At 61.0% G+C, this 55920-nt stretch carries 55 protein-coding genes, 1 tRNA gene and 2 pseudogenes (2 of these 58 running past the window's edge); 24 read left to right on the top strand and 34 right to left on the bottom strand.

What is annotated here, in order from left to right:
* From AMK02_RS08965 to AMK02_RS08955, 3 genes are all read left to right on the top strand, one after another.
* A protein-coding gene (locus tag AMK02_RS08965; protein ID WP_064802034.1) for a DMT family transporter crosses the window boundary here: on the top strand, window positions 1-153 show its final stretch. Its footprint begins 759 nt before the window's first position; only the last 153 of its 912 coding nucleotides appear in the window; its start codon lies off the left edge, out of view; the stop codon is at window positions 151-153.
* 155 nt (window positions 154-308) lie between these two features.
* Complete coding sequence (locus tag AMK02_RS08960; protein WP_064802033.1) at window positions 309-710, top strand: PilZ domain-containing protein; 402 nt, start codon at window positions 309-311, stop codon at window positions 708-710.
* Window positions 711-996: 286 nt separating this feature from the next.
* Complete coding sequence (locus AMK02_RS08955) at window positions 997-2985, top strand: bifunctional 2',3'-cyclic-nucleotide 2'-phosphodiesterase/3'-nucleotidase (protein WP_064802031.1); 1989 nt, start codon at window positions 997-999, stop codon at window positions 2983-2985.
* Between the two features lie 42 nt (window positions 2986-3027).
* Here AMK02_RS08955 and AMK02_RS08950 read toward each other — a convergent pair whose 3' ends face one another.
* Complete coding sequence (locus tag AMK02_RS08950; protein WP_064802029.1) at window positions 3028-3996, bottom strand: LysR family transcriptional regulator; 969 nt, start codon at window positions 3994-3996, stop codon at window positions 3028-3030.
* 139 nt (window positions 3997-4135) lie between these two features.
* On the opposite strand from AMK02_RS08950, the gene AMK02_RS08945 reads away from it, so the two are divergent.
* Complete coding sequence (locus AMK02_RS08945; protein WP_064802027.1) at window positions 4136-4750, top strand: FMN-dependent NADH-azoreductase; 615 nt, start codon at window positions 4136-4138, stop codon at window positions 4748-4750.
* Between the two features lie 48 nt (window positions 4751-4798).
* Here AMK02_RS08945 and AMK02_RS08940 read toward each other — a convergent pair whose 3' ends face one another.
* Window positions 4799-5374 (bottom strand): TetR/AcrR family transcriptional regulator, encoded by a 576-nt coding sequence (locus AMK02_RS08940; RefSeq protein WP_064802025.1) that lies wholly within the window; start codon window positions 5372-5374, stop codon window positions 4799-4801.
* Between the two features lie 106 nt (window positions 5375-5480).
* Between AMK02_RS08940 and AMK02_RS08935 the strand changes: the two genes are divergently transcribed.
* The gene (locus tag AMK02_RS08935; RefSeq protein WP_064802023.1) at window positions 5481-6257 is read left to right on the top strand and encodes an SDR family oxidoreductase; all 777 of its coding nucleotides are present in this window, start codon (window positions 5481-5483) and stop codon (window positions 6255-6257) included.
* 190 nt (window positions 6258-6447) lie between these two features.
* On the opposite strand, the gene AMK02_RS08930 is transcribed toward AMK02_RS08935, so the two are convergent.
* The 3 genes from AMK02_RS08930 to ilvA form a co-directional block, all read right to left on the bottom strand.
* Window positions 6448-7719, bottom strand: a complete 1272-nt coding sequence (locus AMK02_RS08930; RefSeq protein WP_189637006.1) for a GGDEF domain-containing protein — start codon at window positions 7717-7719, stop codon at window positions 6448-6450.
* Between the two features lie 234 nt (window positions 7720-7953).
* Complete coding sequence (locus AMK02_RS08925; protein ID WP_064802021.1) at window positions 7954-8280, bottom strand: HlyU family transcriptional regulator; 327 nt, start codon at window positions 8278-8280, stop codon at window positions 7954-7956.
* Between the two features lie 37 nt (window positions 8281-8317).
* Window positions 8318-9568, bottom strand: coding sequence for a threonine ammonia-lyase (gene ilvA / locus AMK02_RS08920; protein WP_064802019.1), 1251 nt, complete (start codon window positions 9566-9568; stop codon window positions 8318-8320).
* A gap of 178 nt (window positions 9569-9746) precedes the next feature.
* Here ilvA and AMK02_RS08915 point away from each other — a divergent pair, with 178 nt between their 5' ends.
* Window positions 9747-10121 carry a VanZ family protein gene (locus tag AMK02_RS08915; protein WP_064802017.1) on the top strand — a complete coding sequence of 125 codons (375 nt, stop codon included), beginning with the start codon at window positions 9747-9749 and terminating at the stop codon, window positions 10119-10121.
* Between the two features lie 391 nt (window positions 10122-10512).
* Here the strand turns inward: AMK02_RS08915 and AMK02_RS08910 are convergent.
* Window positions 10513-10598 (bottom strand) — tRNA-Leu (locus tag AMK02_RS08910).
* 218 nt (window positions 10599-10816) lie between these two features.
* Window positions 10817-10967: pseudogene (locus AMK02_RS31090) on the bottom strand (NAD(P)H:quinone oxidoreductase); the annotation flags it as partial.
* Window positions 10968-11220: 253 nt separating this feature from the next.
* Between AMK02_RS31090 and AMK02_RS08905 the strand changes: the two are divergent.
* From AMK02_RS08905 to AMK02_RS08885, 5 genes are all read left to right on the top strand, one after another.
* Window positions 11221-11997, top strand: coding sequence for a competence/damage-inducible protein A (locus AMK02_RS08905; protein WP_064802015.1), 777 nt, complete (start codon window positions 11221-11223; stop codon window positions 11995-11997).
* A gap of 91 nt (window positions 11998-12088) precedes the next feature.
* Complete coding sequence (locus AMK02_RS08900) at window positions 12089-12931, top strand: universal stress protein (RefSeq protein WP_064802013.1); 843 nt, start codon at window positions 12089-12091, stop codon at window positions 12929-12931.
* Window positions 12932-13148: 217 nt separating this feature from the next.
* Window positions 13149-13643 carry a xanthine phosphoribosyltransferase gene (gene gpt / locus AMK02_RS08895; RefSeq protein ID WP_064802011.1) on the top strand — a complete coding sequence of 165 codons (495 nt, stop codon included), beginning with the start codon at window positions 13149-13151 and terminating at the stop codon, window positions 13641-13643.
* 623 nt (window positions 13644-14266) lie between these two features.
* Window positions 14267-18079 (top strand): vitamin B12-dependent ribonucleotide reductase, encoded by a 3813-nt coding sequence (locus AMK02_RS08890; protein ID WP_064802010.1) that lies wholly within the window; start codon window positions 14267-14269, stop codon window positions 18077-18079.
* Between the two features lie 492 nt (window positions 18080-18571).
* Window positions 18572-19105: a SixA phosphatase family protein gene (locus AMK02_RS08885; protein WP_064802008.1), complete on the top strand. Its 534-nt coding sequence runs from the start codon at window positions 18572-18574 to the stop codon at window positions 19103-19105.
* Window positions 19106-19350: 245 nt separating this feature from the next.
* Here the strand turns inward: AMK02_RS08885 and AMK02_RS08880 are convergent, their stop codons facing one another.
* Window positions 19351-20619, bottom strand: coding sequence for a patatin-like phospholipase family protein (locus AMK02_RS08880; RefSeq protein WP_064802007.1), 1269 nt, complete (start codon window positions 20617-20619; stop codon window positions 19351-19353).
* 207 nt (window positions 20620-20826) lie between these two features.
* On the opposite strand from AMK02_RS08880, the gene AMK02_RS08875 reads away from it, so the two are divergent.
* On the top strand, window positions 20827-21735 hold the full coding sequence (locus tag AMK02_RS08875) for a hypothetical protein (RefSeq protein ID WP_064802005.1): 909 nt from the start codon (window positions 20827-20829) through the stop codon (window positions 21733-21735).
* 116 nt (window positions 21736-21851) lie between these two features.
* On the opposite strand, the pseudogene AMK02_RS32065 reads toward AMK02_RS08875, so the two are convergent.
* Window positions 21852-22116: pseudogene (locus tag AMK02_RS32065) on the bottom strand (hypothetical protein); the annotation flags it as partial.
* 71 nt (window positions 22117-22187) lie between these two features.
* Here AMK02_RS32065 and AMK02_RS08865 point away from each other — a divergent pair.
* Window positions 22188-22658: an MEKHLA domain-containing protein gene (locus tag AMK02_RS08865; protein WP_064802001.1), complete on the top strand. Its 471-nt coding sequence runs from the start codon at window positions 22188-22190 to the stop codon at window positions 22656-22658.
* A 3-nt stretch (window positions 22659-22661) separates the two neighbouring features.
* Here the strand turns inward: AMK02_RS08865 and maiA are convergent, their stop codons facing one another.
* From maiA to hppD, 4 genes are read right to left on the bottom strand one after another with little or no spacing between them, the layout of a single operon-like run.
* Window positions 22662-23294 carry a maleylacetoacetate isomerase gene (gene maiA, locus AMK02_RS08860; protein ID WP_064802000.1) on the bottom strand — a complete coding sequence of 211 codons (633 nt, stop codon included), beginning with the start codon at window positions 23292-23294 and terminating at the stop codon, window positions 22662-22664.
* Window positions 23291-24316 carry a fumarylacetoacetate hydrolase family protein gene (locus AMK02_RS08855; protein ID WP_064801997.1) on the bottom strand — a complete coding sequence of 342 codons (1026 nt, stop codon included), beginning with the start codon at window positions 24314-24316 and terminating at the stop codon, window positions 23291-23293. Before AMK02_RS08855 ends, maiA begins: the two co-directional genes overlap by 4 nt.
* A gap of 31 nt (window positions 24317-24347) precedes the next feature.
* A complete protein-coding gene (hmgA, locus tag AMK02_RS08850) occupies window positions 24348-25709 on the bottom strand; it encodes a homogentisate 1,2-dioxygenase (protein WP_064801995.1) in 1362 nt (453 codons plus the stop codon).
* Window positions 25710-25748: 39 nt separating this feature from the next.
* Window positions 25749-26858 carry a 4-hydroxyphenylpyruvate dioxygenase gene (hppD, locus tag AMK02_RS08845; protein ID WP_064801993.1) on the bottom strand — a complete coding sequence of 370 codons (1110 nt, stop codon included), beginning with the start codon at window positions 26856-26858 and terminating at the stop codon, window positions 25749-25751.
* Between the two features lie 130 nt (window positions 26859-26988).
* On the opposite strand from hppD, the gene AMK02_RS08840 reads away from it, so the two are divergent.
* Window positions 26989-27489, top strand: a complete 501-nt coding sequence (locus AMK02_RS08840; RefSeq protein ID WP_064801992.1) for an Lrp/AsnC family transcriptional regulator — start codon at window positions 26989-26991, stop codon at window positions 27487-27489.
* A 3-nt stretch (window positions 27490-27492) separates the two neighbouring features.
* Here AMK02_RS08840 and AMK02_RS08835 read toward each other — a convergent pair whose 3' ends face one another.
* On the bottom strand, window positions 27493-27954 hold the full coding sequence (locus AMK02_RS08835) for an Lrp/AsnC family transcriptional regulator (protein ID WP_064801990.1): 462 nt from the start codon (window positions 27952-27954) through the stop codon (window positions 27493-27495).
* A 123-nt stretch (window positions 27955-28077) separates the two neighbouring features.
* Here AMK02_RS08835 and AMK02_RS08830 point away from each other — a divergent pair, with 123 nt between their 5' ends.
* Entirely contained in the window at window positions 28078-28869 is a 792-nt protein-coding gene (locus AMK02_RS08830) for a phenylalanine 4-monooxygenase (RefSeq protein WP_064801988.1), read from the top strand.
* A gap of 44 nt (window positions 28870-28913) precedes the next feature.
* Here the strand turns inward: AMK02_RS08830 and AMK02_RS08825 are convergent, their stop codons facing one another.
* The 6 genes from AMK02_RS08825 to AMK02_RS08805 form a co-directional block, all read right to left on the bottom strand.
* On the bottom strand, window positions 28914-29906 hold the full coding sequence (locus AMK02_RS08825; RefSeq protein ID WP_064801987.1) for a L,D-transpeptidase family protein: 993 nt from the start codon (window positions 29904-29906) through the stop codon (window positions 28914-28916).
* Window positions 29907-30006: 100 nt separating this feature from the next.
* Complete coding sequence (locus AMK02_RS08820) at window positions 30007-30891, bottom strand: hypothetical protein (RefSeq protein ID WP_064801985.1); 885 nt, start codon at window positions 30889-30891, stop codon at window positions 30007-30009.
* Between the two features lie 63 nt (window positions 30892-30954).
* Window positions 30955-31269 (bottom strand): hypothetical protein, encoded by a 315-nt coding sequence (locus tag AMK02_RS08815; RefSeq protein WP_064801983.1) that lies wholly within the window; start codon window positions 31267-31269, stop codon window positions 30955-30957.
* Between the two features lie 114 nt (window positions 31270-31383).
* Complete coding sequence (locus tag AMK02_RS08810) at window positions 31384-31965, bottom strand: BA14K family protein (RefSeq protein WP_064801982.1); 582 nt, start codon at window positions 31963-31965, stop codon at window positions 31384-31386.
* Window positions 31962-32126 (bottom strand): hypothetical protein, encoded by a 165-nt coding sequence (locus tag AMK02_RS31685; RefSeq protein ID WP_167377190.1) that lies wholly within the window; start codon window positions 32124-32126, stop codon window positions 31962-31964. The genes AMK02_RS08810 and AMK02_RS31685 overlap by 4 nt, the downstream gene beginning before the upstream one ends.
* Window positions 32127-32238: 112 nt before the next feature.
* The gene (locus AMK02_RS08805; RefSeq protein WP_064806091.1) at window positions 32239-32637 is read right to left on the bottom strand and encodes a DUF1236 domain-containing protein; all 399 of its coding nucleotides are present in this window, start codon (window positions 32635-32637) and stop codon (window positions 32239-32241) included.
* Between the two features lie 192 nt (window positions 32638-32829).
* Between AMK02_RS08805 and AMK02_RS08800 the strand changes: the two genes are divergently transcribed.
* Complete coding sequence (locus tag AMK02_RS08800; RefSeq protein WP_064801980.1) at window positions 32830-33102, top strand: hypothetical protein; 273 nt, start codon at window positions 32830-32832, stop codon at window positions 33100-33102.
* A 96-nt stretch (window positions 33103-33198) separates the two neighbouring features.
* On the opposite strand, the gene AMK02_RS08795 is transcribed toward AMK02_RS08800, so the two are convergent.
* Window positions 33199-34050, bottom strand: a complete 852-nt coding sequence (locus AMK02_RS08795) for a class I SAM-dependent methyltransferase (RefSeq protein WP_064801978.1) — start codon at window positions 34048-34050, stop codon at window positions 33199-33201.
* Window positions 34051-34209: 159 nt separating this feature from the next.
* On the opposite strand from AMK02_RS08795, the gene AMK02_RS31680 reads away from it, so the two are divergent.
* The 3 genes from AMK02_RS31680 to AMK02_RS08785 all read left to right on the top strand — a co-directional run bounded on the left by AMK02_RS31680 (window position 34210) and on the right by AMK02_RS08785 (window position 36465).
* Window positions 34210-34386 (top strand): hypothetical protein, encoded by a 177-nt coding sequence (locus tag AMK02_RS31680; RefSeq protein ID WP_164517778.1) that lies wholly within the window; start codon window positions 34210-34212, stop codon window positions 34384-34386.
* 64 nt (window positions 34387-34450) lie between these two features.
* A complete protein-coding gene (locus tag AMK02_RS08790) occupies window positions 34451-35839 on the top strand; it encodes a sensor histidine kinase (RefSeq protein WP_064801976.1) in 1389 nt (462 codons plus the stop codon).
* Between the two features lie 2 nt (window positions 35840-35841).
* Window positions 35842-36465, top strand: a complete 624-nt coding sequence (locus tag AMK02_RS08785; RefSeq protein WP_064801974.1) for a LuxR C-terminal-related transcriptional regulator — start codon at window positions 35842-35844, stop codon at window positions 36463-36465.
* A 105-nt stretch (window positions 36466-36570) separates the two neighbouring features.
* Here AMK02_RS08785 and AMK02_RS08780 read toward each other — a convergent pair whose 3' ends face one another.
* On the bottom strand, window positions 36571-37062 hold the full coding sequence (locus tag AMK02_RS08780) for a hypothetical protein (protein ID WP_064806089.1): 492 nt from the start codon (window positions 37060-37062) through the stop codon (window positions 36571-36573).
* 301 nt (window positions 37063-37363) lie between these two features.
* Between AMK02_RS08780 and AMK02_RS08775 the strand changes: the two genes are divergently transcribed.
* The 4 genes from AMK02_RS08775 (at window position 37364) to AMK02_RS08760 (ending at window position 39260) form a co-directional block, all read left to right on the top strand.
* A complete protein-coding gene (locus tag AMK02_RS08775) occupies window positions 37364-37849 on the top strand; it encodes a hypothetical protein (protein ID WP_064801972.1) in 486 nt (161 codons plus the stop codon).
* Between the two features lie 123 nt (window positions 37850-37972).
* Window positions 37973-38764, top strand: a complete 792-nt coding sequence (gene xth, locus AMK02_RS08770) for an exodeoxyribonuclease III (protein ID WP_064801969.1) — start codon at window positions 37973-37975, stop codon at window positions 38762-38764.
* A 77-nt stretch (window positions 38765-38841) separates the two neighbouring features.
* A complete protein-coding gene (locus AMK02_RS08765; RefSeq protein ID WP_064801967.1) occupies window positions 38842-39072 on the top strand; it encodes a hypothetical protein in 231 nt (76 codons plus the stop codon).
* Between the two features lie 5 nt (window positions 39073-39077).
* Window positions 39078-39260 (top strand): hypothetical protein, encoded by a 183-nt coding sequence (locus tag AMK02_RS08760; protein ID WP_064801965.1) that lies wholly within the window; start codon window positions 39078-39080, stop codon window positions 39258-39260.
* An 18-nt stretch (window positions 39261-39278) separates the two neighbouring features.
* On the opposite strand, the gene AMK02_RS08755 is transcribed toward AMK02_RS08760, so the two are convergent.
* The 12 genes from AMK02_RS08755 to AMK02_RS08700 form a co-directional block, all read right to left on the bottom strand.
* A complete protein-coding gene (locus AMK02_RS08755; RefSeq protein WP_064801963.1) occupies window positions 39279-41360 on the bottom strand; it encodes an FAD-dependent oxidoreductase in 2082 nt (693 codons plus the stop codon).
* A gap of 13 nt (window positions 41361-41373) precedes the next feature.
* Window positions 41374-42543, bottom strand: coding sequence for a Gfo/Idh/MocA family protein (locus AMK02_RS08750; protein WP_064801962.1), 1170 nt, complete (start codon window positions 42541-42543; stop codon window positions 41374-41376).
* A gap of 11 nt (window positions 42544-42554) precedes the next feature.
* Window positions 42555-44210, bottom strand: coding sequence for a GMC family oxidoreductase (locus AMK02_RS08745; RefSeq protein WP_064801960.1), 1656 nt, complete (start codon window positions 44208-44210; stop codon window positions 42555-42557).
* A gap of 9 nt (window positions 44211-44219) precedes the next feature.
* Window positions 44220-45758, bottom strand: a complete 1539-nt coding sequence (locus AMK02_RS08740; protein ID WP_064801958.1) for a GMC oxidoreductase — start codon at window positions 45756-45758, stop codon at window positions 44220-44222.
* Window positions 45759-45773: 15 nt separating this feature from the next.
* Window positions 45774-46889, bottom strand: coding sequence for an ABC transporter ATP-binding protein (locus AMK02_RS08735; RefSeq protein WP_064801956.1), 1116 nt, complete (start codon window positions 46887-46889; stop codon window positions 45774-45776).
* 3 nt (window positions 46890-46892) lie between these two features.
* Complete coding sequence (locus tag AMK02_RS08730) at window positions 46893-47864, bottom strand: carbohydrate ABC transporter permease (protein ID WP_064801954.1); 972 nt, start codon at window positions 47862-47864, stop codon at window positions 46893-46895.
* Window positions 47861-48814: a carbohydrate ABC transporter permease gene (locus tag AMK02_RS08725; protein ID WP_064801952.1), complete on the bottom strand. Its 954-nt coding sequence runs from the start codon at window positions 48812-48814 to the stop codon at window positions 47861-47863. Before AMK02_RS08725 ends, AMK02_RS08730 begins: the two co-directional genes overlap by 4 nt.
* 148 nt (window positions 48815-48962) lie before the next feature.
* Window positions 48963-50222 (bottom strand): ABC transporter substrate-binding protein, encoded by a 1260-nt coding sequence (locus AMK02_RS08720; RefSeq protein WP_064801949.1) that lies wholly within the window; start codon window positions 50220-50222, stop codon window positions 48963-48965.
* 97 nt (window positions 50223-50319) lie between these two features.
* A complete protein-coding gene (locus tag AMK02_RS08715) occupies window positions 50320-51828 on the bottom strand; it encodes an aldehyde dehydrogenase family protein (protein WP_064801947.1) in 1509 nt (502 codons plus the stop codon).
* Window positions 51828-52607 (bottom strand): enoyl-CoA hydratase/isomerase family protein, encoded by a 780-nt coding sequence (locus AMK02_RS08710; protein ID WP_064801945.1) that lies wholly within the window; start codon window positions 52605-52607, stop codon window positions 51828-51830. Before AMK02_RS08710 ends, AMK02_RS08715 begins: the two co-directional genes overlap by 1 nt.
* Window positions 52600-54213 (bottom strand): acyl CoA:acetate/3-ketoacid CoA transferase, encoded by a 1614-nt coding sequence (locus tag AMK02_RS08705; protein ID WP_064801944.1) that lies wholly within the window; start codon window positions 54211-54213, stop codon window positions 52600-52602. Before AMK02_RS08705 ends, AMK02_RS08710 begins: the two co-directional genes overlap by 8 nt.
* Window positions 54214-54241: 28 nt before the next feature.
* Window positions 54242-55291, bottom strand: coding sequence for a LacI family DNA-binding transcriptional regulator (locus AMK02_RS08700; RefSeq protein ID WP_064801942.1), 1050 nt, complete (start codon window positions 55289-55291; stop codon window positions 54242-54244).
* 399 nt (window positions 55292-55690) lie between these two features.
* Here AMK02_RS08700 and AMK02_RS08695 point away from each other — a divergent pair, with 399 nt between their 5' ends.
* Window positions 55691-55920, top strand: the 5' portion of a protein-coding gene (locus AMK02_RS08695; RefSeq protein WP_064801940.1) for a sensor histidine kinase. Its footprint extends 1303 nt past the window's final position; the window shows 230 of its 1533 coding nt (coding positions 1-230); the start codon lies at window positions 55691-55693; its stop codon lies off the right edge, out of view.

Raw genomic sequence — 55920 nt, 5'->3', positions numbered from 1 at the left:
ACGATCTATGGCGAAACGCTCAGTCTCAATACGATCGTCGGCTCGGCGATCGTGGTCGCCGCCGGCATCTTCACTGTCTGGCGCGAACATGTGGTGGCGCGCAGAACGGCCGCCGCCCGTGGCGCCGCATTTGATTCAGGCGACCTGCGCTAGCCGGCGGTACACCATTGGCTTTCCAGAATCGCTGCACGTATCTCGGCAACATGCAGTAGCGCCAACCGACAGTTTCATTGCAATTTTAGCCAAGCCACTAAAACCATTTCAATTTTCGGGCGGTATGCTCTCCGACTGTATCCGAGGGAGACAGTATGACCCGCAACTTGAAAATCACGGCGAGAAAGGCCGACCGGCAAAACTGCCGTGTCTTCGGCAGCGTCAAATATCTGAACAGCCAAGTGGATGTCCGCATTCTCAACCTGTCGGTGACCGGCGCCGCCCTGGAGACGAAGACGCCGCTCCATGCCGCTTCCGGCAGCAAGGTGCGCATCGAAGCCGAAAATATCGGACTGCTCGAAGGCATCATCCGCTGGAAGCACAATGGCCGCATCGGCGTGCAGTTCGATGTGAATTCGAATGCGCGGGCACAGGTCGCCTCCTATTTCCGCTTTTTCCATAAGGAAATACGGCCGGTGCTGGCGGTTCGTCAGCTGAGAGCCGCGACCAGCGGCGACCGCCCGCCTCATTTGGCGACGTCAACGCTGAAATCGTAAGGCCGCACCGCTTTTGCGCCGAGGCACATCGCGGCCGTAAAGGCCTGCGCTTTGTCGACCACACCGGGCGCGGTGCGCCCGAAATCTTTGACCCTTTCCAATGACGACCCTGCTCGCGCCCTTCCCCGAGGGATTCGGTCGGAAGATCTCGCTATAAGTTGCGTTTTAAACCATTTCGCCGTTGCCACGGATTGTTTCCGTCCTGTCATTTTCGCAGTGTACTCCTCGCCAAATCGTCCTAATGCTGAGGGGCCGGACGATGCATGATCTTTGAAGGAGAGCTTCCATGTCTTCCATTTTCGATGTCGGCCTGATGAGCCGTCGTTCCCTGCTTGGCGGCCTTGCCGCCACCTCCGCCCTGGTGCTGCTGCACCCATTCAGTGCGCGTGCCAGCGCCAACCAGGCGCATCTCCGGCTAATGGAAACGACGGACATTCACGTCAACGTTTTCCCCTATGACTATTATGCCGACAAGCCGAACGACACGATGGGTCTGGCGCGCACCGGGACGATCATCGACAATATCCGTGCGGAAGCCGTCAACTCGCTGCTGATCGACAATGGCGACGTGCTGCAGGGCAATCCGATGGGCGACTACATGGCCTATCAGCACGGCATGAAGGACGGTGACGTCCATCCCGTGATAAAGGCGATGAACACGCTCGGCTATACTGTCGGCACGCTCGGGAATCACGAGTTCAATTACGGCCTCGACTTCATGTTCAAGGTGCTGTCGGGCGCCAACTTCCCCTTCGTCTGCGCCAACCTGACCAAAGGCCAGCTCGCCTCGAACCCGAAGCAGGACGACCTTTTCTTCAAGCCTTACGTCATTGTCGAAAAGCAGATCAAGGACGGCGCCGGCAAGGAAAGCCCGGTCAAGATCGGCTTCATCGGCTTCGTGCCGCCGCAGATCATGCTCTGGGATATCAAGAACCTCGAGGGCAAGGCGCAGACGCGAGATATCGTCGAGGCCGCCAAGGCCTGGGTCCCCGCGATGAAGGAGGCCGGCGCCGATATCGTCATCGCACTCTCCCATTCCGGCATCGACGGCAGCGCGCCGTCCGAAAAAATGGAAAACGCCTCACTGCATCTGGCCGCCGTCGAGGGGATCGACGCGATCTTCACCGGTCACCAGCATCTCGTCTTCCCCGGCCCGAAGAGCTGGGACGGCGTCGCCAATGCCGACCCGGTCAAGGGCACACTGCATGGCAAGCCGGCTGTGATGGCAGGCTTCTGGGGCTCGCATCTGGGCCTTATCGACCTGCTGCTCGAAAAGGACGGCAACAGCTGGAAGATCGTCGACTTCACCTCGGAAGCCCGGCCGATCTATCATCGCGACGACAAGAAGAAAGTAGTCGCCGATTACGCCGACAAGAAAGAGGTGATCGAGGCTGCTAAATCAGAGCATGAGGCGACGCTCGCCTATGTCCGCACGCCCGTCGGCAAGACCTCCGCGCCGCTCTATTCCTATTTCGCGCTGGTCGCCGACGATCCTTCCGTGCAGGTCGTCAGCCAGGCCCAGACCTGGTATATCAAGCAGATGCTCGCCGACACCGAATTCAAGGATCTGCCGGTGCTTTCAGCTGCGGCTCCCTTCAAGGCCGGCGGTCGCGGCGGCGCGGAATATTATACCGACGTTCCGGCCGGCGATATCGCCATCAAGAACGTCGCCGACCTCTACCTCTATCCGAACACGGTGCAGGCTGTCGCCATCACCGGCGCGCAGGTGAAGAACTGGCTCGAAATGTCGGCCGGCATGTTCAATCACATCGAAGCCGGCTCGAAAGACGCGCCGCTGCTCAACAACGACTTCCCATCCTACAATTTCGACGTCATCGACGGCGTGACCTATCAGATCGACCTGTCGCAGCCGCCGAAATATGATTCCTCCGGCAAGGCCATCAATCCGGATGCCAACCGCATCCAGAACCTCGCCTTTGATGGCAAGCCGATCGATCCGACTCAGAAGTTCGTCGTCGTCACCAACAATTACCGCGCCGGCGGCGGCGGCAGTTTCCCGGAGATCGCAGCGGACAAGGTGATCTTCCAGGCGCCTGATACCAATCGCGACGTCATCGTCCGCTACGTCCACGACCAGGGCACGATCAATCCGTCGGCCGATGCAAACTGGACCTTCAAGCCGCTGCCGGGCACGACCGTTACCTTCGACAGCGGGCCGAAAGCAAAGCAGTTCCTCGCCGCAGTCAAGAGCGTCAAGATCGAGGAGGCCGGCGAAGGAGCGGATGGCTTCTCGAAGTTCAGGCTCGTTCTATAGGCAGGCAAATCCCGACGAAGGCGCGGCACACCCGCGCCTTCGTCACTCGGCTGCAAGCGGTGGAATGGTATCGCGCAGTTCCGCCATCTGCGCATGAAAATCGGCCTGGTTCGGGCAGTTTGATAACCGCGTACGGAACGCGTCGATCATCCAGCTGGCGGCAGGTCCGGGCGGGTTGGCGAGCTGGCGCATCGAGTAGATGGCGTACTCGCCCTGTTCATAGGCCTCGAGATCGAGATGGACGAGCGCGCCGCTGCGCAAGTCGTCATGCATTATGGATGCCGGAAGTCCGCCCCAGCCGAGTCCGGCCTTGATAAGCTGGTGTTTCGTCGCGATATCGCTGACCCGCCACGTCTTGTACGACAAGACATTGAAATCCCGTCCCTTGGTGCGGCCTGAGGCGTCGGTGACGACGAGCTGCACTTCCTCGCGCACGTCGCCGAGTGTCAACGGCCGGTCGATGCGGGCAAGCGGGTGGTCGGGTGCGGCAACGGGCAACATGAAGGAATGGCCAATCCGCTCCGTGATGATCGAATCATCCTGCTTCAGCACAGCGCCGCCAATGCCGATCGTCGCCTTGCCGCTCAATACGAGATCCATGACCATTCCGAGCTCGCCGACATTGAGGTTCAATGAAACGGTCGGAAACGTCTCGCGGAATTCGTGCAGCACGTCCACCACGGCCCGCGAGGGCACCATGACGCTGATGGCCACGGAAACCTCCGCTTCAAGCCCTTCCCTCAGGCTTTTGACGCGCGCCCGCATGACCTGCAGGTCACCCAGAATACGGCGCGCATCCTCGAGCATCGCCTTGCCCGCCTCGGTCAGCTTCGGCTGGCGCGCGCCGGAACGCTCGAAAAGCGCCACTTCCAGCTGCGCCTCCAGGTTGGCGATCGTATAGCTGATAACCGATTGCGCCCGGTTCAATGCCCTTGAAGCGGCCGAGAAGCTGCCGGTTTCGGCAACCGTCAAAAACACCTGCAATTGATCCAGGGTCGGGTTCGGAAGCATCTTCCATCCATTCCATCGATAGTTTCGATCGACATTATCTCCGTTTTTTCGATAGCAGGCCAGACTTATTTTCCTGTTCGACACCGCGGCTCACCTCCCAGCAACGAGCCGTTCCGTTCAATTCGAAAGGAAATGATCCATGTCGTCCATTCTTCTTCTGACGTCCAGCCCGCGTGCCGAATCACTCTCGACGCCGATCGCCGCCGATCTCGCCGAAAAGCTGAAAAACCAGAAGCCGGGCAGTGTCGTCGTCCGCCGCGACCTTGCCGCCACCCCGCTGCCGCATATCGACGACCTCTTCACCGGCGCGATCCGCAAGCCGGCGGAAGCCCGCACCGCCGAAGAGATCGCCGCCATCAAGACCTCCGACGAACTGGTCGCCGAACTGTTTGCCGCCGACACGATCGTCATCAGCACCGGCCTGATCAACTTCAACATCTATTCGTCGCTGAAGACGTGGATCGACAATGTCGCCCGCGCGGGCGTGACCTTCAAGTACACGGAAAGCGGCCCGGTCGGCCTCGTGACCGGCAAGAAAGTCTATGTGGTGCTTGCTTCGGGCGGCGTCTACTCGCAGGGACCGGCTGCTCCCCTGAACCATGCCGTGCCTTACCTGAAATCGGTTCTCGGCTTCCTCGGCATCACCGATATCGAGACCATCTATGTCGAAGGCCTGGCTTTCGGCCCGGAAGCCGCTGAAAAGGCCATCGGCGCCGCCAAGTCGCGCGTCGAGGAAATCGCACTCGCAGCCTGATCGGCTGCCCAACCCTCCATTGAACGGCCGGCACGTGCCGGCCGTTCGTCATTTGCCGATATCGGCGACAAAATCCCGGATCGTCTCCAGGATCTCGCCCGAAAGCCCCTCATCCGAGGAAACCCTGGCAAGGCCGACGCCGCCTGCCATCATCGCGAAAGCCATGATGGCCTTTTGCCGTCTTTCCCCTTCATTCGCTCCCGTGGCCTTGCTGGCCAAAGCCTCGAAATTACGCTCGAGCCGCTCCGTCGCAATGCGCCGCGCCTTCTCGCCGCTGCGCGCGATATCGGAGGTCAGCGCGGCGAAAGGGCAGCCTTCGCCCGGATTGTCGCGGTGATAGGCGCTGACATAGCGATCGGCGACATCGGCAGCCGTCATCTTCGCCGGGTCAACCCCCTCTGCTTCCAGCCTGCGCCCCCATGAATCGAAGGCGGACTCGATCGCTTCGGCGACGAGATCGTCACGGGAGGCGAAGTGCTTGTAGAAGCCGCCGACGGTCAGACCGGCTTCCTTCATCAGGTCGGCGACGCCAATGCCATCAAGCCCCTCTTCGCGCAGCCGCTTTGACGCGGTCTCGACGATCTTCTCGTGCGTCTTCTGTTTTTCCAGCTGCGAACGCCCCATCGGAACCTCATCGAATTGTCTGTTGACTCCCATGGATTACAATCATAATCCTTATAGATAACGATCATAATCGAGATCGTTGCCATTTCCAAGAGGAGCATGAATCATGCGTCTAAGAAACAAGGTCGCCCTGATCACCGGCGGAAACAGCGGTATCGGTCTTGCGACCGCCAAAGTCTTCATCGACGAGGGTGCCAAGGTGGTGATCACCGGCCGCAACCCGGAAACGCTTGCCGCTGCCGAAAAGGCGCTTGGGAGCGGTGTGCTGGCGCTGAAGGTCGATGTCACCGATGCCGCCGCCACCGAGAAGGCTTTTGCGGAAGCTGCCGCGAAGGTCGGAAAGTTCGACATCGTCTTCGCCAACGCCGGCATCGGCGGCGCAACACCACTCGGTGACACGTCGCCGGAGCAGTTCAATCGAATCATCAGCACCAATCTGACGGCAGTATTCTTCACCGTGCAATCGGCCCTGCCGCATCTCAGCGACGGCAGCTCGGTTGTTCTCAACGGTTCGGTGCATGCCGTGCTCGGCGCTCCCGGCTGGTCGGCCTATGCGGCGACCAAGGCGGCGGTGCGCGCCATGACGCGCAATATGGCGTCGGAACTTGCGCCGCGCGGCATCCGCGTCAACCAGGTGACACCAGGCGGCACGAAGACGCCGATCTGGTCGCCGATGGCGCCAACGGACGATGCGATGTCGGCGCTCGAAGCTCGGATGGGCGGCCTAAGCCCGCTCGGCCGCATGAGCGAAGCCGACGAAATCGCCAAGGCAGCGCTCTATCTCGCCTCGGATGATTCCGCCAACGTCACCGGCATCGAAATCACCGTCGATGGCGGCATGACGGGCGCGCCATCCGGCGCCAAGATCTTCCGCGCCGCCTGACTGCAGTGGGGGCTGGCAAAACTTGCCCAGCCCCCCGTCCCTGCTACGGTTACATTGTCCCAACTCTTACGCATGGCGCGGTGAGCACATTAAGGATGGCAAAAACCACAGGCTCGAAGGAACATGTTGCGATTGTCGCACCATCGCGAACACCGGCCATCCTGCTACGGTGATCGACACGATCAGCCACCTAACCCGGTTGCACCATGCCGGAGCGGCCGACGACGCAGTTGCGGCCGCTTTTCTTTGCCGCGTAGAGCCTGCCGTCGGCGGCGGTGAGCACCGTCGTAAAGCTGATGCCGTCCTCGTCAGCTGTCGCAACGCCGATGCTGACCGTCACCGGCTTGTCATCCGGCGTTTTGACGCTGGTCTCGATCGTCCAGCGCAGGCGATTGGCAAGCAGCAGCCCCTCCTCATGGCTTGTGCCGGGGCAGACGGCGACGAATTCCTCCCCGCCGAAGCGGAAGATGCGGTCGCTGGACCGCAGCGTCGTGCCGAGCCGAGCGGCGATCGCCTTCAGCACCTCGTCGCCCTGAAGATGGCCGTGACCATCGTTGACATCCTTGAAGTGATCGGCGTCGATAATGAGGACGGTGGCAAACAGCCCCTGCCTCAAGGCCTCGCGTAGCATCAGCGGCGCTTCGAGTTCCATGCGCGTACGGTCATAGACGCCAGTGAGCATATCGCGGCCGGTGCGCTCCAGGAGGTCGTTATAGCGTTCGCGAAAGGTGAGATCACCGAAGATGTCGCTGATGGAGCGCGCGGCGGCGTCGGCGCCAAGGCGGCGGATCCGATATTCATAGACGGCAAACATCGCCCCATAGAGGCAGACGGAGAGCATCTTCGCCTTCCAGCCACCCCAGAATACGGCGACCGGAACATCGAGGAAATAGTGCAGCGCGGCGAAGAAGCCGACCTGATCGAAAGTCAGCAGCACAAAGCCGGAGATCACGAAACGCAGGACGACACGCCTGCGGAAGAAATCGCCGAGTTTTTCGTAGAGCAGGATGATGCCGAGCGAATCGACGTAGAGCAGCGCCGTGCCCCAGATCATCAGCCAGCCCATCTCCTTCAGGAAATCGACGTCGGGCGTGTTGTTCGACGACAGCTGTAGCGGCTGATGCAACTGCAGCACCCAGGCGATGCCGACGGTAAGCAGATTGCCGAGAAACAAGCCGTAGATCGGCTGGCGCACCGTCGCGGCATCCTCCCACAGATACAGCATCAGGATCATCATCAGCTTGCCGGAGAAGAAGACGGATGAGCCCGGGGACACATCGCCGAACGGCAGCGAGACGTAAAAGACCGCCGCTAGGTAGGTCTCCATGAAATGCATGACGCCGAGCGCCGTCAAGAAAACCCCGAGGCCGAGCCGATGGCGGAAATGCAGAAGCGTCACCATCAGCACGAAATAGGCGATGGCTTCGACGACGAAGAGCGCGAGGTTGAGTGCCTCCATCACGGCACCGAGACGTCCGGCAGGCGTCTTCGCGGCCGGGCGGGCACTGCGATCACGACAGCGGATCCTTTGATCGATCGTCTGAAAAATTGAAGCACAAAAGCGGCCCCGCAAATCCTGCAAACGATAGCTTTCGCCGCAATCCTTTAAGATTGCGTGTGCAAGATCACCTGACCGGAATCAGAACCGACGACATACGATTGAAAGGCAATCGCCGAACGGGACTGGATTCCGACTTCAGACCTGACGGATCTTCTCGCCATCACTGAAGAGTGACGACCCATGCTGATCGATAATCTGCTGCGCCTTGCGCACCGTGCATTCGATTGCGTCGTCGGAGGAGGAAAACATGTCGGCGCGGATGAAACTGCGCACCAGCACCTCGTCGCCGACCTTCTTTTCAATGCGGCCGGCAAGGCGATACTGGCTGCCTTCCTTCCGCGGCTCCGCATAGATCGTGCAATCGCCGTAAAGCTGCGGCTCGCCGGACGGGCCCGCCGCCTGCGAGGCCGGTTTGGCCCCGCCGGAGAACATCGAAAAAAGATTGGAAATGAATGAAGCCATGTCGTGTCTCTAGCACGGCGGCATTACGATCGCCAAGTCAAATGATCAGGTTAGCGAGGATCTCGTTTTCGGTGATATCCTCGTAACCCATGCCGGAGGCTTCGAAATTTGCAATCAGCCGGGCGAAATTCTCGGGCGCCTTGGTTTCGATGCCGATCAGGATCGAGCCGAAGTTGCGCGCCGATTTTTTCAGATATTCGAAGCGGGCGATGTCGTCGTCGGGTCCGAGCAGATTGAGGAAATCCCTGAGCGCCCCGGGACGTTGGGCAAGCCGCAGGATGAAGTATTTCTTCAGCCCTGCGTAACGCATGGCTCTTTCCTTTACGTCAGGCAGGCGCTCGAAGTCGAAATTGCCGCCGGAGACGACGGCGACGATGGTCTTGCCGCGGATCGCCTGCCGATCCATCGCGGCGATTGCCGTCAGCGACAAGGCGCCGGCCGGCTCCAGCACGACGCCCTCGACGTTCAGCATCTCCTGGATGGTGACGCAGATGGCGTTTTCCGGCATCAGTTGCACTTGGCTTGCCGGAAAATCGCGAAGAGCGGCGAAATTCAGATCGCCGATGCGGGCGACCGCTGCGCCGTCGACAAAGTTGTCGACCTTAGCAAGCGTCGTCACCTTGCCTGCCTCGATGCTGCGTCTGAGGCTCGGCGCGCCGGACGGTTCGGCGAAGACAAAGGACGATTTCGGCACGACGCCGTCGAGATAACCGGTGATGCCGGCGGCCAGTCCGCCGCCGCCGACCGGCAGAACCACCATATCGGGCACCGTTCCCTCAGGCAGCTGCTGCATGATCTCGGCAGCGACCGTCGCCTGCCCCTCGATGATATCGGCATGGTCGAAGGGTGGCACCATGACGCCGCCGACCGCCTCGACATGCTCGCGCGCCGCCTGATAGCACTGATCGAAAAAGTCGCCGAACAGCCGGATGGTGATGAATTGCGCACCGAACATGCGGGTCTTGTCGATTTTCTGCTGCGGCGTCGTCACCGGCATGAAGACGACGCCTGGCACGCCGAAATGACGGCAGACATAGGCAAAGCCCTGGGCATGGTTGCCGGCCGAGGCGCAGACGAAGGTCTTGCCGGCCGCCCCCTGCCCGATCGCCTTGCGGAAAAAATTGAAGGCGCCGCGGATCTTATAGGAGCGCACCGGCGATAGATCCTCGCGCTTCAGCCAGATGTCGGCGCCGTAGCGGGCCGAGAGATGATCATTGAGCTGCAGCGGCGTTGCCGGAAAGAGGCTACGCATTGCCTCTTCGGCGCTTTCGACTTCAAGTCTCGTCACGGGCGTGATCCATTCTCATGATTGGTACCGCCGCTATGGCACAGGCCGGCGGCCAAAGGAAAGGATTCACTGACCGGCCGGCTCAGCCCATAGAGCCTTTCTTAAGCCAATCGCAAAATCGGCGGCAGATGAACTGATTTTAACTGTCATTGGAAAGGCTTGCCACTTATATGGAGCGATGATGATCTTCAAATTCGCAAGACCGCTCGCCTGGCTGCTGCTCGCCTTCATCCTATTTGTCACGGTTTCGCCGATCGGGCTGAGACCGGATACGGTCACGACGGTCGATACGGACCGCGGCGCCGCCTATGTTCTTCTCGGCCTCGCCTTTGCGCTCGCCTATCCGAAACAGTGGAAACTGGTGGCCGTGCTGCTGATCATTGGGGCAGTTGGCATCGAATATCTGCAGTATTTCTCGCCGACCCGCCATCCGCGCCTGCATGATGCGGGCATCAAGGCCATGGGCGCCGCTCTCGGCCTCGTCGCCGGCTGGGTGATCAACAGATGGCGCGAGAGCAGAGCTCCAAACGGCCTGCCTTTCGCAGAACGCTGATTATTGCGGATCAGAAACCCGGCAAATCCAATGCCCAGAAAAACAGCGGTATCGCAGCCACAACAGTTGCAAGAACAAGTGCGACGCTCGTCTTGAATATCCGGACGCGCCGAACCCTGGTCCCGCTCCAATCGTAAACCATCGTCTTACTCCCAGAAGACAACACTTACTCGCCGCGGCGCAATCCTTGCACCGAAAATGTCATTGTCAAGCAATAACGCGCTTTTGCGCGCAATATACAGGCATATTCAAACACGATTATGAAGATTGTTGCAGCTAACCGGAGCATTATCGAACCAGTCCGCCTTCGTTCCCAACAGAACTACGGCGCGACTGCCTTCGCTTGGCTGCTCTCTTCGGCTCGCCGAGCCGAAGCTCACAGAGCGTAGGCTGGTGCGGGCGACGGGGATCGAACCCGTATAGCCTAAGGCCGAGGGATTTTAAGTCCCTTGCGTCTACCAGTTTCGCCACGCCCGCTTGCGGCGTTTTCAATATCTTGCGTCATGGGCGATGGGAAGAGCCGTAGGGCGTAAAAATAATATCGGCTCTGCCGGCCGCCGCCACGGAATGAATGAGCAGGCATATCAAGGAGAAATCGAGCGTCAGCGCCGCTCGTTTCGTCTGGCCCAAGAAACTGGAAAAGGCGCGGCGGGCTCACGCCCATCGCGCCTTCATCGTTTACGCATCGAGATCAAGGAAGCCTTGGCGACCTCTTCCGGAACCAGTTCCGGGATGCGCTTGACGGTGACGTCGGCACCAGCCGACCTCGCGCCTTCAGCAACGGCATAGGCCATGGTTTCGATATGGTCGTAGGCCGAGTAATTAAAGAACGAGAACTTTCGCCATCTTCCATTTTCCTTGAAACACCGGGAATTTCGTAACCGGCGGATTTCTACCAGCGCCCAAGGCGAAGGCAGCCCTGCGCGGGAGAACTCAGTGTTCAACGTCCCCGATTTGGCGCGAAAGTGACGCATCGGCCGGTGCTAACGAGCATGATATCGTCCGAAAACCGCTGACACTTTTCGGCACCACGCGCGCGTGTTTGCAAAGCGGCCCAAGGACGCTACCTATTGACCAGCCTCACATCACGGAACATCCCATGAGCCATGACACCGTCGTCACCGCCGCCATGCTCGCCATCGGCGACGAACTCCTTTCCGGCCGCACCAAGGACAAGAACATCGGCCACCTCGCCGATCTGCTCACGCTCTCCGGCATCGATCTCAAGGAAGTGCGAATCGTCGCCGACGACGAGGAGGTGATCGTCGAGGCGCTGAATGCGCTTCGCGCCCGATATGATTACGTCTTCACCTCGGGGGGTATCGGGCCGACGCATGACGACATCACCGCCGATGCGATCGCCAAGGCCTTCGGTCTGCCCTGCGAATATGACGGAGCGGCAATGACCCTGCTGGCCGATATGTACCGTCGCCGCGAGATGGAATTCACCGAGGCGCGCCAGCGTATGGCCCGCATGCCGCGGGGTGCCATCCATATCCCCAATCCGGTGTCGACGGCGCCGGGTTTCATCATCGGCAATGTCTATGTTATGGCCGGCGTGCCGCAGGTCTTTCAGGCGATGGTCGACAATGTGCTGCCGACGCTTCGAACCGGCACGCCGGTGCTCTCGCTCGCCATCGCCTGCCCTTATGGCGAGGGTGATATCGGCACGCCGCTTGCCGCAATCCAGAAAGCGCATCCGGATACCAGCATCGGTTCCTATCCGCGTTATGTCGGCCAGAAATTCTCGACCGAGATCGTCGTGCGCGGCCGCTCGCAACCGGCAATCGATGCAGCCGGCGCCGAGGTCCACGCGTTGATCGACGCCATCCGCCGGAACAAGGAGATCGCAGAAAACCATTCCGCCGAGGCTTGAGGAGCCGGACTTGATCCCCGTCAAGGAACGGGAGAACGGTCCGGTGCATTCCGTCCCTCGCGCACGTCATTTCAGCGCAAGGAGAATTGATATGTCCTACAAAACCATTCTCGCCATTCTCGATACGGCAGACAATAGCGCCGCCGTTGCCGATTTCGCCTTCGCCATTGCCGCGGAAAGCGGTGCACACGTGATCGGCCTGCATGCCGAAACCATATCGGCCGTGCCGCTGGTGGCACCGATGGAAATTCCCGATCCGGTCGCCGTCCAGGCGCTGCAGGATATGGCGCATGGTGAAACGGTCGCCGTGGAACGCATCTTTCAGGCGAAAGCGCAGGCCGCCGGCGCCTCCTCGGAATGGCGCAGCTTTACCACCTCCACCGGCTACGGTTCCGCACCGCTCATCGAAAGCGCTCGCAGCGCCGATCTTTTGATCGCATCGCAGGCCGACCCGGCCAATCCCTCCGACAGCCATGTCGACGTCGACAGCTTCCTCTTCGAGACCGGGCGACCGGTGCTGATGATCCCTTACGTTATCCGCCAGCCGAAGCCGATCAAGCGCGTGCTGATCGCCTGGAATGGCTCGAAGGAGGCGGCGCGCGCGACCTTCGATGCGCTGCCCTTCCTGAAAGCGGCCGAGGAGGTGGAGATTTTTTCGGTCGACCCGGCCGATACCACCCTGCAATCGCCGCTCACATCAGGCGCCGAGATCGCCGCCGCACTTGCCCGCCATGGCGTGAAGACGACGCTTGCGACGGGCCACAGCGTCGACAGGAATGCCTCGCATGTCATCGAAAACCGGCTGTCGGACAGCAGCATCGATCTTCTCGTCATGGGCGCCTATACCCATTCCCGGCTCTGGCAGGCGATCTTCGGCGGCACGACGAAGAGCCTGCTGCAATCGATGACGGCGCTGACCCTGTTGTCGCGATGAGCGGCTGCTCTTGCGTTTTACCGGCAAATCCCGCTAATTGCTGCCACCGATGAAGGCTTTCAGCCCCGGCCACGCCTCGCGCAGTAGCAGGTGCGATCTCGCGCAGCAGCTGGCGATCTCGCGCAGTTCCGGCTGCGCGATTTGCGTTTTGCCGCTGAAGCCGTCCGGTCGCCGGTGAACGGCGTTTCGTCTCTATTCATGCCGCGGAGCAGCCCCAATGTCCCTTCCCGATAAAGCCTTTCCCGTTTCCTGGGATCAATTCCACCGCGATGCGCGTGCCCTTGCCTGGCGGCTTGCCGGCCTCAATCAGGCCTTCAAGGCGATCGTCTGCATCACCCGCGGCGGCCTTGTTCCGGCCGCAATCATCTCGCGCGAGCTGAATATCCGCCTGATCGAGACCGTCTGCATCGCCTCCTATCATGACTATGTGAACCAGGGCGACATGGTGCTGCTCAAGGGAATTGCGCCCGAGCTTGCCGAAAACGGCGGCGAAGGCGTGCTCGTCGTCGACGATCTGACGGATACCGGCAAAACAGCCGCGCAGGTGCGCACCATGCTGCCGAAGGCGCATTTCGCCTGCGTCTACGCCAAGCCGAAGGGTGTGCCGACCGTCGATACCTTCATCACCGAGGTCAGCCAGGACACCTGGATCTATTTCCCCTGGGACATGGGCTTCACCTACCAGGAACCAATCGCCAAGGGCGCGCGTTGATCGCCGCAAATCCGCAGTGCGCCGCTATCCCGGCGCACTTTGACAGCGCTGATTTCCTCAGCGAATCGGCATGCGCATTTGCGCCGGAAATGCCATCATAAGATTTGCCGCAGGACACTTTTTTGCCGCTGCGGCATTTTCCTTAGCCGGCAACGCCCGCAAGTCATTGTATTTTCAGCGCTCCCCGGCTTTCCCCAATCTCCACAGGCGCATCCACAAGATGTTGTGGTTACCATTCAATTAAAAACCAGCCCTTGACGGAATCAGCGGTTTCCAACTTTACTGTTCCTGATGTTGCGGCGGCGACAGGACCGGAGGTACGAGCCCGGTTCCCTTTGAAAAACAAGACGCAGATTGAGGCTGTCGTGCCGGAACCGGCCCAGGCCAGAGAGGATTTCTGCGCGGTTTTCTGCCTCCAAAAAAAGTGACATCGGGGCTGGCGATAATAAGCTGTTAATACTATATTTAGTGTTTGCAGCCACCATCACCACAAGATACAGGAAGGACATCTCCGGATGACACCCCTGTCACGATACGGAAACGAGACTGGCTGCACGACGACAATGTGCCGCCGGATAGGAAATTTGCGCCCTGGGGACGGGCGCCAACGCGAGGTCAAGACTATGCGCATCGAACGTCGTTTCACGAAAGCCGGCCAAGGCGCCTATGCGGATATCGAATTCCGCAAGGCGACGAGCGAGATCAAGAACCCGGACGGGTCGATCGTCTTCCGCCTCGAGAATATCGACGTTCCCGCGCAGTTCTCCCAGGTCGCGACCGACGTTCTGGCGCAGAAGTATTTCCGCAAGGCCGGTGTTCCCACCCGGCTGAAGAAGGTCGAGGAAAACGACGTTCCTTCCTTCCTGTGGCGCTCCGTTCCCGACGATGCAGCGCTGAAGACCCTGCCCAGGGAAGAGCAGACCGGCTCCGAAATCGATGCGCGCCAGGTATTTGATCGTCTCGCCGGCACCTGGACCTATTGGGGCTGGAAGGGCGGCTATTTCTCTTCGGAAGAAGATGCTGCCGCCTTCAAGGACGAGCTTGCCTATATGCTCGCCACCCAACGCGTCGCCCCGAACTCGCCGCAATGGTTCAACACCGGCCTGCACTGGGCCTACGGCATCGACGGCCCCGGTCAAGGCCATTTCTACGTCGATCCCTTCACCGGCAAGCTGACCAAATCCAAGTCGGCCTACGAACATCCGCAGCCGCATGCCTGCTTCATCCAGTCGGTCGAGGACGATCTCGTCAACGAAGGCGGCATCATGGATCTCTGGGTGCGTGAAGCGCGCCTGTTCAAATACGGCTCCGGCACTGGCTCCAATTTCTCGATGCTGCGCGGCGAAGGCGAAAAGCTTTCCGGCGGCGGCCGCTCCTCCGGCCTGATGAGCTTCCTGAAGATCGGCGACCGCGCCGCCGGCGCTATCAAATCGGGCGGCACGACGCGCCGCGCCGCCAAGATGGTGGTCGTCGACATCGACCATCCCGATATCGAGGAATACATCAACTGGAAGGTCAAGGAAGAGCAGAAGGTTGCGGCTCTCGTCACCGGCTCCAAGATTGTCGCCAAGCACCTGAAGGCGATCATGAAGGCCTGCTTCAATTGCGAAGGCGACAACGGCGATTGCTTCGACCCGGCCAAGAACCCTGCCCTGAAGCGCGAGATCCGCGCCGCCAAGAAGGACCAGGTTCCTGAAAACTACGTCCAGCGCGTCATCCAGTTCGCTCGCCAGGGCTACAAGGACCTCGAATTCAAGACCTACGACACGGACTGGGATTCGGAAGCCTACCTCACGGTATCGGGCCAGAACTCCAACAACTCCGTCTCGATCAAGGACGACTTCCTGCGCGCCGTGGAAAATGACGGCGAATGGAAGCTGACCGCCCGCAAGGACGGCAAGGTCATGAAGACGCTGAAGGCGCGCGATCTCTGGGAAACGATTTCCTATGCCGCCTGGGCCTCGGCCGATCCGGGCATCCACTTCAACACGACGATGAACGACTGGCACACCTCGCCGGCCGGCGGCCCGATCCGCGGCTCGAACCCGTGCTCGGAATACATGTTCCTCGACGACACGGCCTGCAACCTCGCCTCGCTGAACCTCCTGCAGTTCAAGGACAAGGCCACCAAGCGCATCAATATCGGCGACTACGAACACGCCGTTCGCCTGTGGACCGTCGTGCTGGAAATCTCGGTGATGATGGCGCAGTTCCCGTCGAAGCGCATTGCCGAACTCTCCTACGAATACCGCACGCTCGGCCTCGGCTACGCCAATATCGGAGGCCTGCTGATGTCGTCGGGCATTCCCTACGACTCCACTGAGGCCCGCGCCATCGCCGGTTCGCTGACTGCGATCATGACCGGCATCTGCTATGCGACCTCGGCCGAGATCGCCGGCGAACTCGGCCCCTTCCCGAACTTCGCGCCGAACCGCGAGAGCATGCTCAGGGTCATCCGCAACCATCGCCGCGCCGCTTACGGCGAAACCTCCGGCTATGAGGCGCTGTCGATCGATCCGGTCGCGCTGATCCATTCGGAAAACCCCGATCAGGATCTCGCCGCCCATGCCAAATCGGCCTGGGACAAGGCGCTCGAGCTCGGCGAAAAGCACGGCTACCGCAATGCCCAGGTTTCGGTCATCGCGCCCACCGGCACGATCGGCCTCGTCATGGATTGCGACACGACGGGCATCGAGCCCGACTTCGCCCTCGTCAAGTTCAAGAAGCTCGCCGGCGGCGGCTACTTCAAGATCATCAACCGCGCCGTGCCGGAAGCGCTGCGCACGCTCGGCTATTCGGAAAGCCAGATCGCCGAGATCGAGGCCTATGCGGTCGGCCACGGCAACCTGAACCAGGCACCGGCGATCAACCCGTCGACGCTGAAGGCCAAGGGCCTGACCGACGAAAAGGTGGAAGCCGTCAACGCCGCGCTGAAGAGCGCCTTCGACATCAAGTTCGTCTTCAATCAGTGGACGCTCGGCGCCGACTTCCTGAAGGACACGCTGAAGGTTTCCGACGAGCAGCTCGCCGATATGAGCTTCAACTTGCTCGACCACATGGGCTTCTCGAAGAAGGACATCGAAGCCGCCAACATCCATGTCTGCGGTGCGATGACGCTGGAAGGCGCGCCCTTCCTCAAGGCAGAGCATCTGCCGGTCTTCGATTGCGCCAATCCTTGCGGCAAGATCGGCAAACGCTATCTCTCCGTCGAAAGCCATATCCGCATGATGGCGGCTGCCCAGCCCTTCATCTCGGGCGCGATTTCCAAGACGATCAACATGCCGAACGAGGCGACCGTCGAGGATTGCAAGAACGCCTACATGCTGTCCTGGAAGCTCGGCCTCAAGGCCAACGCCCTCTATCGCGACGGCTCGAAGCTGTCGCAGCCGCTCAACGCCTCGCTGATCGAAGACGAGGACGACGAGGATGCGCTGGAGGAACTGCTGCAGGCGCCCGTCGCCGCCCAGGCCGTCACCATCACCGAGAAGATCATTGAGCGGGTGATCGAACGGGTTTCGCGCGAACGCGAGAAGCTGCCGAACCGCCGCCAGGGTTACACCCAGAAGGCGGCCGTCGGCGGGCACAAGGTCTATCTCAGAACCGGCGAATTCGGCGACGGCCGCCTCGGCGAGATCTTCATCGACATGCACAAGGAAGGGGCTGCCTTCCGTGCGATGATGAACAACTTCGCCATCGCCATCTCGCTCGGCCTGCAATATGGCGTGCCGCTCGAGGAATATGTCGAGGCCTTCACCTTCACCAAGTTCGAGCCGGCCGGCATGGTCATCGGCAACGACGCGATCAAGAACGCCACCTCGATCCTCGACTATGTCTTCCGCGAACTGGCCGTCTCCTATCTCGGCCGTCATGACCTCGCCCATGTCGATACGTCGGATTTCTCCAACACCGCGCTCGGCAAGGGCATCCAGGAAGGCAAGACCAACCTTCTGTCGACCGGCTGGACCCGCGGCTACAAGCCGACGCTGGTTTCCGGCACCGGCGGCGAACGCCAGGCGGGCGAGCCCAAGGGGGCCGCTACCGCAGCCCCTGCCCGCGCCGCTTCCACCGGCACGGTCACCGCCTTTGCCGGCAGCGCTGCCCGCAAGCTGGAGCCGGCCGCCGCCATCTCCACCTCCGAAATCGTCGCCTTCAAGCGCGATTACGAGGAACGCGCCAAGGAATTGGCCGAGGAGATCGCCGAAGAGGTGATGGAAGAAATCACCAGCGACGCCACCGCCCTCTTCTCCGACAAGGCGGCGGCCGATGCGGCAACGGCCAAGACCGAAGCCAAGAAGGTGGAAGCCGAACGCCGCCAGCGCTCGATCATGCAAGGGTATACGGGCAACATGTGCTCGGAGTGCCAGAACTTCACGATGGTCCGGAACGGCACTTGCGAGAAGTGCGACACGTGTGGTGCGACGAGCGGCTGTAGCTGAGTAGCCTTGCGGTTCTTCAGTGGCTGTTGAGAAATCGAAGCTAGTTCCGGCCAATAGCCTCTGAAATTGGCCATTTCCGACAGAAGAAATGGTCATCGTCCGGGCACTAAAAGTGCCCGGACGATGACCCGTTTTGCGAATTGGCAGCGAATAGCCTCCCTGCATCAGCCTGCGATCTGGGATATCGCAATAGGTTGATGCCTGCTCGAAGACCTAATGCGGTTCTCCTGGCAGATCGGAACTCAGGACGTCGTCCAGAGTTTCGTCTGCGAGGTCGAGCTTAATTTCGATTTCGGACAAGACGCGTTCCAGGCTCGATTGAACACGGTCACGCCGAAATCCGCGGGATGCTCTTTTCGCAAAAGTGGGACGAAACGACGACTGACCTCCCACTGACGTCCGCCTAGTTTGCGAGCTGTATCGGAGGCCCTTCATGCTCCAGGAGTCAACACGCAACGAAGCTCTAACCGACGACATCGGCCTCGCGATAAAATGACGCCGAAACCCATGCTGCCGAAACGCCGCCTCATCCTTTTGCGCCATGCCAAATCCGCCTGGCCCGGCGGTGTGGCCGACCGTGAAAGGCCATTGGCGGATCGCGGGCGCAAGGCAGCATCCGTCATCGGCACCTATATGGTGCGCGAAAAACTGATCCCCGATCTCGTCCTCGTCTCGCCGGCCCGCCGGGCGCGGGAAACCTGGAAGCTCGTCCGCGGGGCCCTTTTGAAAAAGATCGAACACGAGGCGGCGGATATCTACGAGGTGCCGGCCGAGCGTATGCTCGATGTGATCCGGGCCGTCGAACCTGGCATCCGCACGCTGCTCATCGTCGGCCACAATCCCGGCATGGAGAATGCGGCCTCGCTGATCGTGGCAGACGGCGATGCCGCTGCCGTGGGACGCATGCGGGAGAAGTTCCCGACGGGGGGACTCGCCGTCATTGACCTCGATCTCGACGGATGGGACGAGATTGCGGCGAGCACCGGTTATCTCGAGCGGTTCGTAACCCCGCGATCCTTGGGATAATAATGGTGCATGGCCCTGATTTTGTCCGCGCCGGTTCGAACGGGTCGTTCGCGACAGAATGGTTCGACAACGCCGACTTCGCCGGAGAACCCGTTCACTTCAACGAGATGGGATCGGTTCGCCAAGGTAATCCATTGCGGACATCTCTTTCCCTATATCGTGGATTGCCACACGCCGGGCAGCCCTTCCCTCACCCCGTCAGAGTTCCGCCTCCGGGCTCCATTGGCCGGCACCTCCGGCTATTGTCAAAAGGGCAAAATGTCGAATAGACGCCTGCTCGCTCTCGCCGCCCAGGAGGGCTTCACCGTCCCGGATGCCAACGGCGGGCCGGAGGACGGCGCCAGCAGCGGTTGATAGAAACGATTGAGCATCGCGTCGCACACATAGTGCCCCCAGTTCGTCAGATGCTCCGTTTCCCTGGTGCCGAGGAAGTGAAGATAGGTGCCGACCTCGGACGGAACGACCGAGGACGGCGGCAGCGTGTAAGAGGCGTAGGGTTTGAGTTCGGCGTCCTTGCTGTCGATCGACCAGTAGACGCCATGGGTTCTTGCGCGCAGCGCCGATTTCGCGAGATCGTCGAGGCCAAGCCTATCGGCCTGTTTTGCAGCCTTGAAGCCGCCGATCAGGTCTCGCCGCCGCAACGACCTCACCTGATTGTCCGTCGTATCGAGAACGCGCTTGAGCTGCGAGAGATAGTTCCAGTATCCGCGGGTCGAGGAGCGCCAAGGCGCGCCGGCATCGCTGACAAATAGACAGTCGCAGCGTTTCAGCGCCGGCTCGATGCCGTGATTGTCGTAGACCCCGCCGTCGCTCAATATTGCCCTTTCCGGTGCAACGGGATCGCCAACGGTGTCATCGAGTTTTTCCCTTTTCCAGGAAAATTTCGATAGGTCCAATCGCAGCGGCGACAGCACAGGCGGGAATGCCGCCGAAGCAGCAACCGCGGTCGCGAGCGAAAGTGCCGGATGAAACGACAGGCCGATCCGGTAATCCGCGATATAGCGGTTCGACATCCGGAAGAGTGAACCGGTGCTGAGATTGCTGGCGCAAAATACGAACCAAGGCTCGCCCGGAAGATCGCTGAGGCTTGGCGACCTTCCGTCGAACAGATGTCGCTCGTAGAGTTTCGCGACCTCCTCGGCAGCGCTCGAGAAGGGATTGAGCACGCCCTTCAAAAAGCTTGGCCCATCGGCGAATATCTGGCTGAAAGCCAGAATGCGATCCAGATATTCGGCTTTGAAATTGACGGCGACCCCGTCCTGAAAGACAAGCCGCGGCCACACATAGGCCAGCAGGCCGGAGGCGATCGATCCGCCCGATACCGAGGAGATCATATCGAGCTTCGGCAGAAGACCCGCCTCGTTCAGCCTCGCAAGCGATCCCGCATGGAAGAGCATGGCCCGGTAGCCGCCGCCCGAAAGGCAAAGACCGAGTTGGTAGCGCGCGGCCGGCTCCTCGGGGTCGTCAGATCCAGAGAGGACGCTGTTTTCCTCAGGATGCTCGTCTTCTGACATGTCGTATCACGTTAAGAAGGATGGCGACATTCGCTGTATATCAGATCGAGACCCGCGCGAAGAAATGTCATAGCGGATTTACCACGAGATCGGCGTGCGTCCTCTTTCACTTCGATCCACAGGCCAAGCCCTCTGCAGGGTTGCACGATCTGTCTTGCAAAACATCCTTCGCGATGTTCAATAACACTAGCGAAAGTGGGGGAATCGATGCGTCACATCGTGGCTGGGTTGTTGTTTTTATGCGCGTTTCCTCTGTCTGCGGCAGAGATCACGCGAGAGCCGTTGGAAGGTGACACGGACTTGATCTCGGTCACGGGCGTCTTGAACGACGGTGACGAAATCGTCTTCAGAAACCTCGCTGCCGCCTCCAGCAAGGCACTTGTGTTTCTGAACAGCGAAGGCGGGGATCTCAAAGCCGGGATCGAGATCGGGCGGGCCGTCCGCCTTAGAGGCTTTGCCACGGCGACCCCGCCGGGCACCTTGTGCGCGTCAGCCTGCGCCCTCACCTGGCTTGCCGGATCGCCCCGGTTTCTTCAGCCCGAATCGAATATCGGCTTTCATGCCGCCTATCGGGTGGTGGACGGCAAGGCCAGCGAGAGCGGCGTCGCCAACGCTCTGGTCGGAGCCTACCTCAATCAGCTGGGATTATCCGACACCGCCATCGCCTACGTGACGTCGGCACCGCCTGAAGGCATCGCGTGGCTGACGGCCGATAAGGCACAGGCCGTGGGCATTACCTATGACGCGATTGACGAGGACGGACCTGATCCGGCGTCTGAGGCGGGCAAGACGTTTCCGCACGATCCTATGCGCACGGTGACGGCCTTCTACTCGGCGCTCGCAGCAGCCGATGGTGAAACCGCCTCGGCGCTGGTCATTCCGGAAAAGCGTGGCCAGGGGCCCTTCAATGAAGCATCAATCCACGCCTTCTTCGGCGCGATGTCGCAGCCGCTCAAACTCACAGGCACGGCGCTGCGCGGCACTGATGACGTCCGGGTTTCCTACGAATACGTCACCAATGAGGGCCGTCGCTGCCAGGGTCGCGCCGATGTCCTGACCACCTACGTGTTTGGCAAGACCCTGGTCTCCAGGATCAAGGCGCTTGACGGCTGCTAGCGCATCGGCCCGTAAATCGGAACGATTTTCGGGAAAGCAGGACGTGTACATTGAAAGTCTTAGAGATGCCGGCTTGCTCAGACAACTGCCGCACCTTATCGGCGGACCGGTGATATCTATTCTGCATAGCTGCGTGAGTTGGCATCGCATTTGTGCCACTCCAGTTTACTCCGGCTTCGCCTTCAGGCCGTAACACCAGTCGACGCGATTGAGCAGCGGACCGAGTTCGTCGCGCCGTTTGCACGCCACTTGCGTCTCGGTGCCCAGCGATCGACTCGTGCGACAGATGTCGTCCTGTCCTGTCCGCAGATGGATCAACCGGTCCGGGGGCTTGGCTCCCTTGTCCGTGGCGAGCACCTTTCCGGTCTCGGACTCGATCTGCCATCATAGACGCGAGCAATTGATATCGGCTATGTCGCCTGCACCGACACATTTGACCAGCGAGGCAGTTCGTGACTTCCACCTATGACAATCACGCCTTCGACCTGAGGAATGATCCCGATTTCTTCGCCCTTCTTGCCGGCAGCTACCAGCGCATTGTCGGCCGCCGTCTTGTGGAGGATGGGCAAGGGCCGGATTGGCTTTACAGCCATGCGCCTTTCGTCGTCCTCGCGCATAATACACTGCCCGACCCGCGCTTCATCTACGCAAACCGGACTGCGCAGAACTGCTTCGAATATAGCTGGGACGAATTCATCATGCTGCCGTCGCGACTATCGGCCGAGCAGCCTGATCGCGCCGAACGCCAGCGGCTGCTGGATGCCGTCGCGCGCGATGGTTTCCTCGATAATGGCCGCGGCCTCAGGGTGGCGAAATCGGGGCGCCGTTTCTGGGTCGAAAATTTCACTGTCTGGCAGCTCATCGATGAGACGGGAAAGCGGTTGGGCCAGGCGGCGATATTTTCATCGTGGCGGGACGCGTAGTTCCTACGGCTTCACGCGGTCCGGATGCGCTGCCTGGAAGGCGGGGAGGTCGGCGCATCTGGCGTCGATATCGCTGATGCGTCTGAAAGCAGTCATATCAACTCCCCAGCGGCGGGCATTGTAGACCTGGGGAACAAGGCAGAGATCGACCATCGACGGCCTGTCGCCAAAGCTGAACGCGCCATCGGATTCCCCGAGCATGATCTCTAGCGTGCGAAGTCCATCGCCGATGAAATGCTTCATCCATTCCTCGCGAGCCTCCGCCTTGTCGGTCAGCGTCAGAAGATGCGAGACGACATGCAGATTGCAGATCGGATGGATGTCCATGGCAATTGCATAGGCGAGAGCGCGCACTCTATGGCGATCGGAGCTATCGGACGGCAGCAACCCGTATTCCGGCCGAGACTCGGCCAGATATTCGATGATGGCCAGCGACTGTGTCAGCGTTTTCCCATCGATCACAAGTGTCGGCACGAGCCCCTGCGGATTGAGCGCGAGATAGTCCGGCATTCTGTGCGCACCGTCGAGCAAGTTGATCGGCACGGTCTGGTAGTCGAGGCCCAGAAGATTGAGCGCGATCCGCACGCGATAACTCGCCGATGACCGCCAGTAGTCGTAGAGAATGATCTCGTTCATCGCCGGTCGGCTCCCTCATATCGTCCGACCGTCTGCTCGATCGCTCCGAAGATCGAATGGCCGGCATGGTCCTTCATCTCGATGCGGACCTGGTCGCCGAACCTCATAAAGGGGGTCTTCGGTGATCCGCTCTCGATCGCCTCGATCATCCTCAGTTCGGCAATGCAGGAATAGCCGTCTCCCCCCGCGTCCACCGGCTTGCCGGGGCCGCCATCGAGCTTGTTCGAGACCGTGCCGGAACCGATGATCGTTCCAGCCACCAGGTGGCGGGTGTTCGCGGCATGGGCAATCAGCCGGCCGAAGTCGAAGGTCATGTCGATGCCGGCATTCGCCTTGCCGAATAGCCTGCCGTTCAAGCTCACGAGCAAAGGCAGGTGCAGCTTGCTGCCGTCCCACGCCTCTTCTAGCTCGTCCGGCGTCACCGCGACCGGCGAGAATGCCGAGGCCGGCTTGGACTGGAAGAAACCGAAGCCTTTCGCCAGCTCGTCCGGGATGAGGCCGCGCAGCGACACGTCGTTGACGAGCATCACCAGACGAATGGCGCCTACGGCGGCTTCCGGGCTAGAACCCATGGCGACGTCGCCGGTGATAACGGCAACCTCGCCCTCCATGTCGATCCCATAGGCCTCGTCCGCCATCAGGATTGGATCGCGCGGTGCGAGAAAACCGTCAGAGCCACCTTGATACATCAACGGATCGGTCCAGAAGCTTGCCGGCATCTCGGCGCCGCGCGCCTTGCGCACCAGCTCCACATGGTTGACGTAGGCCGAGCCGTCGGCCCATTGATAGGCGCGCGGCAAAGGCGATGCGGCGTCATGTTCGTGAAACCGCATCGTCGGCTGGGCGCCCGTCTCGATGCCTTCGGCGACCAGACGAAGTCTCGGAGCGACATGCTCCCAGTCGTCTAGCGCCGCCTGCAGGGTGCGGGCGATGTGGCCGACCTCCGAACAGCGGGTCAGATCGCGGGAAACGACCACCAGGCGGCCGTCCCTGGTGGAGTCCTTCAAGGTCGCTAGTTTCATGTCTCAATTCCACTGCCGTAGGAGCCGATCCTCATTTGATTCCGGGGGTTCCGTCGAACTTGCGTTCGAGGCCATCCCAGCATTCGAGGTAATCGTCCTGCAGCGTTTCGAGCTCGGCCGCATATTTGGTCAGCTGCTGCGGGTAGCGGGTCTCGAACATGAAGGCCATGGTGTGATCGAGCTTCACCGGTTTGAGTTCGCTGTTGGATGCCTTTTCGAAGGCGAGCGCATCCGGGCCGTGGGGAAGCATCATGTTGTGAAGGCTGATCCCGCCAGGCACGAAGCCCTCCTCCTTGGCGTCATACTGGCCATGGATCAGGCCCATGAACTCGCTCATGATATTGCGGTGATACCAGGGCGGGCGGAAGGTGTGTTCGGCGACCAGCCAGCGCGGCGGAAAGATCACGAAATCGACATTCGCCGTGCCGGCATCTTCGGTCGGCGCCGTCAGCACCGAGAAGATCGACGGGTCGGGATGATCGAAGCTGATTGCGCCCACCGGCGAAAACGTCCGCAAGTCGTATTTGTAAGGCGCGTAATTGCCGTGCCAGGCAACCACATCAAGCGGCGAGTGGCCGATCTCGGTGACATAGAATTTGCCGCACCATTTCACATGGACGCGGCAGGGTGTTTCCTTGTCTTCAAAGGCGGCGACCGGCGTCTTGAAGTCGCGCGGGTTTGCCAGGCAATTGGCGCCGATCGGCCCGCGGTCCGGCAATGTGAATTTGGCGCCATAGTTCTCGCAGATATAGCCGCGCCAGACCGTCTGCTCGCCCACTGTCATGATCTTGAACATCATGCCGCGAGGAATGAGGCATATCTCCAGCGGCTCGACATCCATGATGCCCATTTCGGTGAACACTCTGATGGCGCCGAGCTGCGGCACGATCAGCAGTTCGCCGTCGGCGTTGAAGAAGTAGTCGTCGACCATGTCTTCATTGAAGACATAGGCATGCGCCGACATGCCGACCTGGGTCGCGGCATCGCCTGCCGTCGTCATCGTCCGCACCCCTTGCAGAAAGCTCAGCCTCTGCTCCGGCGCGGGGATCGGATCCCAGCGCAGCTGGCCGAGCGGCAGCGAATGCTCGTCGAGACAAGGCGCGGTTTTCCAGAGCGGATAGGACGCGTTCGAAAAGCGGCGGGTGTGACGCACGCTCGGGCGAATGCGGTACAGCCAGGACCGTTCATTCGTGCCGCGCGGCGCGGTGAAGGGCGAGCCGGAAAGCTGCTCGGCATAAAGGCCGTAATTGCATTTCTGCGGGCTGTTCTGGCCCTGCGGCAAAGCGCCGGGCAGCGACTCCGTCTCGAAATCGTTGCCGAAACCCGGCATATATTTCAGTCTGTTTGCGGTCGCCGCTTCCGCATCGGCGGCCTGGATCGTTGCCTGGTCCATGCTCAACTCCTCTCCGAAAACTCTACTGCGCCGTAGAGTTTACTCCGCTGCCGTCCCGATGACACCACGCTTGATCTGATCGGCTTCGATCGACTCGAACAGCGCACGGAAGTTGCCTTCGCCGAAACCCTCGTCGCCCTTGCGCTGGATGAATTCGAAGAAGATCGGACCGATCACCGTTTTGGAGAAGATCTGCAGCAGGATTTTTGTCATGCCGCCGTTCACCACACCTTCGCCGTCGATCAGGATGCCGTGCTTCTTCATGCGGTCGATCGGTTCGTCATGGCCATGCACGCGTTCATAGGACATGTCGTAATAGGTCTCGGGAGGCCCCGGCATGAAGCGCAGGCCGTTATCGGCAAGCCGGTCGGTTGCCTCGTAAATATCCTCCGTGCCAACGGCGATGTGCTGAATGCCCTCGCCCCGATACTTCTTCAGATATTCCTCGATCTGGCTGGTGTCGTCCTTCGATTCATTCAGCGGAATGCGGATCTTGCCGCAGGGCGAGGTGATGGCGCGGCTGACCAGACCGGTGATGCGGCCGTCAATATCGAAGAAGTGAATCTGTTTGAAATTGAACAGGTTGCGGTAGAAATCCCACCACTTGTCCATGTTGCCGCGGAAGACGTTGTGGGTGAGATGGTCGAGATAGTAAAAGCCGATCCCGAGCGGCTTCGGATTGGGCTCGCCAAGCCAATCGAACTCGGCCTCGTAAGCCGATCCTTTTGCCCCATAGGTCTCGACGAAATAGAGCAGCGAACCGCCAATCCCGACAATCGCCGGGACATCGAGCACCTTGTCATTTCCTTCATAGGGAACGGCGCCTTTCGACACGGCGTGATCGAAGGCGTGCCTGGCATCGACCACACGCCAGGCCATCGACGGGGCGCAGGGACCATGCTTTGCGACGAAACGGGCGGCATGACTGCCGGGCTCGGCATTCACGACATAATTGATGTCGCCCTGGCGCCAGACGGTAATGTCTTTCGTCTTGTGCCTGGCGACCGCGACATAGCCCATGCGTGTGAAGAGCTCGGTAAGTTTCTCAGGCTCGGGGTGAGCGAACTCGACGAATTCGAAGCCGTCGGTGCCGGCCGGATTGTCGGCGGTGATTTCCGACGGAGGCGCATCATGCGGGAACGGACCCATTTTCTTTCCTCCAGAGGAGATTGCATTTTCTATGCAAACTATGGCTCAAAACACGTGCAAAGTTCTTGCGTTCTTGATGCGTAAGGAACATTTTATGCACGACCTGTGAGCATTTTGGAGATTTCGCGCAATGGATGAGCCCCTCGACAAACTAGACCTGCGCCTCCTCCTTGAACTTCAAAAGGATGGCAGGCTCACGAACAACGAGCTTGGTGAGCGCATCGCGCTCTCACCGTCGCAATGCTCACGCCGGCGCACCAGACTGGAGGCCGAGGGATATATTCGCAGCTACCGTGCCCACCTCGATCGGGAGAAGCTGGGCCTTGATATGCTGGTGGTCATTTCCGTCACGCTTGCGACCCACAACCGAGACAATGCCCGCCGATTTTCGCAACTAATCAACGGCCTGCCCGAAGTTCTCGAAGCCTACGCGTTGACCGGCGAGATGGACTATCACCTGAAGGTGGCGACCCGTGGGCTCGCCGATCTGTCGAAGTTCGTCAACGACGTTCTGCTGCCGCACGAATCCGTGCAGCACGTGAAAACGTCAATCGTGCTCGACACGCTGAAGACGTTCGAAGGCTATCCGGTGATGATGCCGGGCAGCCGGCATGGCGACAGCGCGCGATAACGGTCAGAGCGGCAGTTCGGTGGAGAATTTCAGCTCGCGCAACACGAAGCTCGATACGACGGTGCGCACATGCGGATTGCGCATCAGATAGCGGGTCATGAAGGCTTCGTAGCTTTCGACGTCCCTCGCCCTTATCTTCAGCATGTAGTCGAAGGCGCCCGACAAGGCGTAGCACTCCATGATCTCCGGCCGCTCCAGCACCACTGAAGCGAAAGAAGCCACCGCCTCCTCATGGTGATCCTCCAGCGTGACGTGCGCAATCACGCAGAGCTTGAGATCGAGTTTGCCGGGATCGAGCAGCGTCACGCGCTTGCGGATGACGCCGTCGGCTTCGAGTTCCTGGATCTTCCGCCAGGCCGAGCTCTGCGACATGCCGGCCTTTTCCGCCAGGTCCGCCAACGACAGAGTGCCGTCGGCCTGGATCAGCTGCAGAAGCTTGCGGCGGAAATTCCCAGTTTCTTTCATTTTCGCCACCACATTCGAGAATATCTCCCACCACTATGGCGACAGCCGGCATGAAAGAAAAGAAAATCCGTCGAACACGGAGCATAATGACAGAGATATTGCCATTCCCGGGAGGATCAATCGATGACCAAGGAAAGCAGCTACACCGCCAAACTGCCCGGCCCGGACGGCCTTTATGACTATACCCCCGAAGAAGATGCGATCTGGGGCGAACTCTACCGGCGTCAGATGAAGCTCTTGGCCGATAAGGCTTGCCAGGAATATCTGGACGGCGTCAAACTGCTGGGGCTCAGGCCGGAGAAAGTGCCGCAGCTCCTCGATGTGAACAGACGCCTGAACGAGACCACCGGTTTCGGCGTGGAAGGCGTGCCGGCGCTCATTCCGCCCTCGCGCTTCTATGAACTTCTATCGCAGGGCAAGTTCCCGCTGGCGACCTTCCTGCGCCGCCGCGAGCATATCGATTATATCGAGGAACCGGACCTGTTCCACGAAGTGTTCGGCCACTGCCCGCTGCTGACCAATCAGAGCTATGCCAATTTCGTCCGGCACTTCGGCGAAACTGCCATGCGCCTCGGCAAGGGCTATTCATGGCATCTGTTCCGGATTTTCTGGTTCACAGTCGAATTCGGCCTGATCAACACGCCGCAAGGCCGCCGCTGTTTCGGCGCCGGCATCGTCTCTTCTCCGAGTGAAGCCAAGGCGGCAACGGAAGGCACGGGATGCGAATTCCGGCCGTTCGATCTGTTGAGCGTGCTCCGGACGCCCTACCGCATCGATATCCTCCAGCCGATCTACTATGTTATCGACAGCTTTGCCGATCTCGAGGCGATCGTGGAGCAGGATATCGGCGGCGCGATCCTCAAGGCGAAATCGCTGGGGGATTTCGCCCCGGCTTTCGAAGCCAAGGCTTCGTAATCCTGCGCTGCGATAGCGTGTGGGTATTCGTCAGATCCTGCGTTTCACTTCGGATCGGCGGGACTGCGATTGACGAATTCGACCGGGACGCCCGGCTTGACCATGCCGGCCAGCTCCTCCGCGTCCCAGTTCGTCAGCCGCACGCAGCCATGCGAGCCGACCTTGTCGATGAGCTTCGGCTCCGGCGTCCCGTGTATACCATAGGTCGGCTCGGTCAGGTCGATCCAGACGGTGCCGACCGGGCCATTCGGTCCCTTCGGGATCGTCAGGACCTTGTTGTTCTTTCCCTGCTTGAAATTTCGCTTCGGATCGTATCGGTAGACCGGCATTCGCGCGACGCCCTTGACCTTGTGCTTTCCTGAGGGCGCCGGATTGTCCTCGCTGCCGATCGTGGCGGGATAGACGGCAAGCAGCAATCCATCCTCGCCATAGGCCAGCACCTGCCCTGTCTTCTTGTCAACCTCGATACTCCTAACCTTGCCTTCTCTGGGAGGGCCGGGATCAACGACCCACACCTTGTCGCCGGGCGCGAACTGCGAACCCGGGTTGAGCGCATTCAAGAGATCGAGATCCATGTGAAAGCGCTCGGACAGCTTCTCCGCAACGCTGGTATAGCCGAGGCTCTGCATCTTTGCCTTCTCGCCGTAATCCTCAGGGATTCTGTCAACGAGCCCCGTGGCGTCCTCCGGCGAGACGACATAGCTCTCGATGATGGGCGAATTGTCTTCCAACCGGGAGGCGACATCCGGATCCGGCCTGCCGTCTACGGGAAGCTTGTTCATCGCCTCGAAGCCGGCCACCGCCTTGTCGACGTTCTCGCCGGAGAGACCGTCGATCACGCCGGGAGACGAGCCCGCACGGTCGAGCAGGACCTGAAGGCGGATGATCGCCGGGTCCGAATCTGCGGGCGGCAGCTTTCCTTTCCCGATATCGGCAAGGGAAGCGGCATTGATCGCTTCGGGACGAAGCTCCCCCGCGGAAGCGCCGCCAACGGAAAGGGCCAGAGCGAGCAGCGAGATCGGCAGGGCTGTTTTCATGGACAACAAATGGCCGACGTGGGAATTTGTTCCCACACCAGCCGGGCATCCTCCGACACAGCATCTGCTACAAGTCCGCACGACCGGTGGCAGGTTCCGGTCACGGCGCCTTCGCTTGCTTCCTGGCTTCGCGTGCTCTTGCCGCGCGGCGGGCGGGCCTCAGTTCTTCGATCGTCGGCTGCCACCATTCGGCATCTCGACGGGGAGGCGTTTTCGCAGGCCAGGTACGGACAAGTTCGTCGAATGTCGGCACCCGCCAATACCCCCAGAGATAATCCTCCGTGACCCCGGGATAGAAATCCGCGACGAGAGCCGGATCGACCAGTTCGCCGGTGATTTCTGTGAAGACGACGATCCCATACGAGGTGGCCACCGGGCGTCCTGTCGGCGGCAGGTCGTCGGTCGGAAGCGGGTAACGGCGGCGCTTGCGTTCGGCTGTGCGAAGCTTGCTGCGCATCTCCCGTTCGGTTCCCTTCCGCTCCTCGGCGCGCCGTCGCCTCTCCTCCGGTTCGTTTCTGCGAGCCGCCGCTTCGATGTCAGGCCATCTGCGTCTCAGTTCCTCATAGGATCGAAAGGGAACGTGCCATATTCGAAGATCGCCGTCCCATCGCGAGAACGGCACCTCGCGAAGCTCGTCGACGACGGTTTTTGAATAGGGCGTGCGGATTCGAAAGCCGTCCTTGCCGAGTTCCAGATATGGACTGTCGATGGGATCGAAGGCGAAGGCATCGCGCCCCTTCACATCCGCATGCGCGTCGGCTTCGGCCTCCAGCTCGGCAAGCCATCGGCCGATGCGACGGGACGCGGTTCGGCCGGGAACGAACCAGGCCCTTCGCACGTCGTTCCAGCGGGCACGCGGGAAGCGGTTTCGGAACTGCTCTACAGTCATCCTGTCGTAAGGGAAGGAAACCTCTGCGCCTGGCTTCGGCTCATCGTCACGGGGCGACATCTCGTCCTGGTCAGCAGGCGATTTTGTTTCTGTCATAGGAGGAGAACGCTTCCGCACCGGGATCGGTTTCCGGCGCGGCCGTACGTCGCCTTAACGACGCTAGTGAACTGTCTTCGACGGCTTCTGCGGGTGCGAAATGTTATGCAGCGTTGCCATGAGCTTTTCGAACTCGTTCAAGACACGGTTGAACTCGGCGTCCGGCATCGTGACGATTTCCGATATTGTCGAAGAAACTGACGCGATCAGTTTATCGATCCAAACGCAGCGATCGGCCGACACATTCCCGAGAACTTCGCGACGGAGTATCTTCAACTCGCGAAGAATGCGAACGATAAGGGCTCCGCGCTCCGCCCTGCTCAAGAACGGAAGCCTTGTCTGCGCCTGGTGGATTTCTGCTATCAGCGTCGTCGCCATCCCCGCTCTCCGCCCCTCAAATACAACCGGATATCACAACCGATGCGATTACAACACGGACTTTAGTCTGGCTCGCCAGCACGGTACGATTTTGTACGCCGTACCCGGTCATGGTTAATTGCTCGTCGCGACCAGATCCGACATCTCGCAGCTTCGGCGCTGCCCCTCCCACGGCTGATAGGTGTTGTCTTCCGGCCGATACGATCTGTATCGGGCGGCACATCGGGCTGCCGCCTGGGCATTGACTTTTGTGCCGCCGGCTTCAGGGCTTGCAGCGATATTCTGCTGAAACGGCGAGGCGCATTCGCGGATCTCGCCCCTATAGGATCGGTAGCTGTTGGTCGCAGGATCGAAGGAACGGTAACGCTTGGCGCACCAGGCAAGGTGCTCGGCGGCGAATTTTGGCTGCGGTGGCTGCAGTTCTGTCGACGAACGAGCGGGTTGCGAAGTCACCCTTGGCGCGACGGTCGCCGCAGCCTCGGTGACATAGCTGGAATACACAGGCGGAATTCGTTCATAATGCTGCCGATGGGGATCGACCTTCACCGGACTCGTCGTCCATAGATCGGGGGCGGCAAGATCCGTGAGCGCGGGTGGTCCGGAATCCGCCACCACATGCGAGGCAACGGAGGCCGCTGCCATGCAGGCGCCAACCGAGCTGGCAATGCCGAAGGCGACGCTTGCAATGGCATTCATTGGCCCGCTCCCTGCTGTTGTGCCTGGGGAACCCAGACACGCGGCCCGGCGCTGCTGTGACCGCCGGTGGCGACCAGCACGGCGATAATGCCGACGATCGACAAGAGAATGGCGATCAGCGGCACGGCGAGACCAGCGGATTTCTCTTCGGAATAGATCATGTTCCCTCTCCTCGATCCGTGCGGCCGCACGACGACGCTGCCGTCCATCGTGCGGCTGATCTGAAGATGATTTGCGAAAGGAAGACGCGGCAGAGCCACGTGAACGATCAGGTCACTTGATCACCTGGATCACCTTGCGCGACGACGGTTCGACAATGACACGCTCGTCATTGACCACCGCGTAGGCATATGTCGGATCGTCCGGAACGGGAGTCACGACGACCGTTTCCGGCAGCGGCTGGCCGACGACCACCTTTTCCTTCACAACGACGCGTGCCGACGGTGCCGGAGCCTCGCGGACATAGGTGACGACCTTTTCAGGCGGCGGATCGATCGCCGTGCCGACGACTGCGCCGGCAACGCCGCCGATAGCAGCACCGGCCGGACCACCAACGATTGCTCCGGTGATTGCGCCACCGGCCGCACCATTGACGGTCGAGGACTGGGCGAATGCGACGCCCGACATCACGGTCATGGCAGTTGCGGCGCCTGCGATAAACTTGAAGAGCATCTTTTCCTCCTTGCTTTTCAATGCGGCCTGCTTGCCGCTGCCAAACCAACTTGCTGGCAACGAGGTCGTTCCACGCCCCGGACCTCGGTCTGAGGCATCCCAGCCCTTGGTCTGGATTTCATTATTCGTCAGCCGCGCTATTCTCGAGCCGAACGCCATCCCATCGCGGGCCTGGGCAGGAGACCGAGGGAGATGACACGATCCAACCGTCGGGAAGCAGGACGCAGGCGCCTGGCCATGCGTCTGCCGCAAATGCGGGCGCTGATCATGCAGGCGCGCGACCCGTGGCAGCTCGAGCTTTTCGAGGCCTACCAGATGGCAGTCGAAGCGCGTGATCGGCTTCGAAGACGCCGGTTCAATTTGAAGCTGGTGCGGGAATATGACGAGACCTGCGTCGAGATCGAACAGCACGTCATCGGCGCGATGCGCGCGCCTGACTACCCCCACTACTGCCTCATCCCGTAATCGGCGACCGCAGCTTTAATCCGGGCGCCAGGGAATGATTGTCCGCACGAGCCCCGAGCACAGGTAATCGGCGCGCGAGAAGATTGCCGGAATCGGTTAAGGGGCCCGGCCGGAGGCGACCAGGGCGCTCATGCTGCCGCGAGGACGGGCGCCATAGCGGGACGCCACCCGCTCGGCCACCTCATTAACGATCTCCGACATGCGCTCCGGCGCCCGCCATTCGATTTCTCCGCTGAGCGGCGTGCCCCGGCAGAAAGCGGTCGCGATATCCTGTGCTGTGGCCGCGATAGAGGTCAGTTCGAGCCGTTCGCAGGAAACCGCCTCGAATCCCGCCGATGATACTTCAGCCTTGATCGGGCTGGGGTCGAAGTAAGAATATGGCAAGCGCCTGAGGAAATCGGGGGGATCCGACGGGAAAAGGCTTGTCAGACATTCGTCCACACATCTTGCGAAGTCGTTGGCAGCAAGCGAATCCCACGTCGAAAACAGGAAATGGCCTCCGCTCCGCAACACTCTTTTCGCCTCGTGATAGGCCTTCGGCTTATCCGGAAAGAACATGACGCCGAACTGGCAAACGACGAGATCGAACATCAAAGGGGCGAACGGCAGATCTTGCGCATCTGCGTGCATCCAATGCGTTCGCGACATCGTCACCGATGGTGCGCCGACGTCGATCATCGCCTGGCTGAGATCGGTGGCAACGATCTCGGCGGCCGGATCGAGCTTCGCCCGCAGAGCGCGTGTCAAGGCGCCGGTCCCCGCCGCGACTTCGAGCACGCTGACCGGCTTCGACCGTTCGGCGACGCTTGCCATTTCCAACGCATAGGGCTCAAAGAGAATCGGCACGAGAAGGGCTTGGTAAAGATCGGCGACGCCTGCCCCGAACGGAGGGGGAGGCGCGACAGATGCGGCATCTGCACCGTCATCGATGTTCGCAGAAACTATCACCACACGTCTCCAAACACAGCTCAATCGAAGTTGAAATATGGCTGAATCGGATGTTGTCCACCGGGACGGACCTTGGTCCCAGGCCTCTTCGACCGAAGTCCCCGAAGCGGAACGGTCGCCTGACCGCGTCGTTTGAGCGATATGGAAGGAGATCCGCTTATGCCCCAAAAGAACAGATCCCATGTCAACGATGCCTGGAACGCCTCCGTCATTGCCCTCGTCATCGTTCTGGCCGGTCTCCTCTATGTCTTCGGCGCAGCCATGTCAGGCGATAGCATTCATTTGACCGAGAGCATCAGAGGCGCCGAGGTCTTCGATACCAGGAATCTGCCCTGAAACAGTCTGGAAAAACTCCAAAGACGCTGTAGGTTAATCGGCAAAGTCTCTTGCCGGTATCAAAATGAATTGGCTGCGCCGCTGGAATGCCCGCTCACTCGCCTCGCAATTTTTCATCGCGGGTGGCTTGGTCTCGATCGCCGCCATGTTTCTGGTGGGCTTACTTGTCACCCATCTGATCGAGGAAGCCGTCATTCATAATTCCGGCGCGGCGACAGCGCTTTACGTCGACAGTGTGGTGGCGCCGCTGCTTCCCGACATGCAAACGGAATCGCTGCTGGACGAAGGCAGCGCTCAGGCTCTCGACGAAACACTCGGTCAAGGGGCGCTTGGCAGGCGCCTTGTCTCCTTCAGGCTGTGGCGGAACGACGGCACCATCCTCTATTCGAAGGACAAGGAGCTGGTGGGCCAGAAGTTTCCCATAAATGCCAAGCTGCAGAAGGCATTCGCCGGCTCGCTCGTCGCGCGATACGAAGTCGCCGACGACCCGGAAAGCGGTGCCGAGCGCGCGCTCGGCAAGCCGCTGATGGAAATCTACAATCCGGTTCTCCAGCCGTGGTCCGGCCAGGCAGTTGCTGTGCTCGAATTCTACGAGACCGCGGAAGGCCTCGGCGACAGTCTGGCGCACGCAAGGCTGCAGAGCTGGGGAGCAGTCGCCGCTCTCACAGGCGTCTTTTTCCTCGTTCTCTCCGCCCTGGTGTTTCGCGGAAGCCGCACGATAGAAGCGCAGCGCAGGGATCTCAAGGAACGGGTCAAGGAATTGTCTGCGCTGCTGGCGGAAAATCGCGGACTCCAGCGGCGGCTGCAGCGCGCTTCGCAGCGCGTGGCGGCGCTGAACGAAACATATCTGCGCAGCATCGGCGCCGATCTTCACGACGGTCCGGCACAGCACATTGCCTATGCTTCACTGCGACTGGACAGCGACTTGTTGATCAACGCATCCACCGAACCCGAAGCGCGCGAAAAAGAACTTGCCTGGATACGCTCGAGCCTCGCGGAGGCCATGACGGAAATCCGCAATATCTGCAGCGGACTGGTGCTCCCGCAGATCGAAAAGTCCTCCATCACCGATATCGTGCTGCGGGTCGTCGAAGCGCACCGGCACAAGACCGAAACCGTTGTCGAAGCGATTATCGACGAGGATGGACCCGAGCTCGCTGCTGCCGTAAAGATCTGTATCTATCGCTTCGTTCAGGAAGCCTTGAACAACGCCTATCGCCACGGCGGCGGCGTTCAGCAGACCGTGAAAGCCGTGTCGCATAATGGTCATGTTTGTGTGGAGGTCAGTGATCGTGGCGATGGGTTCGACCCGACGGAGGTGAGGCCGACAAGCCTGGGCCTGGTGGGGCTGCGCGAACGCATCGACAGCCTGGGGGGATCTTTCGATATCAAGACGGGTGAAGGAGGAACGACCGTGACCATGACCTTCGAGCCTATGGAAGCTGGAGAATAGAGATGACACCAATCACCGTCGGCGTCGTGGACGACCACCCGCTTTTTCGCGAGGGTGTAACGCGCAGCTTGTCGGAGATGAGCGACTTCGTGGTCATTGGCGAAGGGGCCAGCAGCGAAGATGCCGCCATGATCGCATCGAACAACCTCCCCGACGTGATGCTTCTCGATGTCTCGATGCCCGGCGGCGGATTGGCTGCGATCGCCGACGTCCTGGCGCTCAGCCCGACGACGAAAGTGCTGATGTTGACGGTATCCGAGGAGGTGGACACGCTGCTCGGAGCCCTGCAGCAGGGCGCGATGGGCTACGTTCTCAAAGGTGTCGGTTCACGCGGCCTCGCCGAAGCGATTAAAACCGTCCTCAGCGGGTCGCGATATGTCTCGCCGATGATGTCGGCGAAGGCGATGGAAAATTCGCTACAAAACGGAAACTCCGACAAGAACAGTCTGACGCCAAGGGAGCGCGAGGTGATGGATCTCGTCGCCCAAGGTCTGTCAAACAAGCATATCGGCCTGCGCCTCAACCTGCAGGAAAAGACCGTGAAGCACCATATGACCCAGATCCTGAGCAAGCTCGGCGCCTCGAACAGGACCGAAGCGGCCCTGCAATGGCGCGAACGGCGATAGCGCCGGCTCGACCTGCGATCCAGAGCTTTTCCGGGTTAGTTGAGCCAACAGAATGCTGCAATCCAACCCGGAAAGGCTCTACGGCGCCGTTTTCCGCATTCTGCCTCAGCGAAGGAAATTGCTCAGCCGGTTTGCGTCGCCGGCCGTCGCCTGCCGGCTTATGATCGTCCTGCCCTTCGAGTCCTTCATGATATAGCGGCCACTGCGCAGGCTTTCGGTGATGCCGTTCGCGTGGCGAACGTTGATCGACCCATCGGTGCCTTCGGTGGCTCTGGCCTTTGATCCCGTCGACGACGAGGCCGAGGATGAAGAGGATCCGGCGTTGTTGTTGGAGCTTCCTGCGCTGCTGCCGGAACCACTACTGCCGTTTCCGCCCCCGCCGCCATTGCCTCCCCCGTTGCCATTCCCTCCGCCGTTGCCATTTCCTCCGCCGTTGCCGTTGCCGCCGCCGTTATTGCCGTCCTTTGCCGCTGCGTGTTTCACCGTCAGAACGCGAAGGGAGCCATCGAGATTGATTGTCACAGGCGATGCGGCAACCACGAGGGCGACGGCAGCGCAGCCGCCCAATCTCAAAAAACCCCGTTTCGAGATAGTCAATGCCATTGCCTTGTTCATCCGTTCTTCGCCGTTCCTACGCCTATTGGACGCCTTGAGAATTTTCGCCTTTCTGAGGGCTAAATGCAACCGGACCTAGGTACTAAGAAAAGGCAGGACTTTGGTCCGGCATGCAGTGGATGCGCCCCCAAAAATACGAGCAATGTCATCACAAATACTGCCTCGGCGCGTATATTGTCGACATCGTCGCCATGGTGTTGCTGGACAAGGCGCAGACGCATTTTTCTGGAACTTCTTTCCTCGTCACCGCTTTGATTATCAAATTGCAACAGAGGAAACCGCGATGCCGAACCCGAATGATTCACCCGCCGTCCAGTCCCTGCGAAAAGAGCAGGCAGAGCAGCGAAAACAGTCCGGAAAGGGCGAACTCGACAAAGCGATCGAAGACACGTTTCCCGCGTCGGATCCTGTTTCCGCCACCCATACCTCCATTCCCGTGGGCCGCAGCGATGTCGAGGCGGCTGAGCGGGTGAAGCGGGAGCCGGATCCGACCGCCATTGACCAAGAGTATCCGCTGGTCGATCAGGCCCTGCAGACTTCGCACGCCTCGGACAGATTCGATGCCGACCGCGAGGAACTGCGCGCGCTTCAGAAAGAAGCTGGTCGGGTGGCTGAGTCCGCGTCGGAGCTGGCGTCCGGAACAGCCCGTCTGGCAAGGGCGGAAGCTAGGAGTTTCGTCAAGGATATGGAGGACAGGATACGCCGACAGCCGCTGACTGCCGCAGCGATCGTCGCCGCCATCGCCTTCGTGTACGGCGCAACACGCTGAAAGGGCGGCACCATGGCGAGTCAATGGACTGGCTGTCTGCACGGATCCTGCGCGCGACAAAAGAACCTGGAAGAACGCGGCGCGCTTTCGGATCTGGCCAGCACCGCCTCGACATGATCCCTCATGAAAATCGCATCCTACAATGTGAACGGGATCAACGGGAGACTGACCAACCTGCTGCGCTGGCTGAAAGAGGATGCCCCCGATGTAGCCTGCCTTCAGGAACTGAAAACCGACGACGCCAGGTTTCCGCGAAAAGAGATCGAGCGGGCCGGCTACGGCGCCGTCTGGCACGGGCAGCGATCCTGGAACGGCGTCGCCATCCTGGCAAAGGACAAGACACCGATCCTGACGCGGCGCGGTCTTCCCGGCGATCCTGACGACACCCACAGCCGATATATCGAAGCCGTCATCGAAGGAATGCTGATCGGATGCCTGTATCTGCCGAACGGCAACCCTTTTCCCAGCGCCAAGTTCGAATACAAGCTTCGCTGGTTCGGGCGCTTGCACGCCTATGCCGCCGAACTGCTCGAAATCGAGGTGCCTTCCATCCTTGCCGGCGATTTCAATGTCATGCCGACGGAGATCGACGTCTACAAGCCGGAGCGCTGGCGAGACGATGCACTTTTCAGGCCCGAAGTCCGCGACGCCTACGCCCGGCTCGTCTCCCAGGGCTGGACGGATGCCATCCGGCATCTGCATCCGAACGAGCGCATCTACACCTTCTGGAAATATTGGCGGAACAGTTTCGAGCGCGACGCCGGGCTTCGGATCGACCACTTTCTGCTCAGCCCGACAGTGGCGCCGTGGCTCCGATCGGCAACCGTCCGGCGCAAGCCCCGGAGTTGGGAGCATACGAGCGACCACGCACCCGTCATGATCGAGCTCGATCTTCCGGCAGCTGAAGCCGTGTGAGCGGCAATGCATCGGTCGCAGAGTAGCACGGAACCTGCGATGCCTGCTGGAGTTAGCTCTGCAAAGGAGATTGTCCGATGCGTATAAAACCCATTCCCGATTCCGCTAAGCTTCCGCCCAAGTCGTTGAACGAGGACACTCAGGACGATGAGCTGCCCGAGGCAGGTGTCGACGACCAGCGCAAGCCTCCCGTCAGCATGGGCAGCAGCCGCGAGGCAGTCGACGGCGTCCCCAGCTCCGATCCTGAGACAGGCCGCGTCGATCAGAAGGGGCGCATTCCTGCCCCGCAATTCTCCAACCGGAAGTGATCGTCATGGGCGAGAGCAAGAATTATCTCAATACCGACGAAATCCAGGCCGACGATCAATTGTCGCCGAAACCCGTCGAAGGAAAAGATCCACCACGGCATGTGCGCAAAAGCGAGGAAGCCGTCGCCGAAGGCTCTGACGATACGGAGCGCATCCGGGTTCCGCCAGCGGTCGCCAATCCTGATTGATACGATGACAGCATCGCCTCATTCGCCGCCGTCCAGATCATAGATGCGGCCCGTCAACCAGGCGGGCCAGTCGCGCTCGAAAAAGGATCTGGCACCTTTATCCAGTTCGCGGTTCGGACGGGTTGAAAGCCTGACCTCTTCGCCTTCGAGCCGAACGACGATCTGCTCCTTGCGATGCGCTTCGTTTTCCTTGCGGAAACGATAGTCCTCCAGCCGACTGGCACTCGCCAGCGGCAGGAATTCGCCCTCCGCATCGCAGATCGCCCGTGCTCCCCGACTGCCGCCGCCCCTGCCGATGTAGAAGTCCAGGGCGCTCAGCACCGCCTCCGAGGCGAGCGCCATGTGCCGCCATTGCACGCCTCGGACCGCTTCGGCCGCGCGCTCGTAGGCGAGGCCGTTGGCGCGGATTTCGGCGTTCAGCGCCCGCGCTTCGATCAAGGCCTGGCGGACGATCCCCTGATCGCAAATGATGCCTGCCTTCTCGCTCATGCGTGCCTGCACCGCCGAGCGGACCGCTTTGACAGTGAGCGGGCTTTCGGTTCGCAGGGCGGAGAGGAGATTGGCGATGCCCGCCTCTGCAGCCTCCGGTACACGTCCCGCGGCGGGCCGCTTTGCCCCGCCGGCGCCGATATGTTCGGCCACCCTGGTTCCGAAGACCTGCCCGGCATTCAGCGCCGCTCCACCGGGCCTTGTTACCCCATGCGTGCCAGCCGCCTCTCCGACCGCGTAGCAGCCACCCAGATTGGTGCGGCCCCAGCTGTCGACCATGATGCCGCCGTTCATGTGCTGGTTGTTGACCGCGAACTCCAGCGGCTCTGCGGCAATATCGATCTTGTAACGGCGATAGAGCTCGATCGCGAGCGGGTTCATATGCTTCAATCGATGAATCGGCATTTGCTGATCGGCGCCAGCCTTGCCGAGATAGAGGCGAACGTCCTCGTCCAGCCTCTCCAGGCTGAATGGCAGGTCGCCGGGAACGGGCAGAGGATTGCGATTGAAGTCCATAAAGACGCGCCGACCGGCTGCGGTCTCACGGTAAATGGCGAGATCGACCAGGCTCGAGCCGAAATCAAGCATGCGGGTCGCGTGGAACGGCCATTGATAGCCCTTACGGAAGATGTTCGACGCCAGCTCCTGGGTACTTCGATAATATCTCGCCAGGAAATGGTGTTCGGCGCCTTCGCCGTCGACCGAATAGAAATGCGGAATCGCCTGGACGTACGTGCCGGACAGATTCCAAGGAAATCCCTCTCTTCGCGTTCCGATGCCGAACTGGCTTTCGGTCAGGTTGACGAGTTCGACGCCCGCCTCGAGCGCCAATCCGAGGGAGCCGAAGCAGCCGTTGGGATAAACGCTGTCGCGATAGAGTTCGCCCGGCCCGCCGGCGGCAAGCACGATGACGCCACTCACGAACAAGGCGATGCCGAGCGGATTCTCCTGCGTACGGTCGCCGGCGCGCATGACGAGCATGCCGGCGATATTACGCTCAGCCCCCTCGCCCTTGGTGAGGATTTTCACCGCGGTGGTCTGGTTGTAGAACGGCACGCCCAGCCGGATCGCCTCCTCCGCCAGCACCTTCACCATCAGCCGCGAGGTGCGCGGGCCGCAGCTGGTGGCGCGGCCGACCTCGTCATGGTCGGTCTGATATCTCAGTGTTCCGCCAAGCGGATCCTGGGGCAGCGGCAGGCCCAAGAACTGCAGCGATGCCATCATCCGTGACGAGCCGACCGCCTCGACATAGGCCGTGTCCTCGTCCATGGCGCCGCCGCTGCCGATGGCGCGGGCCATCGCCCGGTAATTATCGCCCTGATCGGCCGTGTTCGCGGTGTGGAGGGTTTGCTTGTCGGAGCCAGAGCAGGCCGAGGTTCCGCCCCATGCGCTTTGGCTGATGATGACGACATCGACGCCGCGCCGCTTCATTTCCACCGCCGCACGCAGACCCGCAGCGCCGGAGCCGACGACGACGCAGCCGGCTCGGTAGATCGGCGTCGCGATGCCAGCGAGCCGGACCTCTTCCGAAGCGACGCCTTCGGCTGGAAGCCGCGGCATATCGACATCGGTCAGTGCGTCAAGAATTTCCTGCGGGACATCTATCGTCATCGGCGCACCACAATCAATTGAGCGGGATATCGACCCAGCGTCTCTGCCGGGAAGACTCCATGCAGGCGTCGACGATCTGGCAGATGTGGTGGCCGGTATCGAATGTCGGCCACATCGGTCTGTTTGCGACGATCGATCTTATGACCTCGGCCACCTCGATGATCTTGCTTTCATTGTAGCCTATGCCGAAGTTCGGCAACGGAAGGAAAGCCCTGAAGGTCGCATTCTCAGGACCGACGTCGATCTCGCGAAAGCCGCGCCGTCCCGTGCTGTCGTCGTTGGTGTAGAAACGCAGCCGGTTTATCTCGTCATAGGTATAGGCGATGCTGCCTTTCGTTCCATAGACCTCGTAGGTCTGCATGAATTTGCGGCCGGTGGCGACGCGGCTGAAGTCCACGATGCCGGCGGCGCCGTTTTCGAACCGGCACAGCAGGTTGGTCGCGTCGGGATTGGTGATATCGGCCCAGGCCTCGTTGCCCGACAGTTTCACCTGCTCGCCATAGGCAAGCCCCTCGACGATCGGCCGGCGCGGAGTGACAATGAGATTGTCGGCGATCAGGGAGCTGACGCGGCCGACGAGGAAATCCATGAAGCTGAAGATGTGCGAACCGGTGTCGCCGACGATCCCGGTCGGCGCGAGCTTGCCATCGGCGCGCCACATGAACGGTGCTGTGGGATCGCCATACATGTCGACGTGTTGGCAGCCGCGAAACAGCTTGATCTCACCGATTTCACCGGATTCGATGATCTCTTTCGCCAGATCATGAACGGGGTTTCGGGGAAAGGCGTGTCCGACACGGGTGATGACACCCTTTTCTCTGGCGATCTCGGCCAGCTCCAGCGCTTCGTTAGCGGTATTTGCCAGCGGCTTCTCGCAATAGACATGTTTGCCGGCCAGCAGGGCCGCCTTGGCCACCGGATAGTGCAGATGGTCGGGCAAGCAGATATCGATGAGATCGACTTCGGGATCGGCAACCGCCAGCTTCCAATCCTGGTAGATCCTGGCCCCCGGCGCCCTGTTGCCGATATCCTGCGCTACGTCAGGATTGCTGTCGACAAGCGCCACGATCCGCGCCGTTCCGTCCGAGACGCCGAAGAAATGCGGAAAGGTCTGATAGGCCATCGTGTGGACCTTTCCCATCCAGCCCGAGGCGCCAAGCACTGCAACTTTCACTTCAGACATTGTCGCTCTCCTTAGCGGATCTCGGCGCGGGCCCGGGGCCTGGTATCATTGCGTTCATAGGCGAAGATCGCCGATGGCAGCGCGGGCAGACCCCGAATGAGATCGGATCCCTTTTCGCCGACCATGATCGTCGGAGCGTTGGTATTGCAGGACGGGACGCGCGGCATGACCGAGGAATCGCAGATCCGGAGGCCTTCGAGGCCATGGACCTTGAGATCCAGCCCGACAACCGCGTCGGGCCCCGTTCCCATCTTGCAGGTGCCGACCGGATGATGGTCGGTCTTGGCGTTGGCGCAGCCATAGTCGAAAAGCTGCTCGTCGGTGATGACCTTCGGACCCGGAAGCCTTTCGGCCATGACATAGGGCTTCAGCGCCGCCTGCTGCATGATCTCGCGGGCGATCTTCAGCCCCTCCAGCGACATCTTCCTGTCGTGCGGATCGGACCAGTAGTTGGGATCGATCAAGGGTGCTGCACCCGGGTCGGCAGAAGACAGACGCACCGTGCCGCGCGAGCGCGGATGCAGATAGGCGGAGTTGAGGGTCACGCCGGCGTTCTTCAGCCGCTCGACGCCTGCTTCGATGCCGGAACCGAGGCCGAGATGGAACTGGATATCGGGAGACCGTGCGTCGGGATCGGCATACCAGAAGCCGCCTGTCTCGAAGAGCGACGAGGCGACCGGACCGGTGCGGAAGAGGACATATTGTATCCCCGCCCAAAGCGTGCGGTGGAGCTTCGCAACGCCGTCATAGGTGTGATCGCCGGTGCATTCGGCGATAACGAAAAGATCGAGATGGTCCTGAAGATTGCCGCCGACGCCAGGCAGATCGTGGAAGGGCTTGACGCCGACCGAGGTCAAATGGTCGGCCGGCCCTATGCCGGACTGCAAGAGGAGCTTCGGCGATCCGATCGCGCCTGACGAGACCAAGACTTCGCGTTCAGCACGCACGACCTCCAGACCGTGTCCGGTGGCGATCTCGACGCCGATGGCGCGGCCTGCCTCCAGCACGATGCGGACGACACGCGCGCCCGTCCGGATCGTCAGATTCTTCCGGTTTTTGATCGGCGAGAGATAGGCATACGATGCCGATGAGCGGCGCCGGTTGCGCTGGGTGAGCTGGTAAAATCCGACGCCGGCCTGCTGGCGACCGTTGAAATCGTGATTGTAGGGTATGCCGAGTTCCTGTCCCGCGCGGATATAGGCATCGCAGATCGGCAGCGGTGCCGCCGGCATCGAGACACCCAGCGGACCGCCATAGGCGTGGTAATCGTCGGCGAAACGTTGATTGTCCTCGGCACGTTTGAAATAGGGCAGGATCGAACGGTAGTCCCAGCCCTCGCAGCCGTCTTCACTGGCCCAGAGATCATAATCGGCCGCGTTTCCGCGGGTGTAGAGCTGCGCATTGATCGACGAGCCGCCGCCGATGATCTTTGCCTGGGTGTAGCGAAGCACCCTGTCCTTCATGTGCCTCTGGGGAACGGTTTCCCATCCCCAGCTGGCGACGCCTTTGGTCATCTTGGCGAAACCGGCGGGCATGTGGAAAAGAGGATTCCAGTCGCCTCCGCCGGCCTCCAGAAGCAGTACCTTGACATCGGGATCTTCGCTGAGGCGGCTTGCAAGAACGCAGCCCGCAGGACCGGCACCGGTGATGATATAATCGAATCCCATTTTACTGTCCTATTTGAAGCCGGCGCGCACCAATGGATCTGCCTGTGTCTGCAAGTCCGTCGATGCGATGTGATGGGCAACTCTGAGAGCTTGGCTGGCGACGGTGAGCGCGGGATTGACCGCAGCCGATGTGGGCAGAAAGCCGGCGTCGACGACGAAGAGGTTGCCGTGATCGTAGGACCGGCAGTATGGATCCAGTGGCGCCGTTGCCGGGTCGTTTCCGATGCGGATCGTTCCGCACTGATGGGACGGCGTGCGTTTGTCGAAGGGTCTCGACAGCACGATCGGAAAACCGATCGACCGAAGGATCGCCTTCAGCTTGGCGACAAGGGCAAGATGCGCGTCCCAGTTGGTCCTCTGCCATTTGAGGACGATCCGATCGCCGTCGACCATCACGCGGCTTTCAGGATTCGGTACGTCCTCGCTCATCGCATAGAAGTCGATGGCATGGTCCGTCATGAAACGCAGAAGCCATTCCGGCGCCTGCGGCAGAGAGCCCTTGAGGACCTTTTCGGAAATGCGCCCCAGTAACTGCACATTGCCGAGCGGCGGTCCGCCCTCCCCGTCCGACAGATAGAAATCGTTGAAAGCGAAAGTCTTCTGGTAGACGGCGGTGTTCCTGAAGCGCGGCGAGACCGCTATGACGGCCGAGGCATTGTGGTTCATGAAGTTGCGGCCCACCTGATCGGAAGAGTTGGCGAGTCCCCTCGGGAAGCGGTCGTTTTTCGAACGGAGCAAAAGCACGGATGACTGAACCGCGCCGGCGGAAAGGATGACGATCCTGGGCGAGACAGTCAGCGTCTGTCCGTTCTTGACGTAGGTGACACCGTCGATCCGGCTCCCCGCCCCGGTGTCGAGCCGTATCACCCGCGCATTTATCTCGAGCCGCACGTTCTCGTGTTTCAGCGCCACAGCGAGTGCCGCGGTTTCGGCATCCATCTTGCCGTCTTGTGAATTCGGATGTGCATCCCAGGGCGTGCGCGCCTTGGAGAGCCAGGCGTCGAGATCCAGGCCGAGCGGCAGCGAAAACGGATGCAGTCCTTTCGCCTTGAGGCGTGCCCTGATGTCGGCGATCGGCGCCTCGTCGGGCACGGGCGGGAATTCGTAGGCAACCGAGTGATGCGGTTCGGTCGGATCTTCGCCAAGACTGCCGCGGACTTGATACATCAGCTCCGCTTGCGAATACCAGGGCTCCATCTCTTCATAGGGAAACGGCCAAGCCGGCGACACGCCTTCCCGATGTTCGATGACGTCGAAATCTTCTCTGCGATACCGCGACAAGACGGCGCCGTAGAATTTCGAATTGCCGCCGACATTGTAATAGTTGCCGGGGTTGAAGCCCCTGCCGTTCGCCTCGTACCAGGTTTCCTTCGGCCGGAAATGTCCATGCTGGAAGATGGCGCGCTGGTCGCGATTGACGGGAAGATCGGCGATACGATCGCCGGCTTCGAGGACCAATATCTCAGCACCTGACACAGCCAGGCCGGCAGCGACTGTGGCGCCGCCGACGCCCGAGCCAATGATGACGATGTCTGGCGAATTGCTCATGTCAACACCTGCCCGTCACACGATCCGCACCTGGCTGTCCGGGTCGAAGAACACCGCCTTGTCGAGATTGAAGGCAAGGCGAGTGTTCTGGCCTGGGGCAATGCCGGCATCGGCGCGCAGTCGGGCGACGACGGATTTGCCGCCGAGTTTGGTGACGGCGAAGGTGTCGGAGCCGGCCGGTTCGACGACTTCAATCAGGCAATCGTCCTCGGTCAGCGAGCGCGCCTTGCGGTCGGCGCCGTCGGGATCGGTCAAGGCTTCGGGGCGGATGCCGAAGATCACCGGCTTGCCGGCATAGGCAGACAGGCCGTGATTGCCGGAGACGACCGGCAGCCTGAGCGGCGCGCCGTTCGGCCGTTCGAGCGAGACGGCCAGCCCGGCCGCACCGTTCTCGACGGTGGCGTTGAGCAGGTTCATCGCCGGCGAGCCCATGAAGTCGGCGACGAAGAGATTGGCGGGGCTGTTATAGATCTCGGCCGGCGTGCCGAACTGCTGCAGCACCCCGTCCTTCAGCACGGCGATCTTGGTCGCCAGCGTCATCGCCTCGATCTGGTCGTGGGTGACATAGACGAAGGTGGTGCCCATGCGCTGGTGCAGCCGCTTGATCTCGGTGCGCATGTCGACGCGCAGCTTGGCATCGAGGTTCGACAGCGGCTCGTCGAACAGGAAGACCTGCGGATTGCGCACCAAGGCCCGGCCCATGGCAACGCGCTGGCGCTGCCCGCCGGAGAGCTGGCTCGGCTTGCGGTCGAGCAGATGGCCGATCTGCAGCATGTCGGAGACCTGCTTGATCGCCTTGGCCCGCTCCTCCTTCGGAACGCCGCGGATCTCCATGCCGAAGGCGATATTGCCCGCCACCGTCATATTCGGATAGAGCGCATAGGACTGGAACACCATGGCGATGTCGCGCTTGGAAGGATGCAGGCCGCTGATGTCGCGGCCGTCGATCCTGATCTCGCCCGAGGTGATCGTCTCCAGCCCGGCAATGGTGTTGAGCAGGGTCGACTTGCCGCAGCCGGAGGGGCCGACCAGCACGAGGAAGCCGCCCTTTTCGAGTTCGATGTCGATGCCCTTGAGGATGTCGACGGCACCGAAGCGCTTTCTGAGACCGGAGATTTCCAGGAAGGCCATGACTTACCCTTTGACTGCGCCCGCCATCAGACCGCGCACGAAGTAGCGGCCGGCGAGGATATAGACGATGAGCGTCGGAACGGCCGCGATCATCGCCGCCGCCATGTTGACATTGTATTCGACCACCCCGGTCGAGGTGTTGACGACATTGTTGAGCGCCACCGTCATCGGCATGGAGTCGCCGGTGCCGGCATAGGCCGAGGCAAACAGGAAGTCGTTCCAGATATTGGTGAACTGGTAGATGACGGTGACGACGATGATCGGCAGCGAGTTCGGCAGCATGATGCGGCGGAAGATCTGGAAGAAGCTGGCGCCGTCGACCTGGGCGGCGCGCACCAGCTCGGTCGGAAAGGCCTCGTAGAAATTGCGGAAGAACAGCGTGGTGAAGCCCAAGCCGTAGACGACATGGACGAAGACCAGATTGACGGTCGAATTGCCGAAGCCGAAGTTCCAGCCGGTGGCGTTCTGCAGCGTCACGCCGAAGCGGCCGAGCGAGCCGAGGATGGTCGCCATCGGCAAGAGCACCGACTGGAACGGGATGAAGCAGGCAAACAGCATCAGCCCGAACACCAGCGTATGGCCGGGGAAGCGCCATTTGGTCAGGATATAACCGTTCAGCGCTCCCATGATGGTGGAGATCACTACTGCCGGCACCACCATCTTGATCGAGTTCCAGAAGTAGCCCTTGATGCCGGCGCAGGTCAGCCCGACGCAGGCCTCGCCCCAGGCTTTGACCCAGGGATCGAAGGTCGGGGCCTGCGGCAGCGCCAGCATATTGCCGCCCTGGATCTCGTCCATCGTCTTGAACGAAGTCGTCAGCATGACGAAGAGCGGCATCAGGTAGAGGATGGCGAAGATGACCAGCAGGCCGTAGATGACCAGTCGGCCGATCCAGCGGGCGCTGTTAGTCCTGCTATCGCCGCTCTGCGAAAGCATTGCGGTCGAGGTGCCGATGGAAGAGGTCACGCTGCTCATCGCGCCTTCTCCTTCAGTTCGGAATAGAGATAGGGAACGATGATCGCCGAGATCGTCATCAGCATGATGATGGCGCTGGCCGAGCCGACGGCCATCTCGTTGCGCTTGAAGGTATATTCATACATGAAGTTGGACGGCAGCCAGGCCGAGCCGCCCGGCCCGCCCGAGGTCAGCGCCACCACCAGGTCATAAGACTTGATCGCCATATGGGCGAGCACGATGAAGGCGGAGAGAAAGATCGGCCGCAACAGCGGAATGACGATGCGCCGATAAAGCTGGAAGGGCGAGGCGCCGTCGATCTGCGCCGCCTTCATGATCTCGCCGTCGATGCCGCGAAGCCCGGCCAAAAACATCGCCATGACGAAGCCCGACGCCTGCCAGACACCGGCGATGACGACGGTATAGATGACGAAGTCCTTGTTCTTGATCCAGTCGAAGTGGAAGCTCGTCCAGCCGAAGTGGTGCAGCGTCTGTTCGAGCCCGAGGCCGGGATCGAGGAACCACTTCCAGGCCACCCCGGTGACGATGAAGGAGAGCGCCATCGGATAGAGGAAGATCGGTCGCAAGATGCCCTCGCCGCGGATCTTCTGATCGAGCAGGATGGCAAGCAGCAGGCCGAGGCCTAAACAGATGCCGACATAGAGGAAGCCGAAGATCGCCATGTTGGTGATCGAGGTATACCAGGAGGACGGCGGATCGTTCTCGAAGGTCCAGCGCCACAGCCGCTGATAGGCGCGTGCGCCGGTCAGCGCATAGGACGGAAAGGTCTTGGAATTGGTGAAGGAGAGATAGGCCGTCCAGACGATGAAGCCGTAGACGAAGATCAGCGTGATGACGAAGCTCGGCGCCAGCACGATCTTCGGCAGCGCATCCTGCAGCCGGCCCCGCAGCGAGACCCGCGTCGCTTGCCGCGGCGTCAGAACCGGATCGGTGGTGGCAACTGTGCTCATGGAATGTCATCTCCTCCCTGCATGTCGTCATGCATGTCGTCATGGGGGTGGCCAGCATGCCTGTCCCCGCATGATCGCCCCCGCATATCCGTCAGGGGCTGAAGCTTCCCCGCGAGACAAGCGGGGAAGCCTTGTTCATCGACGACCCTTAGCGGGCGTCGTCGATCGCCTGGACGAGCTGGGTGACGGCTTCGTCGGAGCTCTTGATCTGGCCGTGGACGAACTTCGAGACGACGTCCTTATAGGCATTGGCGATCGCCGGAGGCGCGCCGTAGCCCTGGGCCAGCGAGCCGAACAGCGTGCCGCCCTCATTGGCGGCCTTCAGGTCGGCGATGCCCTTCTTGCCGCAGGCGTCGAAGTCGGTGTCGGGAACGTCGGTGCGGGCCGGCACCGAACCCTTGACGACGTTGAAAGCCGACTGGAAGCTCTTCGACAGCGTTGCCGTTGCCAGCGCCACCTGCGCCGCCTTGCGGTCTTCAGGGACGTTGAACATGCCGAACATGTCGGAGTTGTAGATGACGCTGCCTTCGGTGCCGGGGAAGCGGTAGCACAGGAAGTCTTTATCCGGCGTCTTCTTGGCGGCAACGAATTCGCCCTTGGCCCAGTCGCCCATCACCTGCACCAGCGCATCACCCTTGATGACCATGGCGGTCGCCAGGTTCCAGTCGCGGCCGGAGAAATTCGGATCGACATATTTGACGATCTTCGCCAGATTGTCGAAGGACTTCTTCATCGTGTCCGACTTCAGCGATTCCTCGTCGAGGTCGTTGAAGGCCTTCTTGTAGAACTCCGGGCCGCCGGTCGACAGCACGATCGAATCGAACATCGTCGCTTCCTGCCAGTTCTGGCCACCGAGCGCCAAGGGGATGACGCCTGCGGCCTTGGCCTTGTCGAGCAGCGCGATCAGGTCGTCGAAGCTCTTCGGCTGGCTGCCGCCGATCTTGTCCATGACAGCCTTGTTGATCCACAGCCAGTTGACCGAATGGACGTTGACCGGGGCTGCGACCCACTTGCCGTCATAGACGGAGAACTTCTGCAGCGCTGCCGGCACCGACTTGTCCCAGCCCTCCTTCTTGGCCGTCTCGGTCAGGTCGCCCATCACGCCGGCCTGGGCATAATCGAGCACGGTATAGCCCAGCATCTGCGAGGCCGTCGGATAAGTACCCGCCGCAACCATCGCCTTCAGCGCCGTCATCGCCGCATCACCGCCGCCGCCGGCAACCGGGACGTCCTTCCAGGCAAAGCCTTCCTTCGCCAGATCCTCCTTCAGGACGTTCAAGGCAGCCGCCTCGCCGCCAGACGTCCACCAGTGCAGCATCTGCACTTCCTTGACGTCGGCAGCCTGCGCCGCACCCAAACCAGCCAGCATCACGACAGCAACCGCTGCCGAGCTCATGAACTTATTCATCGAAGAACCTCCCAGTTCCCGTTTGGAGATGCGGGACCATTCCCGCACCCGATCACCCGCCTCCTCAGGCGTAGTTTTCTCGCCGGCCAAGCCAGCCTCAGGTTCGCGGCATCCACCAATTGGTGCGCATGCCGATATGCATGTTCAGCGTCTTGGTCTCGGTGTAGTCCTCGACCGCATGGCGGCCGAGCTCGCGGCCGAGGCCGCTCTGCTTGTAGCCGCCGAAGGGAAGCTCCGAGGCGCCGTCCATGAAGGTGTTCATCCAGATGGTGCCCGCCCGCACCGACCGGCCGATCGTCAGGCAGGTGTCGAAATCACGGCTCCAGATACCGGCAGAAAGGCCGTAGTCGATGGAGTTGGCAATCCTGACCGCTTCACCAGTCGTCTCGAATGTCAGGACCGACAGCACCGGACCAAAGACTTCCTCGCGCGCCACCGCCATATCGGGCGTGACTGCTTCGAGGATGGTCGGCGACATGAACTGCCCCATGCCGAGGTCGAGCGTCTCGCCGCCATGGGCGACGCGGGCGCCGTTGCTCCTCGCGCCGGCGACATATCCCGATATCTTCTCCAGATGCTGCGGCGTGATGATCGCGCCGACCTGCGTCTGGGGATCGAGGGGATCGCCGACCTTCACCCCCTTCGACAGCTCGGCGACGCGCCTGACGACATCGGAGGCGATCGACTTGTGCAGGATTAGCCGCGAGCCGGCGTTGCAGCACTCGCCGGCATTGAAATAGGCGCCGAAGACGGCGGCATCGATGAAGGCGTCGAGGTCGGCATCGGGAAAAACGATCTGCGGGTTCTTCCCGCCCAGCTCCAGCGAAACCTTCTTCAGCGTCTGCGCCGCATTCGTCATCGTCAGTTTTCCGACACCGGTCGAGCCGGTGAAGGAGACCATGTCGACGTCTGGATGGGATGTCATGACCGCGCCGACCTCAGGTCCCGTGCCGGTGACAATGTTGACGACGCCATCCGGAATGCCTGCTTCCTGCAGGATTTCTCCGAGCACGAGCGTCGATCCCGATGTCAGTTCCGAGGGTTTGACGACGGTCGCGCAGCCTGCGGCCAGGGCGAAGGGCAGCTTCTGTCCGACGATCAGGAACGGGAAATTCCAGGGCGTGATGATCGATACCACGCCGATCGCTTCGCGCAGGACGACACCGAGCGTGCCGTCGCCAAGCGTGTTGTAGCTTTCGCCGTGGAGATCACGGGCAAGTGCCGCCGCATATCGCCAGATATCGACCGAACCGGCAATTTCTCCTCGCACCTGGGTGATGGGCTTGCCGGCCTCGATGGCATCGAGAAATGCGAGTTCCTCGGCGCGCGCCGCAATTAGATCGGCGGCCTTCAGCAGGATCACTGAGCGTTCGGAAGCGGTCATTCGCGGCCACGGTCCCTCGTCAAAGGCCTTGCGTGCCGCAGCAATGGCGCGCTCGGCGTCGGTCCTGCTGCCAGCGGGGAAGCGGCTGACCGTCACACCATGGCTCGGCGCGATGCGTTCGATCGGATCGGAGGCGCCGGCCTCCCATTTGCCGTCGATCAGCATCTTGAAATCACGCGCCTTGTGGTCGCTGAGCGCCGTGGGGTTGACGAGGACCGTCATTACCATTCTCCCTTGAACGTTGCCGGGCGCTTCTCGCTGAACGACGCGACGCCCTCTTTCAGATCGCCAGTCGTGGCGGCGAGGATCGAGCCCAGGGCTTCGACCGCGGTTCCGTTGTCTTCGCCGTTTGCCGATGCGATCATGAGCTTAACGATCTCGACGGCGGCCGGCCCTCTTACGGCAATCCGCTCGGCATATTTCCTGGCGGCGGCGAGCGCATTTCCTGTCGGAACGACCGCGTCGACGATACCGAGCAGGCGGGCTTCCTCGGCGGTGAATATCTCGCCACCGAGCGCCATACGGCGGACGGCCTGCGCGCCGAACCGGCGCACGAGACGTTGGGTGCCGGACCAGCCCGGCACCATGCCAAGGCCGGTCTCCGGCAGGCCGATCTTGATGTGTTCCTCGGCGATGCGAATGTCGGCAACGCCCGCCAGTTCGAGCCCGCCGCCAAGCGCGTGGCCGTTGAGGGCCGCGACAAGGGGCACCCGGAGCGTCGCCAGCCTTTCGAAGATCCGGTGACCGTGCCTTACCCAGGCGTGACCGAACTCCTGCGGCAGCATCCCGCCCCAGGCTTTGATATCGCCCCCGGCGGAAAAGCTTTTCCCTTCTCCGGTCAGAACGGCAGCGCGAACGTCCGGGTTCGCCTCCACCGCGTCGGCCGCCTCCACCAAAGCCTTCAGCATGTCGAGATCGAGCGCGTTCAGCTTCTCCGGCCGGGAGATCGTCAGCGTCGCGACATGGCCTTCGATATCGACCTTGACCGTTCCGCTAGCCATTGAAGGTGCCCTCCAATGTCCGCGCCCTCTTTGCCGAAAGCGAAAGCCCGATCTCAGTCTCCCGGAACAATGCGGCGTCCATCACCTTCAGATCGGGCGCGACGATCAGCCGGAATTCGGACTGATCGAGGATCTGGGTTTGAAGATCGACCCCGGGAGCGATTTCGGTCAACACGATGCCATCAGGTGTCAGCTTCATCACGCACCGCTCGGTGACATAGGTGATGTCCTGTCCCTGCTCTATCGCGCGCCTGCCGCTGAAGGTGACGTGTTCGACCTCGTTCACCAGCTTCTTCAGCTTGCCTTCCTTCTCGATGAGAAGAGTTCCATCAGCGATCGAAAGCTTCGCGCCGGCGTTGAACATGCCGGAGAAGACGATCTTCTTCGCCCGCGCCGTGATGTCGACAAAGCCTCCGGCGCCGGCCGTGACATGCGGCCGGAACGACAGCTTCGAGACGTTGACCGAACCGTCCTTGCCGATTTCGAGGAAGGACAGGAGCGACGCATCGAAACCAGCGCCTTGGAAATAGGTGAACTGATAGGGAGACGGCATGTAGGCGTCGGCGTTGGAGGCACAACCGAAGGCGAAGTCGAGCAGCGGCACACCGCCGACCGCGCCCTGCTCGATGACCCAGGTGACAGCGCCGTGAAGCCCCTCCTCCAGCAGAATCCGCGGGACGTTGGCCGAGATTCCGAAGCCGAGATTGACGCAGCTTCCCGCCTGCAACTCCTGCGCGACACGGCGCGCGATGACCTTCTGAACATTGAACTCCGGAACGCGGAAGCTATCGAGCGGCCGGAAGATCTCGCCCGATATTGCCGGGTCGTACCCAGTCTGCGTCGTCTGCTTCTGATCGGGATCGACGATGACATAATCGACCAGCATTCCCGGCACGCGGACGTCATGCGGTTTCAGTGAGCCTTCCTTGGTGATCCGCTTAACCTGCGCGATGACGATGCCGCCATTGTTGCGGGCGGCGAGCGCCTGGTCGAGGCCGCCGAGATAGGCGCCTTCATGCTCATAGGTGAGATTGCCGCGTTCGTCGGCGGTCGTGGCGCGGATGATGGCGACCTGAGGAACGATCGAGGGAAAGAACAGCCAGTCTTCGCCCTCGAAGCTGACGCGCTTGACCACCGGATCGTCCGAAGCGAGACCGTTCATCGCACAGCCCTGCCGCTGCGGATCGACGAAGGTGTCGATGCCGACCTTGGTCAGCACACCCGGTCGCTTGGCGGCGGCTTCGCGGTGGATGTCGAACAGGATACCTGAGGGAATGTTATAGGCCGGAATCTCGTTGTTGGTGATCATCTGCCAGATCAACGGCGGCTCGGCCGATGACGGGCCTGAAGGATAGGAGCCGCCGATGATGCGTTTGAGCAGACCTTTCCTCGCGATATAGTCGACGCCCTTGATGCCGCTCATATCCCCGGCGGCAATCGGGTGAAGGGTGGTAATGTGACTGGGATGACCGGTCGCATCGAAGCGCTCGCCGATCGCCTTCAGCATCAGGTCGGGGCAACCGAGACCGCTCGACGACGACACCGTGACGATGGCGCCATCCGGGATCAGCGCGGCCGCTTCGGCTGGTGTGAGATGCTTCTTCATGTGCGTCACTTCGAACCCCGTTTCAATTTCACGCTCTGCCGGCTCTCGCCGGCGCGGCTTTACCGGCGCCGCAACTTTCGCGGACGACCAGCCGAACGGCTGTCGTTACCGTCTCGGCTTCCGCCTTGCCGGCATTGATCTGCTTGAGGAGCATCTGCGCGCCGCGGCGCCCGATGCCCTGCGGATCGACCGAGACCGTCGTCAGCGCGGGAACCGCCGCCTGAGCCTCGATGACGTCGTCGAAGCCGACGACGGCGAAGTCGGCGCCCGGTTCCAGACGGCGCGCACGCAATCCGTCGCAGACTCCGAAGGCGACGGCATCATTGAAGCAGACGGCTGCAGTGGGTCGGTCGCCAAGGGCGATCGCCTTTCCGATTGCCTCCACGCCGCCCGCTCGCGACGGGGCGGACGAGATCACGAGTACCTCGTCGTATCCGAGCCCGGCCGCCTCCATTCCGCTGCGGTAACCGGCAAGGCGATCGTCGAAGACAGCGGTATCGGGAAAGCCACCGAGAAATGCGATGCGCTTATGACCGAGACCCACCAGATGCTGAACGGCGGACATCATACCGGCCCGGTTGTCGGAGACGATGGACGAGACTTTGGCGCCAGGCAGATTTCGAACGACGACCACGACGGGAATGCCTGCCGCGACCAGCGGCTTGAAGTCGGCGGCATCGGTGGCGCGCGCCGGCGAGACGATCAGGCCCGAAATGCCATGTTCGCGCATCGATGCGACAACCTCGCGCTGCCTGTCGATGCTCTCACCGGTATTCGACAGGAACTGCACGAAACCCGCCGACTGAACGACCATATCGACCCCGACCGCCAACTCCGCAAAGAAGCTGTTCGTCAGATCGTTCACGACGACTCCGATGATCCTCGATTTGGAACCGGCCTGCCGAAGATTGGCTGCGCCGCGATTATAGACGTATCCGAGCTCGCGCATCACGGCATTGACCTTGGCACGTGTCGCCTCGTTGACCAGGGAGGATCCCTGAAGCACGAGCGACACCGTCGACTTGGAGACATTGGCGGCCTTCGCAATGTCTATGACGGTCACCCGCGCCTTTGTCACTTCACCCTCCCGACGTCGTCGTCGACTGATGTCTATTTATTTGGAACGTTCCAAATATGTCAAGAACCAATTCAATTAAAGCTGCGCTTTATTGACCTTTCTCTAGCCCTATCACGCCGCGAGGCGGGGACGATTTTTGGAACGATTTAAAATATGGGATCAATCCGACAGGCTTTTCCCAACGTTGCGAGCTCGGGCCACCCTGCGAAATCTCTCATTCTTCAAGCCAAAAGATGAAGCGCGGCAATGTCGTGGATCCAATAGCCTGACGCAGAATCGCGATGCAGTTCTGCTGGAATTGCTCTCAAGGAACTCCCGCCCAGAGGCATTAGCGAAACTTTATCGTTTGTGGCTAATGCTACGGATAGGGGACGTGCCAGATCTAAAGCGGGGCCGGAAATGCCGCATTCGTTTGAAGCCATTCTGGAGAACCTGCCGCAGGGCATTGTTCTCCTCGATTCTGCCGATACAGTGACGGCCTTCAATTCCCGCGCGCTCGACATTCTCGGCCTTTCCGATGGCACTCTGCGCAGGGGAATGAATATCGACGGCCTGCCCGGCACCGCCGCCTGCCGTGCAGCGGCCTGTTCACGGTTGACGACCGGTAGGCCGCACACCTCGCAGTTTGC

It is taken from the genome of Rhizobium sp. N731, assembly GCF_001664145.1.
Classification (GTDB): domain Bacteria; phylum Pseudomonadota; class Alphaproteobacteria; order Rhizobiales; family Rhizobiaceae; genus Rhizobium; species Rhizobium esperanzae.
The sequence above is the reverse complement of the archived record's forward strand: the minus strand, read 5'-3'. Positions and strand labels throughout refer to the sequence as shown.

What these genes read in the sequence shown, in the direction of transcription:
- AMK02_RS08960 (WP_064802033.1), top strand. Translation starts at nt 309, where the DNA reads ATGACCCGCAACTTGAAAATCACGGCGAGAAAGGCCGACCGGCAAAAC.
- AMK02_RS08955 (WP_064802031.1), top strand. Translation starts at nt 997, where the DNA reads ATGTCTTCCATTTTCGATGTCGGCCTGATGAGCCGTCGTTCCCTGCTT.
- AMK02_RS08950 (WP_064802029.1), bottom strand. Translation starts at nt 3,996, where the DNA reads ATGCTTCCGAACCCGACCCTGGATCAATTGCAGGTGTTTTTGACGGTT.
- AMK02_RS08945 (WP_064802027.1), top strand. Translation starts at nt 4,136, where the DNA reads ATGTCGTCCATTCTTCTTCTGACGTCCAGCCCGCGTGCCGAATCACTC.
- AMK02_RS08940 (WP_064802025.1), bottom strand. Translation starts at nt 5,374, where the DNA reads ATGGGGCGTTCGCAGCTGGAAAAACAGAAGACGCACGAGAAGATCGTC.
- AMK02_RS08935 (WP_064802023.1), top strand. Translation starts at nt 5,481, where the DNA reads ATGCGTCTAAGAAACAAGGTCGCCCTGATCACCGGCGGAAACAGCGGT.
- AMK02_RS08925 (WP_064802021.1), bottom strand. Translation starts at nt 8,280, where the DNA reads ATGGCTTCATTCATTTCCAATCTTTTTTCGATGTTCTCCGGCGGGGCC.
- AMK02_RS08915 (WP_064802017.1), top strand. Translation starts at nt 9,747, where the DNA reads ATGATGATCTTCAAATTCGCAAGACCGCTCGCCTGGCTGCTGCTCGCC.
- AMK02_RS08905 (WP_064802015.1), top strand. Translation starts at nt 11,221, where the DNA reads ATGAGCCATGACACCGTCGTCACCGCCGCCATGCTCGCCATCGGCGAC.
- AMK02_RS08900 (WP_064802013.1), top strand. Translation starts at nt 12,089, where the DNA reads ATGTCCTACAAAACCATTCTCGCCATTCTCGATACGGCAGACAATAGC.
- gpt (WP_064802011.1), top strand. Translation starts at nt 13,149, where the DNA reads ATGTCCCTTCCCGATAAAGCCTTTCCCGTTTCCTGGGATCAATTCCAC.
- AMK02_RS08890 (WP_064802010.1), top strand. Translation starts at nt 14,267, where the DNA reads ATGCGCATCGAACGTCGTTTCACGAAAGCCGGCCAAGGCGCCTATGCG.
- AMK02_RS08885 (WP_064802008.1), top strand. Translation starts at nt 18,572, where the DNA reads ATGACGCCGAAACCCATGCTGCCGAAACGCCGCCTCATCCTTTTGCGC.
- AMK02_RS08880 (WP_064802007.1), bottom strand. Translation starts at nt 20,619, where the DNA reads ATGTCAGAAGACGAGCATCCTGAGGAAAACAGCGTCCTCTCTGGATCT.
- AMK02_RS08875 (WP_064802005.1), top strand. Translation starts at nt 20,827, where the DNA reads ATGCGTCACATCGTGGCTGGGTTGTTGTTTTTATGCGCGTTTCCTCTG.
- maiA (WP_064802000.1), bottom strand. Translation starts at nt 23,294, where the DNA reads ATGAACGAGATCATTCTCTACGACTACTGGCGGTCATCGGCGAGTTAT.
- AMK02_RS08855 (WP_064801997.1), bottom strand. Translation starts at nt 24,316, where the DNA reads ATGAAACTAGCGACCTTGAAGGACTCCACCAGGGACGGCCGCCTGGTG.
- hmgA (WP_064801995.1), bottom strand. Translation starts at nt 25,709, where the DNA reads ATGGACCAGGCAACGATCCAGGCCGCCGATGCGGAAGCGGCGACCGCA.
- hppD (WP_064801993.1), bottom strand. Translation starts at nt 26,858, where the DNA reads ATGGGTCCGTTCCCGCATGATGCGCCTCCGTCGGAAATCACCGCCGAC.
- AMK02_RS08840 (WP_064801992.1), top strand. Translation starts at nt 26,989, where the DNA reads ATGGATGAGCCCCTCGACAAACTAGACCTGCGCCTCCTCCTTGAACTT.
- AMK02_RS08835 (WP_064801990.1), bottom strand. Translation starts at nt 27,954, where the DNA reads ATGAAAGAAACTGGGAATTTCCGCCGCAAGCTTCTGCAGCTGATCCAG.
- AMK02_RS08830 (WP_064801988.1), top strand. Translation starts at nt 28,078, where the DNA reads ATGACCAAGGAAAGCAGCTACACCGCCAAACTGCCCGGCCCGGACGGC.
- AMK02_RS08825 (WP_064801987.1), bottom strand. Translation starts at nt 29,906, where the DNA reads ATGAAAACAGCCCTGCCGATCTCGCTGCTCGCTCTGGCCCTTTCCGTT.
- AMK02_RS08820 (WP_064801985.1), bottom strand. Translation starts at nt 30,891, where the DNA reads ATGACAGAAACAAAATCGCCTGCTGACCAGGACGAGATGTCGCCCCGT.
- AMK02_RS08815 (WP_064801983.1), bottom strand. Translation starts at nt 31,269, where the DNA reads ATGGCGACGACGCTGATAGCAGAAATCCACCAGGCGCAGACAAGGCTT.
- AMK02_RS08810 (WP_064801982.1), bottom strand. Translation starts at nt 31,965, where the DNA reads ATGAATGCCATTGCAAGCGTCGCCTTCGGCATTGCCAGCTCGGTTGGC.
- AMK02_RS31685 (WP_167377190.1), bottom strand. Translation starts at nt 32,126, where the DNA reads ATGATCTATTCCGAAGAGAAATCCGCTGGTCTCGCCGTGCCGCTGATC.
- AMK02_RS08805 (WP_064806091.1), bottom strand. Translation starts at nt 32,637, where the DNA reads ATGCTCTTCAAGTTTATCGCAGGCGCCGCAACTGCCATGACCGTGATG.
- AMK02_RS08800 (WP_064801980.1), top strand. Translation starts at nt 32,830, where the DNA reads ATGACACGATCCAACCGTCGGGAAGCAGGACGCAGGCGCCTGGCCATG.
- AMK02_RS31680 (WP_164517778.1), top strand. Translation starts at nt 34,210, where the DNA reads ATGCCCCAAAAGAACAGATCCCATGTCAACGATGCCTGGAACGCCTCC.
- AMK02_RS08790 (WP_064801976.1), top strand. Translation starts at nt 34,451, where the DNA reads ATGAATTGGCTGCGCCGCTGGAATGCCCGCTCACTCGCCTCGCAATTT.
- AMK02_RS08785 (WP_064801974.1), top strand. Translation starts at nt 35,842, where the DNA reads ATGACACCAATCACCGTCGGCGTCGTGGACGACCACCCGCTTTTTCGC.
- AMK02_RS08775 (WP_064801972.1), top strand. Translation starts at nt 37,364, where the DNA reads ATGCCGAACCCGAATGATTCACCCGCCGTCCAGTCCCTGCGAAAAGAG.
- xth (WP_064801969.1), top strand. Translation starts at nt 37,973, where the DNA reads ATGAAAATCGCATCCTACAATGTGAACGGGATCAACGGGAGACTGACC.
- AMK02_RS08765 (WP_064801967.1), top strand. Translation starts at nt 38,842, where the DNA reads ATGCGTATAAAACCCATTCCCGATTCCGCTAAGCTTCCGCCCAAGTCG.
- AMK02_RS08760 (WP_064801965.1), top strand. Translation starts at nt 39,078, where the DNA reads ATGGGCGAGAGCAAGAATTATCTCAATACCGACGAAATCCAGGCCGAC.
- AMK02_RS08755 (WP_064801963.1), bottom strand. Translation starts at nt 41,360, where the DNA reads ATGACGATAGATGTCCCGCAGGAAATTCTTGACGCACTGACCGATGTC.
- AMK02_RS08750 (WP_064801962.1), bottom strand. Translation starts at nt 42,543, where the DNA reads ATGTCTGAAGTGAAAGTTGCAGTGCTTGGCGCCTCGGGCTGGATGGGA.
- AMK02_RS08745 (WP_064801960.1), bottom strand. Translation starts at nt 44,210, where the DNA reads ATGGGATTCGATTATATCATCACCGGTGCCGGTCCTGCGGGCTGCGTT.
- AMK02_RS08740 (WP_064801958.1), bottom strand. Translation starts at nt 45,758, where the DNA reads ATGAGCAATTCGCCAGACATCGTCATCATTGGCTCGGGCGTCGGCGGC.
- AMK02_RS08735 (WP_064801956.1), bottom strand. Translation starts at nt 46,889, where the DNA reads ATGGCCTTCCTGGAAATCTCCGGTCTCAGAAAGCGCTTCGGTGCCGTC.
- AMK02_RS08730 (WP_064801954.1), bottom strand. Translation starts at nt 47,864, where the DNA reads ATGAGCAGCGTGACCTCTTCCATCGGCACCTCGACCGCAATGCTTTCG.
- AMK02_RS08725 (WP_064801952.1), bottom strand. Translation starts at nt 48,814, where the DNA reads ATGAGCACAGTTGCCACCACCGATCCGGTTCTGACGCCGCGGCAAGCG.
- AMK02_RS08720 (WP_064801949.1), bottom strand. Translation starts at nt 50,222, where the DNA reads ATGAATAAGTTCATGAGCTCGGCAGCGGTTGCTGTCGTGATGCTGGCT.
- AMK02_RS08715 (WP_064801947.1), bottom strand. Translation starts at nt 51,828, where the DNA reads ATGACGGTCCTCGTCAACCCCACGGCGCTCAGCGACCACAAGGCGCGT.
- AMK02_RS08710 (WP_064801945.1), bottom strand. Translation starts at nt 52,607, where the DNA reads ATGGCTAGCGGAACGGTCAAGGTCGATATCGAAGGCCATGTCGCGACG.
- AMK02_RS08705 (WP_064801944.1), bottom strand. Translation starts at nt 54,213, where the DNA reads ATGAAGAAGCATCTCACACCAGCCGAAGCGGCCGCGCTGATCCCGGAT.